The 57671-nt window shown below is 63.5% G+C and carries 49 protein-coding genes and 1 pseudogene (1 of these 50 running past the window's edge); 21 read left to right on the forward strand and 29 right to left on the reverse strand.

Annotation, left to right across the window (positions count from 1 at the left end):
- Positions 1-244: 244 nt before the first annotated feature.
- The 5 genes from CH281_RS05090 to CH281_RS05110 form a co-directional block, all read right to left on the reverse strand.
- Entirely contained in the window at positions 245-1600 is a 1356-nt protein-coding gene (locus CH281_RS05090) for an MFS transporter (RefSeq protein WP_094693239.1), read from the reverse strand.
- 330 nt (positions 1601-1930) lie between these two features.
- Positions 1931-3484 (reverse strand): APC family permease, encoded by a 1554-nt coding sequence (locus CH281_RS05095; RefSeq protein ID WP_094693393.1) that lies wholly within the window; start codon positions 3482-3484, stop codon positions 1931-1933.
- 23 nt (positions 3485-3507) lie between these two features.
- Positions 3508-4392, reverse strand: coding sequence for a universal stress protein (locus tag CH281_RS05100; protein ID WP_027496138.1), 885 nt, complete (start codon positions 4390-4392; stop codon positions 3508-3510).
- 46 nt (positions 4393-4438) lie between these two features.
- The gene (locus tag CH281_RS05105) at positions 4439-7549 is read right to left on the reverse strand and encodes an NAD-glutamate dehydrogenase domain-containing protein (RefSeq protein WP_094693241.1); all 3111 of its coding nucleotides are present in this window, start codon (positions 7547-7549) and stop codon (positions 4439-4441) included.
- 142 nt (positions 7550-7691) lie between these two features.
- Positions 7692-8528: an alpha/beta hydrolase gene (locus CH281_RS05110; protein ID WP_094693243.1), complete on the reverse strand. Its 837-nt coding sequence runs from the start codon at positions 8526-8528 to the stop codon at positions 7692-7694.
- Positions 8529-8939: 411 nt separating this feature from the next.
- On the opposite strand from CH281_RS05110, the gene CH281_RS05115 reads away from it, so the two are divergent.
- Together CH281_RS05115 and CH281_RS05120 are read left to right on the forward strand one after the other, a co-directional pair.
- On the forward strand, positions 8940-10388 hold the full coding sequence (locus CH281_RS05115; RefSeq protein WP_032385621.1) for an APC family permease: 1449 nt from the start codon (positions 8940-8942) through the stop codon (positions 10386-10388).
- A 4-nt stretch (positions 10389-10392) separates the two neighbouring features.
- Positions 10393-11229: an alpha/beta fold hydrolase gene (locus CH281_RS05120; protein ID WP_230591082.1), complete on the forward strand. Its 837-nt coding sequence runs from the start codon at positions 10393-10395 to the stop codon at positions 11227-11229.
- Positions 11230-11301: 72 nt separating this feature from the next.
- Here the strand turns inward: CH281_RS05120 and CH281_RS05125 are convergent, their stop codons facing one another.
- Positions 11302-13275 (reverse strand): GMC family oxidoreductase N-terminal domain-containing protein, encoded by a 1974-nt coding sequence (locus CH281_RS05125; protein ID WP_143544761.1) that lies wholly within the window; start codon positions 13273-13275, stop codon positions 11302-11304.
- A gap of 281 nt (positions 13276-13556) precedes the next feature.
- Between CH281_RS05125 and CH281_RS05130 the strand changes: the two genes are divergently transcribed.
- The 6 genes and pseudogenes from CH281_RS05130 to CH281_RS05150 all read left to right on the forward strand — a co-directional run bounded on the left by CH281_RS05130 (position 13557) and on the right by CH281_RS05150 (position 20322).
- Positions 13557-15494 carry a primary-amine oxidase gene (locus tag CH281_RS05130; RefSeq protein WP_167325245.1) on the forward strand — a complete coding sequence of 646 codons (1938 nt, stop codon included), beginning with the start codon at positions 13557-13559 and terminating at the stop codon, positions 15492-15494.
- Positions 15485-16000, forward strand: coding sequence for a hypothetical protein (locus tag CH281_RS05135; protein WP_048319512.1), 516 nt, complete (start codon positions 15485-15487; stop codon positions 15998-16000). Before CH281_RS05130 ends, CH281_RS05135 begins: the two co-directional genes overlap by 10 nt.
- A gap of 109 nt (positions 16001-16109) precedes the next feature.
- Positions 16110-17225, forward strand: a pseudogene (locus tag CH281_RS27125) (multidrug effflux MFS transporter); the annotation flags it as partial.
- A gap of 75 nt (positions 17226-17300) precedes the next feature.
- Positions 17301-18107: a 2-keto-4-pentenoate hydratase gene (locus tag CH281_RS27220; RefSeq protein ID WP_256983372.1), complete on the forward strand. Its 807-nt coding sequence runs from the start codon at positions 17301-17303 to the stop codon at positions 18105-18107.
- Between the two features lie 80 nt (positions 18108-18187).
- Positions 18188-19711, forward strand: coding sequence for an aldehyde dehydrogenase family protein (locus CH281_RS05145; protein ID WP_094693247.1), 1524 nt, complete (start codon positions 18188-18190; stop codon positions 19709-19711).
- A gap of 35 nt (positions 19712-19746) precedes the next feature.
- The gene (locus CH281_RS05150) at positions 19747-20322 is read left to right on the forward strand and encodes a TetR/AcrR family transcriptional regulator (protein ID WP_032385616.1); all 576 of its coding nucleotides are present in this window, start codon (positions 19747-19749) and stop codon (positions 20320-20322) included.
- A gap of 4 nt (positions 20323-20326) precedes the next feature.
- Here CH281_RS05150 and CH281_RS05155 read toward each other — a convergent pair whose 3' ends face one another.
- Complete coding sequence (locus CH281_RS05155; protein WP_032385615.1) at positions 20327-20662, reverse strand: indolepyruvate ferredoxin oxidoreductase subunit alpha; 336 nt, start codon at positions 20660-20662, stop codon at positions 20327-20329.
- Positions 20663-20705: 43 nt separating this feature from the next.
- A complete protein-coding gene (locus CH281_RS05160; protein ID WP_032385614.1) occupies positions 20706-21701 on the reverse strand; it encodes an NAD(P)/FAD-dependent oxidoreductase in 996 nt (331 codons plus the stop codon).
- Positions 21702-21956: 255 nt separating this feature from the next.
- Between CH281_RS05160 and CH281_RS05165 the strand changes: the two genes are divergently transcribed.
- Genes CH281_RS05165 through CH281_RS05195 form a run of 8 tightly spaced genes read left to right on the forward strand, consistent with a single transcriptional unit; the run spans position 21957 to position 29248 of the window.
- Positions 21957-23228 carry an aromatic ring-hydroxylating oxygenase subunit alpha gene (locus tag CH281_RS05165; RefSeq protein WP_082519260.1) on the forward strand — a complete coding sequence of 424 codons (1272 nt, stop codon included), beginning with the start codon at positions 21957-21959 and terminating at the stop codon, positions 23226-23228.
- 39 nt (positions 23229-23267) lie between these two features.
- A complete protein-coding gene (locus CH281_RS05170) occupies positions 23268-24221 on the forward strand; it encodes a catechol 1,2-dioxygenase (RefSeq protein ID WP_094693249.1) in 954 nt (317 codons plus the stop codon).
- Positions 24218-25114: an alpha/beta fold hydrolase gene (locus CH281_RS05175; protein ID WP_048319519.1), complete on the forward strand. Its 897-nt coding sequence runs from the start codon at positions 24218-24220 to the stop codon at positions 25112-25114. The genes CH281_RS05170 and CH281_RS05175 overlap by 4 nt, the downstream gene beginning before the upstream one ends.
- 22 nt (positions 25115-25136) lie before the next feature.
- A complete protein-coding gene (locus CH281_RS26755) occupies positions 25137-25280 on the forward strand; it encodes a hypothetical protein (RefSeq protein ID WP_155288885.1) in 144 nt (47 codons plus the stop codon).
- Between the two features lie 30 nt (positions 25281-25310).
- Positions 25311-26186, forward strand: a complete 876-nt coding sequence (locus tag CH281_RS05180) for an alpha/beta fold hydrolase (protein ID WP_032385612.1) — start codon at positions 25311-25313, stop codon at positions 26184-26186.
- Complete coding sequence (locus tag CH281_RS05185) at positions 26183-27169, forward strand: quinone oxidoreductase family protein (protein ID WP_256983363.1); 987 nt, start codon at positions 26183-26185, stop codon at positions 27167-27169. The genes CH281_RS05180 and CH281_RS05185 overlap by 4 nt, the downstream gene beginning before the upstream one ends.
- Before the next feature lie 5 nt (positions 27170-27174).
- Positions 27175-28494: a M20 family metallopeptidase gene (locus tag CH281_RS05190; protein WP_256983364.1), complete on the forward strand. Its 1320-nt coding sequence runs from the start codon at positions 27175-27177 to the stop codon at positions 28492-28494.
- Positions 28478-29248, forward strand: coding sequence for an IclR family transcriptional regulator (locus CH281_RS05195; protein ID WP_094693253.1), 771 nt, complete (start codon positions 28478-28480; stop codon positions 29246-29248). The genes CH281_RS05190 and CH281_RS05195 overlap by 17 nt, the downstream gene beginning before the upstream one ends.
- 8 nt (positions 29249-29256) lie before the next feature.
- Here the strand turns inward: CH281_RS05195 and CH281_RS05200 are convergent, their stop codons facing one another.
- The 6 genes from CH281_RS05200 to CH281_RS05225 all read right to left on the reverse strand — a co-directional run bounded on the left by CH281_RS05200 (position 29257) and on the right by CH281_RS05225 (position 36781).
- Entirely contained in the window at positions 29257-30033 is a 777-nt protein-coding gene (locus CH281_RS05200; RefSeq protein ID WP_094693255.1) for an enoyl-CoA hydratase/isomerase family protein, read from the reverse strand.
- Positions 30030-32312: a CaiB/BaiF CoA-transferase family protein gene (locus CH281_RS05205; RefSeq protein ID WP_179274121.1), complete on the reverse strand. Its 2283-nt coding sequence runs from the start codon at positions 32310-32312 to the stop codon at positions 30030-30032. Before CH281_RS05205 ends, CH281_RS05200 begins: the two co-directional genes overlap by 4 nt.
- 10 nt (positions 32313-32322) lie before the next feature.
- Complete coding sequence (locus CH281_RS05210; RefSeq protein ID WP_179274122.1) at positions 32323-33864, reverse strand: AMP-binding protein; 1542 nt, start codon at positions 33862-33864, stop codon at positions 32323-32325.
- Complete coding sequence (gene dmpG, locus CH281_RS05215; RefSeq protein ID WP_094693261.1) at positions 33861-34886, reverse strand: 4-hydroxy-2-oxovalerate aldolase; 1026 nt, start codon at positions 34884-34886, stop codon at positions 33861-33863. The genes CH281_RS05210 and dmpG overlap by 4 nt, the downstream gene beginning before the upstream one ends.
- Positions 34883-35836 (reverse strand): acetaldehyde dehydrogenase (acetylating), encoded by a 954-nt coding sequence (locus CH281_RS05220; protein WP_048319528.1) that lies wholly within the window; start codon positions 35834-35836, stop codon positions 34883-34885. The genes dmpG and CH281_RS05220 overlap by 4 nt, the downstream gene beginning before the upstream one ends.
- 111 nt (positions 35837-35947) lie before the next feature.
- Positions 35948-36781, reverse strand: coding sequence for an IclR family transcriptional regulator (locus CH281_RS05225; protein WP_094693263.1), 834 nt, complete (start codon positions 36779-36781; stop codon positions 35948-35950).
- Between the two features lie 238 nt (positions 36782-37019).
- Here CH281_RS05225 and CH281_RS05230 point away from each other — a divergent pair, with 238 nt between their 5' ends.
- Positions 37020-38465 carry an aldehyde dehydrogenase family protein gene (locus CH281_RS05230; RefSeq protein WP_032385791.1) on the forward strand — a complete coding sequence of 482 codons (1446 nt, stop codon included), beginning with the start codon at positions 37020-37022 and terminating at the stop codon, positions 38463-38465.
- 132 nt (positions 38466-38597) lie between these two features.
- On the opposite strand, the gene CH281_RS05235 is transcribed toward CH281_RS05230, so the two are convergent.
- From CH281_RS05235 to CH281_RS05255, 5 genes are all read right to left on the reverse strand, one after another.
- Positions 38598-39410 (reverse strand): IclR family transcriptional regulator, encoded by an 813-nt coding sequence (locus tag CH281_RS05235; protein ID WP_179275106.1) that lies wholly within the window; start codon positions 39408-39410, stop codon positions 38598-38600.
- 202 nt (positions 39411-39612) lie between these two features.
- Entirely contained in the window at positions 39613-40419 is an 807-nt protein-coding gene (locus tag CH281_RS05240; protein WP_094693267.1) for a class II aldolase/adducin family protein, read from the reverse strand.
- Complete coding sequence (locus CH281_RS05245; RefSeq protein ID WP_032385606.1) at positions 40419-41252, reverse strand: ABC transporter permease; 834 nt, start codon at positions 41250-41252, stop codon at positions 40419-40421. Before CH281_RS05245 ends, CH281_RS05240 begins: the two co-directional genes overlap by 1 nt.
- Positions 41249-42055: an ABC transporter ATP-binding protein gene (locus CH281_RS05250; RefSeq protein ID WP_032385605.1), complete on the reverse strand. Its 807-nt coding sequence runs from the start codon at positions 42053-42055 to the stop codon at positions 41249-41251. The genes CH281_RS05245 and CH281_RS05250 overlap by 4 nt, the downstream gene beginning before the upstream one ends.
- Positions 42052-43035 carry an ABC transporter substrate-binding protein gene (locus CH281_RS05255; protein ID WP_057473836.1) on the reverse strand — a complete coding sequence of 328 codons (984 nt, stop codon included), beginning with the start codon at positions 43033-43035 and terminating at the stop codon, positions 42052-42054. The genes CH281_RS05250 and CH281_RS05255 overlap by 4 nt, the downstream gene beginning before the upstream one ends.
- A gap of 289 nt (positions 43036-43324) precedes the next feature.
- On the opposite strand from CH281_RS05255, the gene CH281_RS05260 reads away from it, so the two are divergent.
- Entirely contained in the window at positions 43325-44299 is a 975-nt protein-coding gene (locus tag CH281_RS05260; protein WP_094666197.1) for an ABC transporter substrate-binding protein, read from the forward strand.
- An 80-nt stretch (positions 44300-44379) separates the two neighbouring features.
- Here the strand turns inward: CH281_RS05260 and CH281_RS05265 are convergent, their stop codons facing one another.
- On the reverse strand, positions 44380-45045 hold the full coding sequence (locus tag CH281_RS05265; RefSeq protein ID WP_057473838.1) for an SDR family NAD(P)-dependent oxidoreductase: 666 nt from the start codon (positions 45043-45045) through the stop codon (positions 44380-44382).
- A 118-nt stretch (positions 45046-45163) separates the two neighbouring features.
- Here CH281_RS05265 and CH281_RS05270 point away from each other — a divergent pair, with 118 nt between their 5' ends.
- Complete coding sequence (locus CH281_RS05270) at positions 45164-45736, forward strand: TetR/AcrR family transcriptional regulator (RefSeq protein WP_057473839.1); 573 nt, start codon at positions 45164-45166, stop codon at positions 45734-45736.
- A 37-nt stretch (positions 45737-45773) separates the two neighbouring features.
- Here CH281_RS05270 and CH281_RS05275 read toward each other — a convergent pair whose 3' ends face one another.
- Together CH281_RS05275 and CH281_RS05280 are read right to left on the reverse strand one after the other, a co-directional pair.
- Positions 45774-46574, reverse strand: a complete 801-nt coding sequence (locus CH281_RS05275) for an MBL fold metallo-hydrolase (RefSeq protein ID WP_057473840.1) — start codon at positions 46572-46574, stop codon at positions 45774-45776.
- Positions 46574-48079 carry a purine-cytosine permease family protein gene (locus tag CH281_RS05280; RefSeq protein ID WP_200937325.1) on the reverse strand — a complete coding sequence of 502 codons (1506 nt, stop codon included), beginning with the start codon at positions 48077-48079 and terminating at the stop codon, positions 46574-46576. Before CH281_RS05280 ends, CH281_RS05275 begins: the two co-directional genes overlap by 1 nt.
- Positions 48080-48242: 163 nt before the next feature.
- On the opposite strand from CH281_RS05280, the gene CH281_RS05285 reads away from it, so the two are divergent.
- The gene (locus CH281_RS05285) at positions 48243-48890 is read left to right on the forward strand and encodes a TetR/AcrR family transcriptional regulator (protein ID WP_069973089.1); all 648 of its coding nucleotides are present in this window, start codon (positions 48243-48245) and stop codon (positions 48888-48890) included.
- 8 nt (positions 48891-48898) lie between these two features.
- On the opposite strand, the gene CH281_RS05290 is transcribed toward CH281_RS05285, so the two are convergent.
- Entirely contained in the window at positions 48899-50278 is a 1380-nt protein-coding gene (locus CH281_RS05290) for an alpha/beta hydrolase family protein (protein WP_057473841.1), read from the reverse strand.
- A gap of 99 nt (positions 50279-50377) precedes the next feature.
- On the opposite strand from CH281_RS05290, the gene CH281_RS05295 reads away from it, so the two are divergent.
- Positions 50378-50998, forward strand: coding sequence for a TetR/AcrR family transcriptional regulator (locus CH281_RS05295; protein ID WP_082519263.1), 621 nt, complete (start codon positions 50378-50380; stop codon positions 50996-50998).
- Between the two features lie 6 nt (positions 50999-51004).
- On the opposite strand, the gene CH281_RS05300 is transcribed toward CH281_RS05295, so the two are convergent.
- The 6 genes from CH281_RS05300 to CH281_RS05325 all read right to left on the reverse strand — a co-directional run.
- Positions 51005-52312 (reverse strand): NAD(P)/FAD-dependent oxidoreductase, encoded by a 1308-nt coding sequence (locus CH281_RS05300; protein ID WP_057473979.1) that lies wholly within the window; start codon positions 52310-52312, stop codon positions 51005-51007.
- 148 nt (positions 52313-52460) lie between these two features.
- The gene (locus CH281_RS05305) at positions 52461-53699 is read right to left on the reverse strand and encodes a PucR family transcriptional regulator (RefSeq protein ID WP_048319541.1); all 1239 of its coding nucleotides are present in this window, start codon (positions 53697-53699) and stop codon (positions 52461-52463) included.
- Positions 53700-53759: 60 nt separating this feature from the next.
- The gene (locus CH281_RS05310; RefSeq protein ID WP_057473843.1) at positions 53760-54623 is read right to left on the reverse strand and encodes an alpha/beta hydrolase; all 864 of its coding nucleotides are present in this window, start codon (positions 54621-54623) and stop codon (positions 53760-53762) included.
- The gene (locus tag CH281_RS05315) at positions 54620-55768 is read right to left on the reverse strand and encodes a metal-dependent hydrolase family protein (RefSeq protein WP_235580014.1); all 1149 of its coding nucleotides are present in this window, start codon (positions 55766-55768) and stop codon (positions 54620-54622) included. The genes CH281_RS05310 and CH281_RS05315 overlap by 4 nt, the downstream gene beginning before the upstream one ends.
- Positions 55769-55999: 231 nt before the next feature.
- Positions 56000-57304: an MFS transporter gene (locus CH281_RS05320; RefSeq protein WP_082519264.1), complete on the reverse strand. Its 1305-nt coding sequence runs from the start codon at positions 57302-57304 to the stop codon at positions 56000-56002.
- 234 nt (positions 57305-57538) lie between these two features.
- On the reverse strand, positions 57539-57671 hold the end of the coding sequence (locus CH281_RS05325; RefSeq protein ID WP_057473845.1) for a ferredoxin reductase. It continues 620 nt past the right edge of the window; only the last 133 of its 753 coding nucleotides appear in the window; its start codon lies off the right edge, out of view; its stop codon occupies positions 57539-57541.

Consider the following 57671-nt stretch of genomic DNA (forward strand, 5'->3'; position numbering starts at 1 on the left):
CACGCAAAACGCTCGGCTGGAAAACTCCAGCCGAGCGTTTACGTGATCTACTGACAGGCATCTGACCATCAGGTGTTGCGAGGACCCCTAGAATCCGCCAGTTGCCGGCCCGGGCCTTTCAGTTGGTTCAGTCGAGTTGGATATGACTGTGACGCTGAGTGATTGCGTCTCGAGGGTCCGCAGGTGGAGACAGTGGTCGACCCGCCTTCACCATGAGGTGTAAGCGGGTCGACGGTGAGAGCCGTTACGAGTCGGAGCTCGCAGCCCTCGTATCCCTCAGGTCCTCCGATTCGATATCCACATCGCGGCTCTCACGCAGTGTGAATGCCGCGATGAGACTGATTGCCGCGGTGGCGACCACGTACCACGCGAAGTAGTTCGAATGACCGGCGTCTTCGAGTGCGGTGGCGATCAGGGGGACAGTACCGCCGAAGAGTGCGATAGACAGTGAGTAGGGGAATCCCAGCCCGGTGACGCGCACTCGCGCAGGGAACATTTCGACCATCACTGCCGATCCTATGGAGGTGGCGAAGCTGAGCATCAACATTCCCGTGGCTTGCACGAGTACCAGGACTGCCAAGCTGGTTCCCTCGATGGACAGGAGCGGAACGGTCAGCACGATAGAGGAAATGCCGTAGATGTACAGGCTGGGTTTACGACCGATCTTGTCGGACAACAACCCAGCGAGTGGCTGGATTGCGAGGTAGAAGATCAACGAGATCAAACCGGCCGCCAACGCCGTCGACGAGGCTGCACCGTTCTTGATCTCGAAGTACGCGGTCAGGTAAGTTGCCCAGAAGTATTGACCGACCGCCAAACCTGTTGTCAGGAAGAAGATCTGAAGAGTCTGTTTCGGGTATGCGCGGATCGCATCGAACGGCCTCGGTCGCGATGATTTCTGCTTCTCGGAGGAGACGTCCAATGTCTCGACGGTGCTGCGTCGAATCCACCACGCGACAACGGCACCCAGTCCACCCACCGCGAATGGAATTCTCCATCCCCACTCGGTCATGGTCTCCGTTCCGAGGACGGTGACCAGTAACGTGATGAAACCCAAGGCGAAGAGTTTGCCGGAGGTGGACGCGACGAACATGAAGCTGGAGTAGAAGCCTCGTCTGTTCGCAGGCGCGGACTCGACAATGAACGCCGATGCACTGGTGTACTCGCCGCCCGCACTGAGCCCCTGTAGCAGCCGGGCGGTCACCAGGATGATCGGCGCCAGAATTCCTACCTGGCCGTAGGTCGGACTGACCGCGATCAGCAGGCTTCCTCCGGCCATCATCGAGATCGTCAATGTCATTGCCTGACGGCGTCCGAAGCGGTCGGCGAACAGGCCGATCACCAGACCGGCGATCGGTCTGGCCAAGAACCCGATGGCGAACACACCGAATGTCTGGAGCAGCGGAAGCAGCCGCGAATCCGACTGCGGGAAGAAGGATGTAGAAAAGTAGACCGCAAGATAGGCGTAGGCAAGGAAATCGAAGAATTCGATACCGTGACCCAGAATTCCACCGAACAACTGACGACGGTGGTTGATGGGCGCGGTGCCTGTCTCGGTCGGAGCGGTCTGCAGTGGTGGTTCCGATTTGTCGGTGTTCATCTTTGCCTTCGCTGGAGCATCGGTCGGATGGTGGAGTGCATCGAAGCGCGGACGGTGCCACCCGAGCGCGCGGTACCTATCGCGCCGACGTGGATGCCGATCCGGAAGTAGTGTTGTCGATCACACCGTAACCACTTACTGGCCGTACAGCAAGGAAAAGTTTTACACCGAGATCACCGGCCCCTCCCGCGACCGCGTTGTGGAGCCACACCGACGCCGATGACCATCGACGTCCAGCTCAGCACCGGCTATAGCGTCGATCGTCACCTCGTGCGCGAGTGCCCGACCCCACAACTGAGGTCGGGCACTCGAGCCGTTCTCGGGCCTCGGCTATCTGCCCGCCAGATCGCTTTCGTCCCGCAATGCCGAGGTGTTGCGGTCGAGGGTTTTGCCCTCGAAGAATGCGGGATGGCGGAACCTCATGACGATCATCAGCACAGCGCCGAGGACCAGGATGCCGAAGCCGAGGAAGAACACGAGTCCGATGCCGCCGATCGAGGCTCCGCTGGCGTTGTCGGGATTCATGCTCTCGCCGAGTGATATGACGAAAACGGCGAGCAGCATGAGGCCACCGAGAAGTGGAAACAGGAAGCGGAAGACAGTGTTACGGACACTGTCGAACAGCCTGTCGCGGAAATACCAGATGCAGGCAAAGGCCGTGATGCCGTAATACCAGCAGATCATGATGCCCAGGGCCGCGATGGTGTCGATCAGAGTGCGCTCGGACAGGAACGTGACCACTGTGTAGAACCCTGCGGTGATGGCCCCTGCGACGACGGTTGCGTAGGAAGGCACCAGGAAGCGAGGTGACACTTCGGCGAATTTCTTGGGGAAGGCACCGTAGGAACCCATCGCCAGCATCGTTCGCGCAGCCGGAAGGAACGTGGTCTGCAAACTCGCCAGTGAGGACACCAGCACGGCCAGGAACAGCAGCAGTCCGCCCCATTTACCGAGCACCGGGTCGGCCAGAGAGCCGAAGACGTTCTCGGCGTTGTCCGGGTTACCCAGGCCCAGGCCGTCCTCGCCTACCCCTGCATACATCATGGCGGCCACCGCGACGAGGAGGTACGTGAGCAGAATGGTTGCCACGCAGAGCAACCCGGCGCGGCCGGGCGTCGTCTTCGGGTTCTTCGATTCCTCGCCGAGCGTCAGGCACGTATCCCAACCCCAGAAAGCGAAGATGGATCCCGTGAGTCCGATGACGAACGCACCGACAGCCACGCCGGTGAACGGGTTGAACCAGTCCAAGTCGAAAGTGACCTCGCCCGGGGCGTCTCCTGCTCCGACATGAATCAGCGCAACGACGGCGAAGACGACGAGAAGCACCATCTGAAAGCCGACCGTGACGATCTGCAGCTTTTCGCTGGTGGTGATGCCTCTGCTGGCAATCCAGGTGGCCGCTGCGATGAACACCAGCGTCGTACCGACATTGACGAACTTGTTGCCCGGTAGATCGGCGATCGACGGTGTGTCGAACAACTTCGCTATGAACAGATAGAAGAACTGCACCGCGATGGCCGCAAGATTGGACAACACGATGATCGTCGCAATCACCATGCCCCACCCACACATCCATCCGACGTAAGGTCCGAATGCTTTGGTCGACCACGTGAACGACGCGCCGCAATCGGGAGACTCGGAGTTCAGCTCGCGGTAGGCATAAGCGGTGAGAAACATCGGAACGAAGCCCGCGATCAGGATTGCCGGCATTTTCAGACCTACGGCCGCGACGATCAGACCGATGCTTGCCGTCAGAGTGTAACCCGGTGCGACAGAGGAGATTCCGAGTATCGCACCAGAGAAGGTGCCGACTGTGCCTGTCGCCAGCCCCTTGGCGCTGACTTCACCTGCAGTGGGCGAGGGCCCGCTTGCGTTCTTGCCCATATTCGAGCCTTCCGTCGACGGATTCATGATTCGAACTCCTGCTTGGGGACGACCACCATGGGAACGGGCAGGACGCGAAGCATCTTCGCTGCCGTCGAACCGAGAAAGAGTCGGCGCGGTTGTGCAAGGCGGCTGGAGCCGACCATGACGAGGTCGCCGTCCTGCCAGTCGAGCGTCCGCACCGCAGACTCGACGGACGACCCGTCCGCTATGGTCACCGATATCGGAAAGTCCTCCGGCAAGGTGGATTTCGCTTCGTCCACGAGGGCACGTGCGTGTGCGACGGCACGGTCACGCGCGCTGTCGTAGCTGTCCCGGGCATCGCGAAGATCGTTGCGGGGGTCGAGCGCAACCAGGGACACGAGCCGCAGTGGAGTGTGCATTCTCTCGCAGGTGCGTACCGCCGTCCGCAGCAATACATCCGCTCCCGTCCTGGTCCCGAGTGCGCAGGTCACCTGACGAATCTCCCGAGCAGACGAGTGCCGGGTGCCGCGCGGCGCGAGTGCAAGCGGTACGTGTGCCGAATGCAGCAGTTCGGTCGAGACCGAGCCGACGGAATGCCGTCCGAGCAGCCCGTCTCCGGACGCACCCACGACGATGGCCGAGGCCCCCAGCCGAGCCACCTCGTCCAGCAGTCCCTGGGCGAACGAATCGTTGAAACTTGCGTGCACGGCGACCTCGATGTCGGACGGCACCAACGATTTCGCCTCGTCGAGCCAGCCTTGCGCTCGTGTGACCAGGACGTCCTCGTAACCGGTTTCGGCGGGGACTCTGGACGCAACGGTGCGGTCCGGCGGTAGGACCATGCAGATGTCGAGTTGAGCACCCAGGCTGCGGGCGAGCTGCACCCCGAGGGTAAGACCGTCCTTACCGCTGGGGGTGGCGAGATATCCGACGATCAAGCGCATGGGGACGGCTCCTTCGTTTCGATCGAACAGGTAGAGGTAGTGCGAATCATCGGCACCGAGACAGGGCGAGCGACAGCTCTGCGCTCACCACGCACACTTGCGAATTGCTCAGCCCTTCCACGCTGTGGAGTTCACCGACCATCTGGGCCAATCGTTCGACGGAATTGGTGTGCACAGACTGCCACGCTGCAACGGCGTCGGGAGCAGATTCGGTGTGTACCGCCTCGGACAGGACCTGCTCGGTCATGTTGTGCCAGTGCTCACGAATCGCATCGACCAGAATCGCACTTGCCATGGCGTCCCAGTAGTCGGCTCCACCGGAGGCGACAGAGGACCGTTCCACCAACCGGTCGAGACCCACGACGCGGCCGAATTCGAGATACGTCTGCGCCACGTGCGCTATCGATCGGTTGAGCGACCGGGCTGTCGTCTCCAATGCGAATGCCTCGGAGAGGAGTCGAAGTGTGTTCTGATCGACGACGAGATCGCCGGTCAACTCCGGCAACGATGCTCGGAGTTCACGTACCGGCCGCGTGAAGCGTTCGATCGTCTCCAGCGGCGTCGAATGTTCGTCGCGGTTCCGCAACAACCACGACGTGGTCCGCTCGATCAGATCCTGAACACCGAACTGCAAAACCAGCCTGGTGCTCTGCGGGATTCCAGGTAGATCGGCAACGACGTCCCACAGATGGTCGATGTCGAAAACCTGGCGCACGACGGCATACGCGACCGCGATATCGGCAGTGCTCACGCCCAGCCTCTCCTCCAGCCGGTGAATCATGCCGGGCCCGACGCGGTCGATCATGTGTCCGGTCACGACGACCGCCACGATCTCCCGCGCCAGTGGATGCCTGCGAATGTGGTGAGGAACCAGGACACGGATCGATTCTGGAAAATAGCCGGCGAGTACCCCGTCGAACACCTGGTCGTCCAATAGGGGAGAGGCGAGCAATTCGAGGGCCACCAGGTTCTTCGACTGCGCCAACAGCACCGCGATCTCGGGCCGAACCAGTCCCTGCCCCAAGCGATGTCGAGCTCGCAACTCGGCAGGCGAGGGAAGAACCGCAGCGACTCGACTGATTCCCGCGTCGCGTTCGAGGTTGTCGATCAACCGTTCGTGCCGGCCCAGCAGGAACGGCGCGTGGGCCTCGGCGAGGCTGATCGCCAGGGTCTGCGATGCAGCATCTGCAAGCACCGACTCGGCAACCTCGTCCTGAACCTGGGACAGCGCTCTGTTGCGCTCGGTGACGGACAGTTCGCCGTCCGCGACGGCCGCGTCCACCGCGATTTTCAGATTCACCTCTCGATCGGAGGTGGCGACGCCCGTGGCGTTGTCGATGAAGTCGGCGTTGACGCAACCCCCGGCAAGGGCGAATTCGATTCGAGCACGCTGCGTGAGGCCGAGATTGCCGCCCTCGCCGACCACCCGGGCCTGCAGTTCGGACGCGTCGACGCGAACGGAATCGTTGGCCGGATCGGCGGAGTCGGAGTGCCCCTCGGTCGAGGCCTTGACGTAGGTGCCGATCCCTCCGTTCCACAGTAGATCCACCGGTGCGGTGAGCAGCGCCTCGACGAGTGCGTTGGGGGAGAGGGTGCCGACATCGATTCCGAGTCGTGCCTGCATCTGCGGTGACAGTTCGATGGACTTGACCGAACGGGGCCACACCGCACCGCCCGACGACAGTGCCCTGGTGTCGTAATCTGCCCAGCTGCTTCCGGCGATCGATGCCAGCCGTTCCCGTTCGCGGTACGAGACCTCGGGGTCGGGGTTCGGATCGAGAAAGATGTGCCGGTGATCGAACGCGCCGACGAGTCGGATGGCGTGGCTCAGGAGCATGCCATTGCCGAACACATCACCCGACATGTCTCCGATACCGACCACCGTGAACGCATCGGTATCGACGTCGATCCCCTTCTCGGCGAAGTGGCGTCGTACCGACAGCCACCCGCCGCGTGCGGTGATTCCCATGGCCTTGTGGTCGTAGCCCGCCGAGCCTCCCGAGGCGAACGCATCCCCGAGCCAGAAGCCTCGGCGGACTGCAATGCTGTTGGCGAGATCGGAGAATCGCGCAGTCCCCTTGTCGGCGGCGACGACGAGATACGGGTCGTCGCCGTCGCGGATCACCGTGCGCGTCGGATGCACCACCGCGCTGTCGACGACGTTGTCGGTGACATCGAGCAGTGCCTCGATGAAATCGGTGTAGGCGTTGCGGACACCTTCGGGAGTCGTCTCCGTTCGAACCACGAAAGCGCCCTTGGCACCCATCGGCACGATCGGTGAATTCTTGACGTGTTGCGTCTTCATCAGATCGAGTACTTCGGTGCGGAAATCGTCGTGCCGGTCCGAATGACGCAGGCCCCCGCGAGATATCGCACCGCTCCGAACGTGACTCCCCTCGACGATCGGCGAGTGCACGAAGATTTCGCGGTACGGGGTGACGGCCGCAGAGAGGGACAATCGTGCCGGGTCGATCTTGAACGCTGCGGGTGGGGCGCCTACCGTGCGGTCGTGCTGAAACCAATTGGTGCGCAACACTGCCGAGAGGAAAGAACGCAGTCCTCGTAACAAGCGATCCTCGTCGAGTGCCGAGGTGCGCTCGACAGCGGTGTCGAGAATGTCCTCGGCGGCAGCCGTCAGCCTGTCGCGGTCGGTCACGTCGGGATCGAATCGTGCATGGAAGAGTGCGCAGAATCCTCGGACGAAGTCGCTGTGCCGCAGCAGTATCGAGACCACAGTGGGTTCGGACAGCTCCAGCCCTACCTGGCCGAGATAGCGGGCTGCGGCGCGAACGAGAACGGCGTCGGTGAACGGGATGGACGCCGATGCGATGAGGCGAGTGAAGCCATCGACCTCGAGATCGCCCGATGCGGCGGCCTCGAATGCAGCCCGCAGCAGGTTCGGAGTTGCTGCGGACCAATCGATTTCATCGGTACTGAAACCGAATCTGTGAACGAAGGCGTCGCTGTCTTCGCCCGACGGCAACAACTCGTGGTTCGCCACACGTAGCCCGAGATCGGCGAACAATGCGACCAGATCGGCGAGAAGTGGAGCGCGACGCTGCCACTCCAGGATGGCAACGGGCATCTGTTGGTCCGCAGTGTCGATGAACCGCAGCCGCACACCGCTGTCCTCCCGGACTGCACCGGCACCGCTCATTTGTTTCTCCTGACCATGCTCGACGAGGGTGAGGCGGCGCTCACTGTCGGCTAAGTCTGGCTGAACGAGACGCACGACACAGCTGACGAAATGGACAGCCGACGTCCTCGGACCGCTCCATTCCGGTCCTTGTGCTGCTTCATCACCCGTTCCGCAGCGCCTCGTCGATTCGTGCTCCCACGGCGGCGGCACCGGCCGAGGTCATGATCGTGCCGGCATGGTCGAGTTCCATCATCGGGGTGATCGAGGTCAGGTCGAGCGCATCGATGTCTTCGGGCGAGTACATCGGTGCCGAGTTCTTACCAATGCTCCACTGCGCGTGTAGGAATCGAATCGGCATCGTCAGTTCTCGAAACCGTGACTCGCCGAAGAACACATCCTCGGCGTCGGAGACGACTGCCTCGGTCGACAGCCGCACCGACCCGTCGACCAGATCGTGTTCGGCGTACGTCCGCAGGAGTGGATCCGCCGGGTCGAGAAGCGGCAGCGACGTCGACACCAAGAAGTCGACGTATTCGTCGACGGCGTCGAAATGCTTCTGAGTTCGAGCAATTCTGTCCGCGAACACAGCTCCGACGGTCTCGCGGGTGAGACCGGCGGGCGGTGCCACCGGAACGCCTCCGTCGACGAGAACGAGACTCTTCACTCGAGATGGATACCGGGCCGCGAACTCGACTGCCACGAATCCACCCATGGACATTCCGCACACGTGTGCAGCGTCGAGTCCGAGGACATCCATGACGGCGTCCAGGTCGTCTGCGTGCCGAGCGAGCGACGACGGCCCCGTGACCTCGACGCTGTCGCCCCTGCCGCGCAGATCCGGTGCGACCAGTGTCAGGTGTGGCGATTCCGCCCGCAGCCAGCCCCACAGCACGCGCTGGCTGGACACGCCGTGCACCACGAGGACGGGCTCGCTGGTGCCGGTGTGTGTTTCGACGACGAGATCTCCGCCGGGTACCGCTATTCGATCGAGGGTCATGGTGCCGACAGTAGGGGAAGCAGGCTTCAGGGGGGATGGATTCTTCGCCCACTGCGCACGCCGAAATATGGATGAGTCGTCCGCATCGGGGAGGGCACCGTCGCCTGGACGGAGTAGGGGATGCAGAACACCGAGCGGTACACGTCCGGGCCACACGACCAGGCGGTACGTTGCTGGTGTGGACCACCCGGGCAAAGGATCGAGGTGCACGTAATTCCGGTCAGCGAACCGCTGGCCAGCGGTTCGAAATCGTCGAAACCGGGTGCTCATGGCGGGTTCCAGCTGGGTCGAGGCCGGCCTCGGTGTCACTGAGCGGACCTTTCACATGGCGACCAGGTGAATATCTCTCCACACTGATCGCTATTCGACGGCGCTCGTCGTCCTTGGTGTTCGCAGGAGGAGTTGAAATCTATGGTGCCACGTACGCAGAGCAGCGCATCGACGACTGAGGGGTCGACCGAGCTCGCGCAGGGAAGTCTCAATGTCGCGCACATCGTGTTCATGGTGATGGCCACGGTTGCGCCCGCCGGAGGCGCTGTGGCAATTCTGCCGCTCGCCATCGGACTGGGGGTAGGTATCGGTACACCCGGAATGTACGTGTTCGTACTCGTCATCATGCTTCTGTTCGCCGTCGGTTTCACCCGGATGGTTCCCTATGTGCAGAACGCCGGAGCCTTCTTCGCCTACATCGTGCGAGGGCTGGGGCGTCCCGTCGGCTTGGCCGGTGCCTACATCGCTACCAGTGCCTACATCGCGCTGGCATGCGCCACCAGTGGCGCGATGGGTTTCTTCGCCTCGGGTAGCGCCAACAAGATTTTCGGCATCGATCTTCCATGGTGGGTCTATACCTTGGTGGGCCTGGTGATCGTGTTCCTGCTCGGCTATCGCAAGATCACGCTTGCTGCAGGCGTACTCGGAGTGGCCCTCGTCGTCGAGCTCGTGGTCATTCTGGTGCTCGACATTGCGATCATCGCGCGAAACGGGATCGGCAGCTTTCCGATGGAATCGTTCAGTCCCAGTCAGGTTTTCGTTCCCGGAGCCATCGGCGTCGCGATGATTTTCGCGTTCTCGTGCTACCAGGGCTTCGAAGGGACAGCGATCTACGCTGAGGAAGCACGCGATCCGAAACGCACCGTTCCTCGTGCGACGTACATTTCGATGGGATGCATCGGCTTCTTCTTCGTCCTGACGTCCTGGGCATTCCTGGCCAGTTCGAGTGGCGCCACCGCCGCGGCAGCCGCAAGCCCGGGCACATTCGTCTACGACCTCAGCGACGAGTTCGTCGGTTCCGCGTGGACAACGACACTCGAGGCGTTGATCGTGACGAGTTGCTTCGCCGGAGTGCTTGCCTTCCACAACGCAGCGTCACGGTATTTGTTCGCACTGGGCCGGGACGGCTTCCTGCCGCGGTCGATGCGAACCCTGCACCCGCGCCATCAGTCGCCGGTGGTTGCCGGTTCGACGAGCTATGTGATCGAGACGGCGGTCGTCATCGTCTTCGCCGTCGCCGGGCTCGACCCTCTGACGACCCTCACGTCCGCGCTGACCGGTTTCGGAGCGGTCGGTCTGATGGTCTTGATCACCACGACATCGCTGGCAGTGCTGGTGTTCTTCGCTCGGCAGCGTCGATTCGGTTGGGGCCACACGGTTGCGCCGGCCCTGGCGCTGATCGGTTTCGGAGCAATCACATATTTCGCGCTGTCCAACTTCTCGGCCATCACCGGTACCGATTCGGTGATCATCAACGGTCTACCGTTGCTGCATCTCGCGACGATCGTGGTGGCAATCGGGGTTGCGCTGTACGCACGCAAGAACCGGCAGGACACCTACGCGAACATGGGCCGAACCCTTGTCGACTGAAGCCGTGCTCGACGACACCACGACCCTCGTGCGCTTCGGCTACGCCGACACCCCGCTCGGTCAACTGCACTATGCAGAAGCCGGAGTCGAGGGAGTCCCGTTGATCTGCCTGCACCAGACCCCGCGTTCGTGGGACGAATTCGCCGAGTTGATGCCCCTCGTCGGCCCGTCCCGTCGCATCATCGCCATGGACATGTACGGATTCGGTCAGTCCGCCAAACCTGTTGGCCCGCAAACGATCGAGCAGTATGCCTCGGGTGTTCTGCATCTAGCGGATGCGTTGGGTCTCGATCAGTTCTCGGTGATGGGTCACCACACCGGGGCCGTGGTCGCGGTGGAGGTCGCCAGTGCGGCACCAGGTCGGGTGAAGTCCGTGATCCTGTCGTCGCCGTCCTACACCGGCCCCGAATACCGTGCCGGTCACGCTGACGGCCCCGGCGTCGACGTCGCGGAAATCGACTCGCACGGTGGCCATCTCACGACGTGGTGGGGCCAGCGAGAACCGTATTATCCGCCGAATCGTCCGGACCTACTCGATCGCTTCGTGCGCGACGCGCTTGCGCCGGGGGTGGATCCGGCCGAGGGACATATCGCGTGTTCGCGGTACGTCATGGAAGATCGGATCGGCGAGGTGACGGCCCCGGTACTCATCCTCGGTGGCGACGCGGACCCGTTCTCCTTCCCCGATGTCGGCCTCGTGCGGGACGGTCTCGTGCAGGCAGCGACGGTCGACATCGTGGTCATCGAGGGCGGCACCATTCCCATGGTGGAGCAACTACCGACACCGGTGGCCGACGCGGTCGTCGGCTTCCTCGACACGCACACGCCCAAGGATCGCTGAAACCGACGTCGACAAGCTCGAACGCTGGTGTGCACAATGCACACCAGCGTTCGAGCTTGTGCACTGCGACGGTCAGGGTATTTCGGAGTCCCATTCCTGCACAATGAATTCCGCGGTTCTGCGTGCGTAGGCTTCGATCGACACCATGGGGTTCACCCCAGGCGCAGTGGGTAGCGCGCTCGCATCCGCGACATAGACTCCGGAACAATCGTGGAGGCGACCGCGGCCGTTCACCACCGATGTCGTCGGGTCGAGGCCGGTAGGGCAGGAGCCGCTCTGGTGTGCCGACAATGTCAGGATGTCCGCGGCGTCCAGGCTGCCGAGCGTGTCGAGAAATGCATCGAAGTCATCGCCCTGACGCCAGCGAGGGTCGGATGGAAGGAACGTGAAAATTTCTTCGGCACCCGATGCCCGGAGGATGCGCGCGAGTTCCTGATGCGTACGGCGGACGACTGCCAGGTCGACCGGATCGTCGAGACCCCATGTGACGACCGGCATTCCGTGCGCGTCACCCTCCACCCGTCCGGAGCCGTGATCTCGAACGAAGCCCCAGACCCCGGAGACGTGTTCGAGGCGTAACTGCTCCTGCTTGTGTTGCTCACCGGAGTGCCACGGTGTGAGACCCGTCCAGAAGCCGAGGCCCATGGGCGCGGCTTCCACGACGAATCCGTGTTCGCCTTCCACGTGCTCGAAGTCATGACTGACGCTGGTGAGAATCTGCCCGGCCCAGCCCTTCACGACCTCGTCGTACACTCCGCTGACGAAGTACGAGGGGTGAACGTGCAGGTTTCGACCGACGCTCGGCCCACCCAGCCCGGAACGTTGCAGGAGAACGGGCGAGGCGAGCGCGCCCGCGGCGACCACGACGATCGGTGCCTCCACGAGTACGTCCCGGTCTCCGTCGGGAGTGTTCACCACCGCTCGGACGCCGACTGCGCGGCCATCGGCGTGCACGATTTCCTGGACGTCGCACTGGGGTAGCAACTGCGCACCCGAGTCGCTGGCATCCTGAAGGAAAGTTTTCATCGTGGATTGTTTGCATCCTACGAGGCAACCGGCATTGCACTCGCCGCAGAATCGGTCGTCATTGTCTTTGGCGTTGCGTGCCAGAGTATTTCGTTGGAGTCCGGCAGCGTCGAGGCCGCGATTGAGAATTCGGTTGACGCTGTTGTGCACGGTATTGGCGGGTACAGCGTTGATCCGCTGCATCACCGATTCGATGTGCGGGCCGAACTCGTCCGAGGACGCGCCCTCCATGCCTGCCTCGACCCATTCGTCCAGTACGTACTCGGGCGTCGGGAGACACGCCATGGAGTTGACCGTGGTTCCGCCACCGACAGTCGAGCCTGCCAACAGGCCGACGCTGGCATCGGTCGACCAGACGAATCCACCGCCGAGATACAGATTCGGAAACGAGAACGCCTCCAACTGAGGTAGATCGGGCTCGTTCCGATAGCCACCTTTCTCCAGTACGAGTACCTTCATACCCGCGGCCGCGAGACGGGCCGCGGCAACGCCGCCGCCCGCACCGGAACCCACGACCACCGCATCGACCGTCAACGTGATCGACCCGTTGTCGGGTAGCTCGGCCACGGTCAAGGTCTTCGGAAACTGCACTGCGGTCGGCGGTTCGAGCAACGGACCGGCAAAGCCGAGGGCCGGCCACGTCGGGTTCTTCGACGCCTCGTCCGGCACGGTGTAGAACATTGCCAACACCGTGCTCTGCACTATCAGAGCGCCAGGACGAGTCGACGGGTCGGCGAGCACCGTCAGCCACTGCTCGTCGCGGCGATCGGGCGAGCTGTCCGCGAACGATTCCGACAGGGCGTCGAGGGTGCGGCCTACGAGGATGTGCACATGTGGGGCCGAGAGTGGGAGGACCGAGTCGAGAATCCGGTCCACGGCGAGATCGGAGGCACTCGTGCTCCAGAACACCTGCTCGTCCGTCGAGGCCGAATGTGGCGCAGAGATTCGCGGAATCAGAGTGTCGCAGAGTGCGGCCAAAACGCGGCGGTCCCAGGATGATCGTGCGGAATCGACAGTCACCAGAACTCCTTTCAGTCAGAATTCGCCAGTGTCCACCTGGACCATCGATCGCAGGGCCCGCAGTCTCGGTGAGCGGACCGGCACAGCGTGATCGGGGCAGATGCCCCGCGATACTGCGTGCGGCGGCCGCCCGGGCGGAGCTCGCGACACAGAGGCCCGGCTGCCTCGAGGACCGCTGAGCAAAACATCGAGCTGCGCGCTCGACCGCACACTGGTTGTGTAGGAAGCACACGCTGGCGACTCGAGATCTCGACCAGATGAATGCTATGAAAGGAACACCCGTGCGTCATCCGCTCTTCGATTCCCTGACATCCGACGAGTTTCGCCGCGTCGCAGATGTCGTTCGTCGTGAGGCCATCGCAGAAAGGCCGGGGTTCGCCGCGGTCTACACCGACGAGCCGGACAAGCGACTGCTCCGCGAAGGTCACGAGATCGCCCGTCGCGCAAGGGTTCTGTTGGTCGATCGTGCGTCCGGAACGACGCACGATGTCGTCGTCGATCTCGATGCCGACGCCGTGGTCTCGTCCTCCGTTATCACCGACGGTGCTGCACCCGTCCTGCTCGAGGAGTTCGATCTTGCTCCCGACCTGATCAAGCAGGATCCGCGATACGTCGAGGCGCTTGCGCTGCGCGGCATCACCGACATGGACAAGGTCCAGATCGATCCGTGGGGCGTCGGCAACATGGCCGTGCCCGGCGTGCTCGATTACCCCGTAGACGGCAGGCGTCTGGCCGGCTCGGTCTCCTACTACCGCGATTTTCCCGACGACAACGGGTACGCGCACCCCATCGAGGGTGTCATCGCTGTGGTCGATCTGGTGGCGCTGAAGGTCATCGACGTCCACGACTTCGGCGTGCGGCCGATGAACGTCGAGCAGGCCAACTACACGGCGGACGCGAACCAGCCGATGCGCTCCGACGTCGCCCCGCTCGTCATCACTCAGCCCGAGGGCGTCGGATTCAAGATCGACGGCCGCGAGCTCACCTGGCAGAAGTGGCGCTTCCGGATCAACTGGCATCCGCTCGAGGGACTGGTGCTGCATGCGGTGGAGTACCTGGACGGGGACGAGTACCGCTCGGTTCTGCACCGCGCGTCCCTGGGCGAAATGGTCGTACCCTACGGCGACCCTTCCAAGGAGCACTTCTGGCGCAGCGCATTCGACGCCGGCGAGTTCGGCCTCGGAAAGCTCGCCAATTCGCTTCGACTCGGCTGTGACTGCCTCGGTGAGATCGTCTACCTGGACGCGGAGAATGCCGGCGAGAACGGTGAACCGACCACTATCGAGAATGCGATCTGCATCCACGAAGAGGACGCGGGCATTCTGTGGAAGCACACCGACTGGATGACCGGCAAGGTCGACGTACGTCGCTCGCGTCGCCTGGTCGTCAGCTTCATCGCCACCGTCGGCAACTACCACTACGGCTTCTACTGGAACTTCTACCAGGACGCCTCCATTCAAATGGAGGTCAAGCTACTGGGGATCGTGCAGACCCGCTCCGTCGAAGAGGGTGAGACCTCTGCGCACGGCACCCGGATCGCCAAGAACATCGTGTCCAGCTACCACCAGCATCTGTTCTCGTTCCGGCTCGATACCGAAATCGACGGGTGGCAGAACACTGTCGTACAGAACGATGCCTACGGGGTGCCTGTCGGCCCGGACAATCCCTACGGCAACGCAATCGGAGTCAAGAAAACGGTCATCGACCGCGAATTGACCGGTGACGACCACACCAACACGCAGTCGTCTCGCAGTTGGCAGATCATGAACACCGCCAAGAAGAACGCCTGGGGCAATCCGGTCAGTTACAAGTTCCTGCCCGGTTGGTCGTCGGCAACGATGCTGGCGCAGGATCCCTCATTGATTGCCAAGCGAGCCGGTTTCGGCACCCGCAACATGTGGGTGACGCCGTACTCGCCCGCTGAAATGCGCCCCTCGGGTGACTTCCCGAACCAGAGCCGCTCCGGTGACGGTCTTCCCCGATGGACTGCGGAAAATCGCGCGACCGACAACACGGATGTGGTGCTGTGGCACACCCTGGGAGTGACACACATTCCGCGCGCCGAGGACTGGCCGGTCATGCCGACCGAGGTCGTCGGTTTCCACCTGCTGCCGGTGAACTTCTTCGACAAGAACCCGGCGCTGGACGTGCCTGCTTCGTCGAGTGCACACGGCGGGAGCACTGCAGACGACCAGCCGGGCGAAGCGTCGTGTCACTGACCCTCGGGCCTGTGGTGGGCATGCCACCCGGGCGCGAAAGAACTAGGGCTGGAGTCGATCTCGTCGATGCCGTCCTCGCCGCTGTTGCGATTCTGTGTCTGGTGGTGCACGTCGTGTTGCTCATCGTCACGGGCACGGCGATGCTCGGCATGGTTGTGCCGATGCTCGTTCTGTCCGGCCTGTGCGTGGCGTTCACGTGCAGGAAGGGCAACGGCCACCGCGTACGCGAGTACGCGGTGACCGCCGGTTTCGGTATCGCGATGCTCACTGTGCACTGGGCGTTGATGTCGACGTCGCTGGGCCACTCGAGCCACACGGCGGCGGAAAGCGGCGCCATGGATCACGCTGCGATGGGGCACGGGGCGATGGACATGGCAGGCTCCGGCAGTGTTCTGTCCGCGCAGTCGTTCGAGGGATTGATGCAGGCCGGGTTGTTCTTCGCAGCCCTTCAGATCGTGTTGGCAGTGGGCGCATCGGTGCGTGCACTGCGTGCCGGCGGTGAGTAGATCCATCGCCGCGACCGAGAGCGAACACGGAAACTCCGGTGCCGACGGCACCGGAGTTTCCGCGTCCGCGGTGACGGCACCGTCGGGTCGGGGCCGTCTTCGCTTGGTCGTGATGCTCGGTGCGCTCACCGCACTCGGTCCGTTCACCGTCGACATGTATCTGTCGGCTTTTCCCGTCATCGCAACCGAATTCGCGATATCGGAGACGGCGGTGCAGTTCACCCTGACCGGCACTCTGATCGGCTTCGCCGTCGGCCAATTGGTGATCGGTCCGATGTCGGACGCACTGGGTAGGCGACGTCCACTGATCGTGGCGTCGCTGCTCCATGTTGCGGCCTCTCTCGGGTGCGTGGTCGCGCCGGGTATCGAGGTGCTGGCAGTGCTTCGGGTCCTGCAGGGTTTCGGAGGTGCAGCCGGGGCGGTCCTCGCCATGGCCGTGGTGCGAGACCTCTACCAGGGCAACGCCGCTGCGGTCATGATGTCCCGGCTGATGCTGGTGATGGGCGTGGCACCGATCCTGGCACCGTCGATCGGTGGCCTGGTCGTCGAAGTGTCTACGTGGCGCGTGATCTTCGTGATCCTCGCGGCTCTGGGACTGACGGCGGTCGCGATCGGTGCGTTCGCGATGCCCGAGACCTTGCCCCCGGCGGCGCGGCAGCAGAACAGTGCACGCACGGTTCTGCGGAATTACGCGCGCCTCGGCACGGATCGAGCCTTCGTCTCGATGGTGCTCGTATGTGGCCTGGGCCGGGTGGTGATGTTCGCGTACATCTCTGCCTCGCCGTTCGTCCTACAAGGTAGCTTCGGACTCACTCCGCAGCAGTTCGGAATCGCTTTTGCCGCAGGCGCAGTCGTCTTGATCGGAGCTTCGCAGCTCAACGTCGTCGTTCTTCGTCGATGGACAACTCGAACCGTTCTGCTCTCTGCGCTGCTGATCGGCACCGTCGTTGCCGTCGTGTTCGTGGTCTTGGCGGCGACCGATACGGGCGGGTTGATCGGTTTCGGGGTGCCGGTGCTGCTGATCTTGGCGGTGATGGGCACGGTCCTACCGAACGCTCCGGCGCAAGCACTGGCAGGCTACGGGTCCCTGGCCGGTACCGCGTCGGCCTTGATCGGCGGCGTCCAATTCGCCTTCGCAGCGGCAGCCGCACCCGTCGTCGGTCTCCTCGGCAACGACGCCCTCGCAGTGGCGACCATGATGGCTTTCGCGGCGTCGGTTGCCTTGGTGCTGGTTCTCGTCGGCACCGGACCGACGGTGAGGACCGCTGAGCGAGACGCAGTTGTTGCCGGTGACGCCCCCGTGTCCGAAGCTTGCGTCGTGACTGTGAGCCAGAACAACATCGAGGCCGCCGCCGAGCGGCTGAATCACGCTGCGAACAGCGGCGAGCCCTGCGAGCCGGTCCGCGACCTGATCGGCCGTGACGACGTGACGGCGGCCTATGCGGTACAGGAGATTCTCAACAACGAGCGTCTGGATTCCGGAGCGGTCGTGGTCGGCCGAAAGATCGGTTTGACGTCGAAAGCCGTTCAGGCGCAATTGGGTGTCGACCGTCCCGACTTCGGAATGCTGTTCGACGACATGGCCTACGGTGCCGACGCCGTCATTCCCGCCGAGCAGGTGTCACAGCCGCGGGTCGAGGCCGAGATCGCCTTCGTATTGCGCGAAGATCTGGCCGACGGGCCTCTCGACGCAGATCGCGTCAGACGAGCCACCGATTACGTGGTCGCCGCCCTCGAGGTATGTGGTAGCCGAATCAGCAACTGGGACATCAGCTTTGCAGACACCGTGGCCGACAATGCGTCGGCGGGTGCCTACGTACTCGGTGATCGGCAAGTGTTGCTCGGGGATCTGGACCTCACCGAGGTGCAGATGACCATGTCGATCGACGGAACTCAGGTGTCCGAGGGCACCGGTGCCGCCTGCCTCGGCGATCCGGTCGCAGCCGTCGTCTGGCTGGCGCAGACCGCGGCAGACCTCGGTCGGCCGCTGCGTGCCGGCCAGGTCGTTCTGTCCGGAGCTTTGGGACCGATGCGGGCGGTCGCAGCAGGACAGTCGGTCACGGCCACCCTGACCGGCCTCGGATCGGTGAGCGCTTCCTTCCAGTAGTAAACCGAGACAACCCTTCTCCGTGTATCGCGCTACGGAAGCGGGTTGTACTCGCAACGTGTCACGTCAGAAGGAGAACAATGTCGTCCATTCTCTCGTCGGAAACAGCCCGCGCGGCTTTCGTCCCCAACGGGGATTATCAGCAGTTCATCGGTGGCGACTGGGTGAGCGCCCCTAGCACCTTCGAAGCGGTCGACCCCAGCGTCGGAAGCCCGTGGGCGGTCCTGCCGCAGGGCACGGCCGAGGACGCGGAGTCCGCCGTGGCGGCGGCCGTCCGCGCCTTCGGACAGTGGCGCAGGACGACGCAGGATCAGCGACAAGCAATCCTGCTGTCGATCGCGGATCGCTTCGAGGCCGACGGCGAACGTTTCGGTGCCTTGTTGGCGACCGAGAACGGCCGACCGGTCCGCGAAGCAGGAATTGCCGACATCCCTACAGTGGTGGCAATTTTCAGGTTCTACGCCGGCGTCATTCGCGCATTCAACGGCGAGCAGATTCCGCTGTCGAACCCCGACACCCTGCTCTACACCAAGCGCGAACCTCTCGGCGTGGTCGCGGCGATCATCTCGTGGAATTCGCCGTTGATCACCTTCGCCAACAAGGTGGCACCCGCGCTGGCCGCCGGCAACACGGTCGTCGTCAAGCCCTCGGAGTACGCGTCTGCGAGCATTCTCGAGTTCACCCGGTTGATCGGTGACCTCCTGCCGGCCGGTGTGCTGAACATCGTCACCGGTCTCGGCCCCGAGACGGGAGCGGCTCTGGTCTCGCACCCCGACGTCGCCAAGATAACGTTCACCGGTGGTCCGGACACTGCCCGGGCAATTCTCGGTTCCGCAGCGCGCACACTGCGGCCGAGTTTGATGGAGCTCGGCGGCAAGGGACCGATGATCGTCGCTGCCGACGCGGACCTCGAACTCGCGGTTCAGGACGCGCTGATGGGGATCTATCTGGCCAACGGTCAGGCGTGCATCGCAGCCTCGCGTCTACTGCTGCACGACGACATCCACGACGAATTCGTCGAGCGGTTCGCTGCGGTGGCCCGAAAGATCAAGGTGGGCGACGCGACTGATCCGAGCAGCGAGATGGGACCGCTGGTGTCGGGTCGTCAACTCGAACTGGTCAGCGCACACGTCGAGCGGGCGCGCGCGGAGGGTGTCTCGGTGGTCGTCGGAGACGAGCCACTCGATCTGGACGACTCTTTGCACGGTGGGTTCTATCATCGTCCGGTGCTGCTGGCCGATCCGAAGGGCAAGGCCACGATCGTGCGGACCGAAGTCTTCGGTCCGGTGACCGTCGCGGAACGCTACCGAACCGACGAAGAAGCGATCGCTCGCGCGAACGCATCGCCGTACGGCTTGGCGGCCGGGGTCTGGACACAGAACCTGCGCCGCGCGCATCAGTTCGCAGATCGCCTGGACGCGGGAATCGTGTGGGTGAACCGATGGTTCGATCTGCCGCCCGGGATGCCGATGGGCGGCCGAGGTGACAGCGGGTTCGGACGTGAGTTGTCGTTCGAGACACTCCGTGAGTACTCCGCAGTCAAGTCGGTCAACATCGATCTCGGAGGCGATCGACCACCACTGTGGGGATTGGCCGGGCAGTAGCGACGCGGTCGTCGGTAGCGTGGTTTGCTGTGAGGATGAACGCTGCCGACGACTCGACGGAACATGAATCCGATCAGTCCACCAGGGATCGACTGCTGGATGCGGCCATCGATATCGCCGGTGAGACCGGTGTACAGGCTGTCACCTACCGGGCCGTGGCTGCCCGCGTGGGCATGGCGCACGGCTTGGTCCGGCACCATTTCGGCACCCGGGAGCAGTTGCTGATCGAAGCGTTTCGCCGAGCGGCGGAACAGGATTCGGACGACGTCGGGCTGGAGGCGAACTCGATCGACGAGTTTGCCTCCAATCTCGTTCCAACACTCAATAATTCGCGTAAGCGCCAGTTGCTTCAATACGACGAGACCACTCAGGCGGTCCGCGGTAATCTACCGATCGAAAACGTGCGTGGACTGTACCGGCGGTATGCGGCTCAGGTCCGACACACGCTCGACAATGCCGGCGTGCCCGACCCCGACGGCAGCATCTCGGAGCTGGTGTTCTCGGCACTGGACGGACTGGTGATGCAGCACATGGTCTTCTCCGACGACGACAGGACCTCGCAGCTGCTGGAGCAGCTGCGAGAAGTCCTCCGGCGTCTGGTCGCGAGCTGATCGCTCAGTGATTCGCAGTGAATTCGGTGTCGACGCCCAACGGTCCCAATTTCTGAGATCCGCCCGGATCACCGATCGGCTCGCTTCTTCCCGGCAACGGCTCGTTGAAGAAGGCGATGGAATCTGCGACGAATTCTGCGAGCTCGGGATCCTTGCGCGCTTTTCGGTCGACGAAGACGGCGTCCACCGGGCACTCCACTTCGCATGCCCCGCAGTCGATGCACTCGTTGGGGTTGATGTAGCTGCGGCGGTCGCCGATGTAGATGCAGTCGACGGGGCACACTTCGATGCACGACCGATCGAGCTGATCGATGCAGTTGATTCCGATGACGTAGGACATGCTGGTTCCTCCTGGTGTGGTGAGGTCTGGTGTGGTGAGGCGCTCAGGCGCCGTCGGTCGAATGTCCGGGGAAGAGCACCAGGTCGGGGTCGAGGTCGACCGCAACGTGATTCATCGCGGTCGCGACTTCACCGAATCCGACCGACATGAGCTTGACCTTTCCGTCGTAGTCGGTCACGTCACCGGCGGCGTAGACGCGGGGCAGGTTGGTTCGACCCGAACGGTCGACGGCGATGGAACGGCCTCGCAGTTCGAGGTTCCAGTCGCGGATGGGGCCGAGATTGCTGATGAAGCCGAGAGCGGCGATCACATGATCGGCCGCGACGACGGTTTCCTCGCCGTTCTTCGCCCGAAGCGCCACCTTCGACAACGACCCGGTTTCCAGATCGCCCACCAGGGCAAGGACTTCGGTGTCCGTGTGGATGGCGACCTTGCCCGAACGCACGCGTTCGAGAGTCGCGGCGTGACCACGGAACGTGGCTCGGCGGTGGACCAACGTGACCGATCGGGCGATCGAGGCCAGTGCATCTGCCCAGTCGAGCGCGGAGTCACCGCCACCGACGATGACGACATCCTGGTCGGCATGGACCGTGGGATCGGTGACGAAGTAGGAGAGCGCGGATCCGAGCCATTCGGTACCGGTCTCCATCGCCCGCGGCGTCGGGGTACCGATACCCGCGGTCAGCACGACGGCACCGGCACGAACGATCGTGCCGTCGTCGAGGGTCAGGACCGGCAGGCCGTCCTCGTGGGTCAGCTCGATGGCCTGACGGCCGAGTAGATAGGTCGGTGAGAAGGCACCGGCCTGCTCCACGAGATTCGCGACGAAGTCGCGACCCCGTATCGACGGCAGCGCGGCCACGTCGCGAATCTGCTTCTCCGGGTACAGGGCCATCACCTGCCCTCCTGCCTGGGGGAGAGCGTCGATGACTACGGTCTCCAGCCCGCGAAAGCCGGCGTAGTACGCGCCGTAGAGTCCGGTCGGGCCAGCACCGACGATGGCGACGTCGGTCGTGACGACCGAGGGCTGAATGGTCATCGGGTCTCCTTCGAGTTCGTTGGGTCCTAGGGACAGTAGGCGCCGCCGTCGGATACATCACGTGGATTGGACCGCTGAGCGGAACCGGGCGGGGTTCTCGGTCCGAGAAAGCCGGGCGCGTGGACAAATTCCGGTAGGCGGACCGCTTCGATTGTGGTGTCCGCAACGCAGTGATGTGCTGTGCCGACTCGGAGCGATCGGTCGAGAAGTCGATCGCTTCCCACGACACGAGTGAACTGCACCTGGAGAGCACATATGAGCGAGACGCTGGAACCCCGCGCGGCGTCGACGGTATCGCGCCCTACCGTCGCGACACCGCCGAAAGAAGCGGACCGAGTGAAGACGCCGGCCCAGAAGAAGAAGGACGGCAACCTGCCCGGTAGGCAGGACTGGTCGAGTTGGCCCCTGTATCAGGCAGCCGGAGCAGGCTTTCGCGGCTACTGGTACCCGGTGGTGTTCTCGTCCAAGGTCGGCGAGCGTCCCGTACGGGTCAAGCTGCTCGGCGAGGACATCTTCGTCATCCGCGACCGCGGTGTCGTCCGAGGCATGGCCAATCGGTGCCCCCACCGCGGAGTGCCGCTGAGCTACGGGAACAAGCAGTTTCCCGGCACGATCTCGTGCGTGTACCACGGCTGGACTTTCGATCTCGAGACCGGCGACCTCAAGGCCGCCATCACCGACGGTCCCAAGTCGCCGATCTGCGGCAAGGTCACCCAACCGACCTACCACGTCGAGGAACGACTGGGAATGGTGTGGATTTTCGTCGGCGACGGTGAAGAGCCACACCCCATCGACGAGCAGCTGCCCGAGGAACTCGTCAGCAACGCTGCCGTCATCGGATCGCGAATCATGCCGCGAGAAGGCAACTGGCGCTTCGCCTGCGAGAACGGGTACGACGAGGGACACGCGAAGTACCTGCACCGAACGGCGCTGTGGCGGCTGTTCAAGGCGATGCCGGTGTGGAACACCACCAAGATCGTCAAGCGCGGTCGCTGGATCTACCGAGTTCAGCTGGAACAGTTCTGGGATGCGGACTTCCCCGGCCTCGGCAAGTGGACCGGGAAGGCGTGGTTCAAGAGCAACCCGCCGAAGACCACCACGAACATCGGCAACACCGGTTCACACCGTGAGGTGAACCCGGTGATTGCGGCACAGGAGTTCCCGGGTTTCGCGTCGGTGAGTATGCCGGGTGTTCTGCGTATCGCCTACCCCACCTTCATTCACTACGAGTTCTACGTACCGGTGGACGAGGACAACCACCTCTACGTGGGAGTGATGGCGGATTTCCAAAAGGGGCTCAAGACCATTCCCTTCTACTTCAAGTACCTCGGAGCGGTCCGTTGGCTGTTCCACGGTCAGTTCTCCAGCCAGGACAAGTGGATGGTCGAGGTGACCGATGCACCGCCGGAGAAGCTGTACCGGCCCGACGACTCGCTTCTGCAGTGGCGCAAGCTCGCCGAGGACACGACAGAGGATCGGATCGACGCGTTGGCCGAACAGGGCATCGACGTACCGACCCCGAACTGATCTCACCCTCTGATTCGAGCTCGACCGAAGGAGCAAAACATGTCAATCGTGCTGGGAATCGGGGCATCTCACTCCACGTTGATGAACACCCACTGGGACAAGGTCGTTCACACCGAGCGTGCCGAGGCATTTCGAGAAGGACTCGCGACGGCCCGCGACCGCATCGTCGAAGCACGTCCGGATGTCGTGGTTCTGGTGGGATCCAATCACTTCCGGGGGTTCTGGCTGGACATGATCCCGTCCTTCACCATGGGCGTCGGCGAGGTCGTTGCCGCAGGTGACGGCGGAACACCGAAGGGCCCGCAGAAGACCGATCCCGAATTCGCTCGTGCGTTGGCTCAGTACCTCGTCGATGCCGGCACCGAAGTCGCCATTTCGGCACGCCTGCAGATCGACCACGGTCAGTCCCACGCAATTCAGTACCTGCTCGACGGGATCGACGTCCCGGTGGTGCCGTTGGTGGTCAACGTGTTCGCCGCGCCCCTGCCGACACTTCCTCGTGTCGCCGAGCTCGGTCGCAATATCGCCGCGGCAATCGAGAGCTTCGGTGACCGCCGCGTCGTGGTCGTCGCCTCGGGCGGACTGTCACACCAGTTGCCGTGGCCCAGTGACTGGACCGCTCCCGAGGGCGAGGACGAGGAGTTCCTGGTCGAAGCCTGGTTGAACGGGCGCGGCGAATGGGAACGCTACGACAAGCGGCGACGGGAAATCATCGTCGGAGCGAAGCCGACCATATTCCCGGAATTCGACGAACAGTTTCTGCGCGATCTCGAACACGGAGATCTGCAGAAATACACACAGTGGACGTCCGAGCAGATTGCCGAAAACGCAGGAAACGGTGGCCAGGAGCTACGAACGTGGCTGATGATGGCTGCTGCTCTCGGCTTCGCGCCGGGCAAGACCCTTGCGTATTCGCCGATGCCCGAATGGTTGACGGGAATGGGCGTGGCAGTGATCGAACCCCACACCTTGCCAGGAGAGAAGAACTCATGACTGTCGCATCACCGGTTGCGGTCGGGAAGTCGCCCGCCGCTTCGGCACCCCCGGAAAGCCGCTTCATCGAAGCGGACGGTGCCACGTACCACTACTACGACATCGGCACCGGGCAGGACACGATCTTCCTGCACGGCGGCGGCCCAGGATGCACCGCGTGGAGTGACTTCGGCCCCGTCGCACCGTATTTCGAGGCAGACCGACGTTGCGTGCTGGTGGATATCCTGCAGTACGGGCAGTCGGAGAAGTGCCTGATCGATGGCCCGATGTGGGACTTCCATGCGGCCAAGACGGTGGCGCTGATGGACGCACTCGGCATCGAGCAAGCCGACTTCGTCTGCAACTCGTGGGGTGGAACGATCGCCCTGAACTTCGCTGCCCTGCACCCCGAGCGTGTTCGCTCACTGGTGATCACCGGAAGTATGCCGGTGTTCTACGGTCCACTGGCACCACTTCCCGAGCGCGGTCATCGGGGACGGACCGCACGGGACGTCTACTACGGCGGCGAAGGACCCACCCGGGAAAAGATGCGGACACTGATCACCCGCCTGGAATGGTGCGACCCCGATCGTCTCCCCGAGGAGACCCTGGACATGCGCTACCAGCAGAGCCTCGATCCCGAGGAAACGGCACTCGCTGCGATGTCGGACAGCCCACGCGGCGAATGGCAGGACCTGACACAGCAATTGGGCCTGATCGAGGCGCCCACCTTGTTCATCTGGGGCCGCGAGGATGCATTCCTCACGCCCGACTATCCAATGATGCTCGCGCGCATGATCAAACGCGGCAATCTGCATGTGATGGACAACGTCTCGCACCATCTGCAGGAAGAGCGGCCCGCTGCGTACCACGCGGTGGTGTCCGGATTCTTCACTGCCAGCCAACATCCCTGATCGAGCGAACGAGGACACCGTCGTGAAGATTCTGTACATCCCGCTGGCCATCGGTACCGGGATCGGCGCGCTGCGCTACTTCAGCGGGCGCCTGGCCACCCACCAGCGTCTGATCCCGAACCCGTTGGCACGCGTCAACACCCAAGTACATCGCATCAATCAATAGCACCGTATCGACTGAGTAGGAGCATCCAACGTGACGCAGGAACTCGCACGAACAATTTGGACGGAACTGGCGGGGCTCGACTTCAGTGTCAGCACCATCGACGCAGGTGGCATCCCCACCCGATCGCTTCGGGCAGGTAACGGTGCCGAGCACATCGTGTTCTTGCACGGCACCAGCGGGCACCTGGAAGCGTTCGTCCAGAACATCAAGCCGCACGCGGAGCGCTACACCGTTCACGCGATCGACATGCTCGGCCACGGGTACACCGGAAAGCCGGACTACCCGTACGAAATTCCGCGTTACCGGGATCACTTGCTCGCGTACTTCGATGCCGTCGGTATCGACAAGGCGCACATCGGCGGAGAGTCACTGGGCGGTTGGGTGGGCGGTCGGACCGCAATCGACAACCCCGATCGTGTAGCTTCGCTGCAGATGATCGCGGCCGGTGGAACAGTGGCCAATCCGGAGGTCATGGATCGCATTCGCACGAGTACGCGAAAGGCCGTCGAGACCGACGACGTGGAGTTGACGCGCCGTCGGATGCAGTTGCTGATGCACGATCCGGCCAATGCGAGCGAGGAATTGATCTCGGTTCGGCACACCATCTATCACCAGCCGGATTTCATCGCAGGTATCGACAATCTCCTGTCGCTGCAGAACATGGAGACTCGGCTGCGGAACATCCTCACACCCGAGGACCTCGCTCAGATCACCGTTCCCACCCTGGTCGTGTGGGGGCGCAACAACCCGTTCGGCGACATTCCGGAGGCACACGCGATGCACCAGAACATCGCCGGATCCGAGCTTCTGTTGTTCGAGAACTGCGGCCACTGGCCCCAGCGTGAGCACGCGGACGAGTACAACGCGGCCAGCCTCGCGTTCCTCGAGAAGCACCCGATCGCATGAGTGGGACGATGCGCGCAGCCCGGGTGCACGCGTGGGGCGAAGCGCCGGTCGTCGAAGACGTCGACGTGCCGGTGCCGGCAGCGGGCGAGGCACTCGTCCGCGTCGAGGCCGCATCGGTAGCGCACCTCGACGTGACCGTCGCCAGTGGTGAGTTCGGTATCAAGCCGACGTTGCCGTACACCGGAGGCGTGGAGGGCAGCGGCGTCGTCGTCGAGTCCGCCGTGTTCGAGCCCGGCACCAAGGTCGTTCTGCGCGGCGGTGGCCTCGGACTGTTCAAGAACGGAACGTGGGCCGAGTACGTCGTCGTCAAGGACAAGGCTTTGGTCGAGGTGCCCCACGGTCTTTCACCCGAGGTCGCAGCGACATTCTGGGTTCCGACGACGACCGCCCGCGCTGCACTGGTCGACGTCGGTCGACTCGGGTCGTGGTTGCCCGACGTCGGCAGCGCTGCCGAGGAACACGTCATCGTGGCCGGTGCCGCCGGTGCCGTCGGCTCGATGGTCACCCAGCTGGCCCTGCGGTACGGAGCCACGGTGACGGCCCTCGTAGCCGACCGCGAGCAGGCGTCGCGGGTCCCTGACGGTGCCACCGCATTGGTCGCCGGTGACGACGAGCAGTTCGCCGTACTCGCCGAGCAGCGCGCGGCCACCCTGCTGGTGGACACACTGGGCGGGTCGAATCTCATCGTCAGATCCCGTTGGGTGCGCCCCGGCGGCCGCGCGGTATCGATCGGATACGTCACCGGCAACGACGTGTCGATCGGGCTGTCGAACTGGCTGCTCGACGACGTTGCACTGTTGCCGGTCAACATGATTCGGCGCGAGGAGTCCGCGCGTGCCACGGTTCCCGAACTCGCTGCACTGTTGGCTGCAGGAGATCTGACGCTCGACTACGAGAGTTTCTCGTTGGACGAGACCGGGATTGCGCTCGACAAGCTCGGCGCGGGAAAGGTCCGTGGACGAGCGGTGGTCATTCCCAAGTGACGACCGTGAGCAGAAGGGACTCCGCCGACGAGGCCATCGAGCGCGTTCTCGCACATCTCACGCGAGAACGACTGCTCGCTGCCGTCCGGGCAATGGTGGACATTCCCAGCCCCACCGGCGGGGAAGCACCGCTGGCCGAGTGGATCACGTCGGATCTGGCCTCGGCCGGGGTCGACGCCGAGGTCCAGCGCATCGACTCGAGCCAGGCGAATGCCGTCGCGACCATCCCCGGCGGCGACGGACCGTCCCTTCTGCTCTACGCCCCGATCGACACGTTCACCACCGGTGATCCCGCGCTGGACATCCCCGGCGCGGCCGTGTCGTGGCGGCCGGATCTCGCACCGCGGTCGGTGGTCTCGGGCGACATCGTCGAGGGACTCGGAGCCGGTAATCCCAAGGGCCACGGCGCAGTGGTGCTGGCTGTACTGCATGCGTTGCACGCAGCCGGCGTCACTCCGCCCGGTGACGTCGTGGGCGGCTTCGGAGCCGGCGGCATGCCGAGTTTCGCGGTGTCGGGAGTCGGTGCGCCGGACCGCACGAACACCGGTCACGGTGTCGGCGCGGGGTTCATGCTCGAACGTGGGTACACCACCGACTTCGCCGTCATCGCCAAGCCCGGTTGGACGGTGCTGCACGAGGAGGTCGGGCTCGTGTGGATCGACGTGACCGTGCACGGTGGACACACTTACGTCGGCAGTCGCCACCGCATTCCGTACAGCAACGCAGTTGCGTCGGCCGGCCGCGTGGCCGTCGCCCTTGAAGACTGGCTCGAGGAATACGCACAGCGCCATCGATATTCGACGATGACGCCCCAGGGAATTGTCTCGTCGATCAGCGGCGGCCTTCGCCGGCTCGCGGCGTCGACCCCTGCGGCAGTGACGCTTCGGCTCGATCTGAGGCTGACGACCCGACAGACGCCGGCCACGGTGCTGCGCGAAGTTCGCGCCATGCTGGCCGGGGTGAGCGAGCAGCTCGGCGTGGAGGTGTCGGCACGAGCGGTGGCGGCCATTCCGGCGACCCACACGCCCCCCGACTCACCGGTGATTCTGGCGGCTGTCGATGCCTTCGAGACGGTCTCCGGTTCACCGCACCAGATCATCATGGACAACAGCGGTGCCACCGACGCGAACATTCTTCGCATGCGCGGTGTGCCCACGACTCGGGTCGGAATGCCGAAAGTGGCTGCGGTTCCCGATGGTTCGAGCATCGACTTCACGCGTGGCATGAACCTGGTGGACGTCCGAGAGATGCAGCGGTTGGCAGAAATTCTGATCCGTACCGTGTTCCTCCTGCCCTCGAAAGACGACAGTGCCCGAGCAGGATGACTGCGCCACACCCAGCGTCGCGAACTCGGTGCTGGGCAAAACGCGGTTGATTCTCGAAGCGTTTCGACTCGACGACGACAGCCTCACGTTGACCGAATTGGCGCAGCGCACCCAGATATCGAAAGCATCGGTACACAGGCTCAGCCGGGAACTCCTCGAATGGGGAATGCTCGAGCGGTCCGGTCTCGAATATCGCCTCGGGATGCGGGCTTTCGAGTTGGGGAGCCGCGTCCCGAGGTTACGTGTTCTGCGTGACGCCGTCCGACCGTTCATGGAGACCCTGCATCACCGGACCCACGAGACAGTGCATTTGGCGGTGCTCGACGGCCACGAAGTTCTGTACCTCGAAAAGGTCGCCGGCGGCCCCGCTTCTGCCCGCCCGTCACGGATCGCGGGTCGGCTTCCGCTGCACTCGACGGCCACCGGGAAGGTGCTGCTCGCGTTCGGGCAGCCGAAGCTGTTCAACGATCTGCTCGCCAGGGGCCCGCTGGAGCGGGTGACCCCGGCGACGATCGTGCTACCCGGCATGTTGGCCGAGCAACTTCGCCGAGCGAGGGCCGACGGGTACGCCTCCGAACGGGAAGAGATGACCGCAGGCTACTGCTCGGTCGCTGCGCCCATCTTCGGGCCCACCGGCCTGCTGTTGGCGGCGGTGTCGTTGACTGCGTCGGCCGCCCGATCGGACCTGCCGCAGTTGGCCACACTGGTGAAGTCGCTGAGCGACAACGTCTCTGCTACCGGCGTGGTCAACTGACCCCTAGCTCATCGACCCTCGAACTGCGCAGCACGCTTGTCGAGGAACGATCCGATGCCCTCGGCGGCGTCGCGTAGCTCGAGGTTGGCCATGACGTGTTGCTCCTCGACCGCCATGGCCTCGTCGATGGGCAGGTGCAGGCCGCGATCGATCACGGACTTCACCAAACCGATCGTGGCGGTGGGACGGTCGGCGAGTCGACGTGCTTCGCGGGCAACAACGTCCTCGAAATCGTCACCGGCGACCACGTCGACCAAGCCTTCTCGTAGAGCTTGCTCCGCCGTGAACTTGGTGGCGTCGATGATGAATCGTTTGGCCCGATGTGCGCCGACCAAACGGGGCAGCCGTTGCGATCCACCGGCACCGGGGAAGATCCCGAGATCTGTCTCCGGAAATCCGAACATGGCCTTTGCGTGCAGGATTCGCAGGTCGCAGGCCAGCGACAGTTCGGCACCTCCACCGAGTGCATGGCCGTTCAGCGCTGCGATCACCGGTTTGGGAGCCAGTTCGAGCAAGCGTTGCACCACCACCCATCGACGCATGTCCCGATAGGTATCGGGATCGAGTCGTTGCATGACCCGCAGATTCGCTCCACCGACGAAGATTCGGTCCTTGCCGCGAACCACCACGCATCGCACCGTCGGGTCGTCCAGCACGGTGGGAAGATGTGTGATCATCGATTCGATGAGTTCCGGATCGACGATGTTGATCGGCCCGTGGTCGATCACCACGGTGACGATGTCGCCGTCGCGCTCGTAGCGGTGGCCGGTCGGTTCGGTACTCATGAAAGAACTCCTTCGTTGTGCAGGTCGACCAGCTCGTCCGCAGTCAGACCCAGCTGTTCGACGAGGATGTCGTCGGTGTGTTGGCCCAGAAGTGGTGCTGCTGTGCGTAATGCACCCGGGGTAGCGGACAGGTGGGCGACGAGACCCTCGTGCGCAACGGATCCCGCCAGTGGGTGTTCGAGGGTGGGGTAGAAATTGCGGGCGCGCAGCTGTGGGTCCGTGTCCACCAGGTCTCGTCCGTCGCGGACGGGATATGCGGCGATTCCCTGGCGCTGCAGGCGCTCCGCGAGCACGTCGGCGTCCGTCGTCGCGGCCGTCTGCGTCAGCGTTTCCCATGGATCGTGCTCGACGGCCGTCCCGATCGACGTGAGCGCGTCGTTCAGCGCGTCGGGAGTGCAACTCCCGACCGCTATCCATCGGTCGTCACCGAGGCTCTTCAGGATTCGTGCCGAGTCGGTCGGAACATCGCCTGCCAGCTGGCTTTCGAGAGTGGCGGTGCCCAAATTCGAGGCCATTGCTTCGAGCTGCGACAGGTCGACGTGACCGCCTTCACCGCGATAGAGCAGTTCGAGTGCGCCGATGACAGCCGAATTCGCAGCGACCATGTCGCCGAGTCCGAATGTGAGCCCCTGCGGATCGCGATCGGCCCGTGCTGTCTCCGCTGTCAGTCCGGACATGGCCGCGAGGGTGTCGGCGAAGGTCACGGCATCGCGCCACGGTCCCGTCTGGCCGGTCCCGGCCATGGACACCAACACGACGCCGGGGTTGATCTTCCGAAGTTGTTCGTAGTCGAGCCCCCATCGCGCCAGGACGCCCGGGCTGAAATTTTCCACGACGACGTCGACATCCGCGGCAAGGCGACGCAAGAGATCCTGGCCGGCTTCGGTTTTCAGATTCAACGCAACGCTTCTCTTGTTGCGGTTGAAGTTGAGGAAGTAGCCACCGTCGTCGAATCCGGCGTCGGGGCGCAGTCTCATCCCCGGCGAGAAGCGGGTGGGGTCCTTGCGGTGGTACGACTCCACCTTGAGAATGTCGGCGCCGTGTTCGGCGAATGTCTTGGTGACGTACGGGCCGGCCAGAACCCAGGTCAGATCGAGAACGCGGACTCCGTTCAGTGCGCCTGTGGTGCTCGCCCCGTCGGCCGGCGCGCGTTCGTCGCGATGTACCTCGGACGCGTCGTCGCGCGGGTTCGGTCGCGGAACGGCCCAGGCCTCGGCTGCCGTGACATCGCGAGGCTCGGCGAGGCGGACGGGTCTCGGTAGCGCGGGTGACTCCCAGCCGAAGCCGACGTCCCGGTAGCTGCCCATGCTTCCACTGTGGACGAAGAATTGTCGATCCAGTAGCTGCGGATTGTCCAGCAGCGCAGGTCCGTTCGCCACCTCGGCCCAGGGCAATGCTCGACGACGGGCCTCCTCGGCGAACGGTCCGGCTGAGCGTCGACCGGTGAAGCGGGACACCACTGCATCCACGTGTGCTCGCTCGCGCCACCGAATCTCGTTGTCCTGCCAGCGGTCGTCCGCCAGATCCTCGGCCTCGCCCTCTTCGACCATCCAGGCCAGAAGGTCCGTCCACATGCGGGGTGATCCGGAATAACCGCCGGCGAGGAACCCGTCGGATGCCCGGAACACTCGGTGGGCGACGTGACCGTAGATGCCCGAGGTGCGTCCGGGAATGGTCCTGCCGTGGATCCACGAGATGGCACCGATCTCGAGCGTGGCCGCGACGGCCTCCTGCGCAGAGATCTCGACCAATTGCCCCGCGTTCGTTCGACGTCGTGCAATGAGGGCGAGCAGTGCGCCAATGGCACCGTGGGTGCCGGCGAGTTGAGTTCCCTGCTCGCGTGGCGGTGGCTCGGGGGCCTGCCCGGCATCGCCGCAGAGCCACGCCATCCCGCCTGCTGCGGTGATCACGGTGTCGTCGCCGAGCCACTCTCGGCGTGGGCCCGAATTGCCGAACGGGGTGATCACCGTGTGCACGACCGCGTCCCACAGCGACGGCCTACCCTCGCGCAGAGCAAGGGTGCGAAGCCTGGGTGCGGGGCCGGACTCGAGCACCACGTCGGCCTGGGCGATCAGTTCGATCAACGTGGTGTCCGAGACGGTCCCCGAATGTCGAAGGACCTTCTTCCCAGCGTGCCAGTGCAATCGGTCTGCCGCCGAATCCGAACTATCGTGGAGGGCTACCCGTACGACGTCGGCACCGAGGCCGACGAACACACGCGCGGCCTGATATCCGAGCCGGTCGGTGAGGTCCAGTACGCGAATCGCAGGAACGGACAAGTGAAAGCTCCTAATCTTGTTGGTGCGCTTCGGCATCGAACGCGGAGGTCGGAATGCCGCGATCGCGCAGTGCGCGCCGGTTCAGTTTCTTACTGGCCGTGGTCGGCAAGGCCGTCTCCACGTTGACGTACCGGGGGACCGCGTGGCGCGGTAATTCCTGCGCGCAGTATCGAAGAAGATCGCGCGGGCAGATGTGTCGTCCGTGACGGGGGACGACGGCGAGCAGAACCTCGTCCTCGGTCAGCTCGGACGGCACGCCGACCGCAGCAGCCTGGGCAACGTCCGGGTGGCCGGACGCCACCCACTCCACTCGTTCGGCATCGACAGTCAAACCCCGGCGTCGGATCGTGTCTGCGGTTCGCCCCTCGTAGTAGAGCCACCCGTCGACCAGACGCCCGCAGTCACCGGTGACGAACCAACCGTCACGCCAGGCTTTTCGGGTGATGTCGGGTTCTCCGACGTATTCGGTGAAGGTCAGGTTCTCGCCACACGGCCGTACCTCGAGCGAGCCGGGCGTTCCGTCGTCCACCGAACGTCCGTCATCGTCCACCACGCGCACTCGATAATCGTCGACGACTCGACCGGCCGCGCCCGGGCGCGGCACCACATCGGTCGTGGCCACGTCACCGAGCTCGGTCGATGCATACGCCTGCCGTAGCTCGACACCGAAGCGCTCCGCCACGCTGTGGAACATCCAGTCCGGTGCAGGCCCGCCGTAGGCGCGCGAAATGGTATGAGCGCGATCGTCTTCGGTGGCGGGGGAGCGAAGCAGAATCGCGCACACCGCACCCATGAAGTTGAAGGCGGTGATGTGCTCTTCCCTGGCGGTACGCCAGAACCGTCGGGCGGAGAAGTCGTCGACCACCAGTCGGGCCCCGGACATCACCGCGGGTAGGAACGCCGCATGACGGGCATTGACGTGTTGCCAGGGAAACACATTGAGCAGCACGTCGTCGGAGCCGTAATGCATGGCGCGGCAGACACGTCGGGCCTGACCGAGCCCGACTCCATTGCACAGAAGAGCGCCTTTCGGGCGCCCTCCGGTGCCCGACGTGACCATGATCGCGGCCGGGTCGCCCGGGGACGTTCGATGACGCGACGGTGTGGTCCCGGTTCCGTCCGTCACCGCAGCCAGGCCGTCGACGTGGCCGTCGACAGTCATCGTTGCGACACCGACGGATTCGCCGAGCCGAATCAGATGCGGCTCCATGGCCAGCCGCGCCGGAGACGCGACAACGAGCACAGCGGAGGCCGCAGTCATCAGCTGACGAGCGACATCGGGATCCAGTGCCGTCGGGATCGGCAGCTCGATCGCTCCGAGCCAGGAGATGGCCGTGGTGAGTGTCGCGGCCGCGGGTCCGGACGAACACGCGGTCGCGACAACGCTGCCGGCACCGACGACATCGGCCATCGAGCCGGCCATGGCCAGGGCGTCCTCGAGTAGCCGACCGGCGCTGATACTCGGCCCGCCGACGCGACGGATCACTTCACCGTCGGCGTCGGCGTGGGCGCGGAGCTCGACTGCCTCGGCCCACGAGGTCGGGTCGATCACGCCGGGAGTGCTTCCCTTTCGGCCACGAGACCGAGAGCGATGTCGATGATCATGTCCTCCTGGCCACCGACCAGTCTGCGGCGGCCACATTCCATCAGTAGGTCACGAACGTCGACTCCGTAGGCACTCGAGGCAGCCTCCGCATGCCGAAGGAAGCTCGAGTACACGCCTGCGTAGCCGAGCGTCAGCGTCTCGCGGTCGACGCGGACCGGTCGATCCTGAAGCGGACGAACGATGTCGTCGGCGGCATCCTGCAGCGCGAACAGGTCGCTTCCGTGAGTCAGCCCGGTCAGGTTCGCAGCGGCGATGAAGGCTTCGATGGGGCAATTGCCTGCCCCGGCTCCGTGTCCGGCCAGCGACGCGTCCACTCGGTACGCGCCGTTCTCGACCGCTACCAGCGAATTGGCAACGGACAGAGACAGATTCTCGTGAGCGTGGATGCCGATCTGGGTTTCCGGTTCGAGCACGTCGCGGTAGGCGCGAACTCGAGCCTGGACGTCGCCCATCGTCAGGCGACCACCCGAGTCGGTGACATATACGCAGTGGGCGCCGTACGACTCCATCAACTTGGCCTGCTGTGCCAGAGCCTCGGATTCTGCCATGTGCGACAGCATCAGAAAGCCGGACACATCCATCCCGATCTCGCGGGCCGCGGCAATGTGCTGGGCGGAGATGTCTGCTTCCGTGCAGTGAGTGGCAACGCGTACCGACCGGACCCCGAGCTCGTATGCCCGCTTCAGATCGTGGATCGATCCCACACCGGGGAGTAGGAGAGTGGTGAGGGTGGCGCGCTGGATCACCGACGCGGCAGCCTCCAACCATGCCCAGTCACTGTGCGATCCCGGCCCGTAGTTCAGCGACGAACCTGCCAACCCGTCGCCGTGCGCCACCTCGATCGCGTCGACGCCGGCAGCGTCGAGCGCGACGACGATGCGGGCAACGTCGGTGGGGGACATGCGGTGCCGAACGGCATGCATACCGTCCCGCAACGTGACGTCCTGAACGTAGATGGGGGTGCTCATCGGAGTGCCACCTTTCGGCTTGCGATGCGTTCGGCGACCTGGATGCCGGCGGAGGTCATGATGTCGAGATTGCCTGCGAAGGCGGGGAGATAGTCTGCAGCGCCTTCGACTTCGAGAAACACCGAGACCTGATGTGTGGGCCGCGGTGCGGACGGGTCGGCAAGCAACGTCTCGACGGGCTGATCGTCGGGGACCGCGACAACCTGGACCTCCTGCTTCAACCGATAACCGGGCACGTAGGCGGAGACATCGGCCACCATCGCGGACACGGATTCGCGGATACGTTCGGTGAGAGCACCACGACCGTCGTCGGTCACGAGAGCAAACACGGTGTCGCGCATGATCAATGGCGGCTCGGCCGGGTTGAGCACGATGATTGCCTTACCGCGTGCTGCGCCGCCGACGGTCACGATCGCCGCGGATGTGGTCTCGGTGAACTCGTCGATGTTCGCGCGGGTTCCCGGCCCCGCAGATCGGGATGCGATCGACGCCACGATTTCGGCGTAGGCGACGGGAACGACGCGGTTGATGGCCGCGACCACCGGAATGGTTGCCTGCCCACCGCAGGTGACCATGTTGACGTTGCGCGCGGCGATGTGGTTTTCGAGGTTGACGGCCGGGATGACGTACGGCCCGATCGCGGCCGGGGTCAGGTCGATCATCGTCTTTCCAAGTGGTTCGAGCCGAGCTGCATTGGCCTGGTGGGCTTTTGCCGACGTCGCGTCGAACACGATGTCGATCTCGTCGAACCCGTCGAGCTCGATCAATCCCTCGACTCCACGATGGGTGACGGGTACGCCGAGTGCTCGGGCACGCGCGAGGCCGTCGGAGTCGGGATCGATCCCGACCATGGCACCCATCTCGAGTACCTCGGAGCGGCCGATCTTCATCATCAGATCGGTCCCGATGTTCCCAGATCCGATGATGGCGACTCTGGTGGCGATTGGCATGGGCTTACCTCACTCACGGACTGCGGCGTCACTGCCGTTGTGGCAGAACTGCTCCAGCTTCACAGCTGAACGGCGATCGACGCACGAATCGGGTCCGTTGAGCGATACGGCCTATGCCAGACGTTGCGCCGGAAAAGCGCTCGGCGTGCTCATGGCCGCGTGGGTGTGCTGCCGAGTGATGGCGTGCGAGGCGAGCCGCAGTGCGTTGATCAATGCGGCGTCACCGGTGTGGTCCACCGGCACGGTCAGGGACAGTGCCGCAATGGCGTTGTCGCCGGAATCGTAGATGGGCACGGCGAAGCTCTTGTATCCGACCAGAGCCTCTTCGCGCTCCGTCGCCAGGCGCTGATTACGGATCGACACCATCTCGCGGCGGACGGCGTGCATGCTTCGCGCGCTCTGCGCGGTCAGCCGTGGAAAGTCGCTCTCCACCAATTGGTCGAGCAGCCGATTGGAGTCGGGAGCCATTGCCAGAAGCAGCTTTCCGGACGCTGTACACGTCAGTGGGAGACGGCCGCCGACACGGGAGAGCGAGTGCACGCTCCGCGTTCCTCCCAGCTTCTCCAAGTAGCACGTGTGCGTGCCCTCGCGAACCGCCAGGTGTGCGGTTCCCCGCGTCGACGCGACGAGATCGACGAGGACCGGCCGGCCCACTCGGCGAAGCAGAGATGTGCTGCCTGCGCGCTGACTCAGGGCGAACACGCTGAACCCGATTCGGTACTCGTGACCGACCCGCTCGAGCAAGCCGAGTGCCACCAACTCCTGGGCCAACCGATATACCGACGGCTTGGGAACGCCACTGCGCTCACAGAGGTCGACCAGACGTAGCGAGTCGCTGTCACCGTCGAAGGCCGAGAGTATCGAGAAGGCCTTCCCGAGGACAGAGTTGGGCGGAGCCAGCGATGAGTCCTCATCCAGGTCGAACGGGTGTGCCAACACGGACATGGTTGCCTCCTGCGCTCACGGGTGACGGATGTGCGCCCCATCACATCCACCATCATTATCCAGATGGATAACAATGTCCAGCCCGGTGAGCGGATCGAAACGCGTTGTTTACGACGCGTCGAATATCTGGGGTCGGTTCGGTCACCGAAACTCCCCGATACGGCGTCGCTCCGCGGCTGGCACATTGGACCGTCGAAGTCCGATATGGCGCTCGCCGAACGAGATGTTGAGGGAACACATGCACAACACGCAATTGCTCATCGCAAACGAGTGGGTCGATGCCTCCGATGGCCGTACCGGCGAGACCGTGGACCCGGCTACCAACCAGGTGATCGGACGGTTCGCCGAGGCCACGATCTCGGACGTCGACGCTGCGGTGGCCTCCGCACGTGTGGGGTTCGAGTCCGATGCCTGGCAGGGGATGAGCCCGGATGCCCGAGGGCAGCTACTGTGGCGGATCGCCGACTTGCTCGACCGAGATGCCAAGGAAATAGCGGCACTCGAAACCGCCGACCAGGGGCAGCCGACGTTCATGAGCGTCGGTGTCAACCTGCCGCTGACCGCTCAGGTCTTCCGGTACTACGCGGGCTATGCCACCAAGATCGAGGGCACCGTCTCGCCCGTGTCCATTCCCGGGAACCTCAGTTTCCAGCAGCGGGTACCGGTCGGTGTCTGCGCGCTGATCACCCCGTGGAACTTTCCGCTCGCCATTGCTGCGTGGAAGTTGGCACCGGCACTGGCCACCGGCAACGCGGTAATCCTCAAGCCTGCCGAACAGACGCCGCTGTCGACCATGAAGCTGGTGGAACTGTGCCTCGAAGCGGGAGTGCCCGCTGGCGTGGTCAATCTGTTGACCGGAGGACCCGAAGTCGGTAAGGCGTTGGTGTCCCATCGCGGTGTCGACAAGGTGTCGTTCACCGGATCGACCGAAACCGGTCAGCACATCGTTCGAGCCTCGGCCGGAAATCTCAAGCGCGTATCGCTCGAGCTCGGTGGCAAAGCCCCCAGCATCATCGCTGCCGACGCCGACATCGACGCTGCCGTCGCAGGCAACCTGCAGGGTGCTGTGTTCAACACGGGTCAGGCCTGTGGTGCCTACACCCGGTTCTTCGTACACAGCTCGCGCGCAGAGGAATTCACCTCCAAGATCGCCGCGGCAGCCGACGCGTTGCCGATCGGTCCGGGATTCGACCCGTCGACGGTCATCGGCCCCCTGGTATCCCAGGAACATCTCGATCGAGTGCATTCCTACGTCGAATCCGGTCGGTCACAAGGAGCCGAATTGGTGACGGGCGGAAGCCGCGTCCAGGGCGATCTGGCCGACGGATTCTTCTACAAGCCAACGGTATTCGCCGGAGTGCGCGACGACATGACCATCGCCCGAGAGGAAATCTTCGGGCCGGTGCTGTCGGTCATGGCCTACGACGACGAGGACGAGGTCATCGCTCGGGCGAACGATACCGAGTACGGGTTGGCTGCGGTGGTGTGGACCAAGGCACTCGACTCCGCACTCACACTCCCGCCCAAGTTGCGCTTCGGCACGGTGTTCGTCAATCAGCTGCCCTTGCTCGACCCGGCATCACCGTGGGGTGGTTTCGGGATGAGTGGCTGGGGCCGTGAATTCGGTTCCCATTCGATCGATGCCTACACCGAAGTCAAGACGACGTTCATCAACCTCGCCTAGCCGGCCACGTCCGCACGGCGGTGGGCCGAAGCCTCGTCCATCGCCGTGAGTGAGCGGCTTCGCCGCACGTGCGCGGAAACTCGGTCTCTGCTACGAACTTCCACTCACATGCGGCGAAGCCGCTCTTCCCAACTATTTGCCGCAGCCGTTGAACGAACATACGGTGGGATGACACGTCCCGTCTCCGCGCGCAGCGCCCGCCGGCTGGAGGCACCGCATCGCCTGCAGACTGCGGGAGATGCCGATTCCGGCGGTACGCAGCGCTCCGGCAACGCGATTGACGTTCATTCTCGAGGTCGGTGCGGTGACCGACAGTGCACCGGCCAGAACGGCGTTACCGCTGAACACCGGAACTGCAACGCTCATGTAGCCCAGTCGCGTTTCTTCGACCTCGACGGCCAACTGATCCTTACGCATTCGCTCGAGTTGCTGCGCCAGGACTGCGACCGACATCGTCGTGCGTGAGGTGTGTGCGACGAAGCCCTGCGCCACGACCTCGTCGAAGACCTCTCGTGGCGAGAACGCCAACATGATCTTTCCGGTTGCCGTGCTGTACAGCGGAAGTCGTCCCGCCACCCGCGAGTTCTCGTTCAAGCCCCGATGGCCCACGATCTTTTCGATGTAGAGAACGTCGAAACCTTCACGCACAGCGAAGTGGACGGTCTCCTGGGTGGCGAGAAGCAAGTCCTCCATGTACGGCAGGGCAGCGTCGCGAAGAATGCGCTGTCGGGGGACCATCTGGCCGAGCTCGAACAGCCGCAGCCCCAATCGGTACTTCGTGCCTGCACGTTCGAGCAAACCCCATTCGACCAACTCGCCGGCCAGCCGATGCACGCTGGCTTTGGACACACCGCTACGACGGGTGAGTTCGGTCAGCGAGAGGTCGGTATTCGTACTGTCGAACGCGTCGACAATCAGCCTGGCCTTGGCCAATACCGAGGTCATGTCCGCAGTCGGCTCGATGTCCAGCGGTCGCGGACTGCTCGCAGATCGTGCGGAGAGTGCGGAAGACATGCTCACCTCTATCGTCGAAATGTCTGAAACCCCCCTCGACTTCGACGTTATGCCCTTGTTCACCTTTTGTTCGGGTTTCGGGGTCCACTGGGTGAACCTGTTTCGGGGTGTTAACAATTGCGGGCGACAGCGATCATTCGCCGAACAGAGGTCGAGCGTCGAAGATGTCCGGCTCTGCTGCAGCAATACTCTGAATGATGGTCGAGTAGGCGAACCAGCCCACCTTGTCCACCCCGACCGCCTCGAACGTCTGCGCCGCGATCTTGTCGTGCAGAACCACCGGATCTCCGGCGGCAGACGCCGCCAACTCGGCCTGCATCGACCGTTCCATCGAGACGTACCACCACACGGCCGCCTCGACGGATGTTGCCACGGTGAGGTGGCCGTGATTGGACAGGATCACGGCCTTGTTCGTACCCAGCGCCGCGGCAATTCTTACCCCTTCTTCGGCGTCGAGAGCCACTCCGTGGTACTCGTCGTACAGTGCGTGGTCCTGGTGAAAAGCGCAGGCGTCCTGGGTGATCGGCTGCAGTAGCCGGTGCAGGGACGAGAACGCTTTTCCGTGCAGCCCGTGTGCGTGCACGGCTCCGATCACGTCCGGGCGGGCTTCGTGCACCGTGGAGTGGATGACGAAGGCTGCTCGATTCAACGGTCCCGATCCGGACAGAACGGTGCCGTCGGCACCGACGTGCAACAGCTCCTCGGGCCGCACCTGGGAGAAGAGGCGTCCGAACGGTGCGGTCCAGAAGGTATCGGGATCTTCGGGGTCACGGGCGGTGATGTGGCCGGAGATGCCTTCGTCGAGGCCGAATTTCGACAATATGCGGTAGCCGCCCACTACCGCGATCTTGCGACGCGTCCGCTCTTCTGCACTGCTCAGGCCAACGGGTGCATCCGGTATCGAGGCGAGTTCGGCAATCGATGCTGCCGAGCCCGGCATCACTTGACTCCGTAACGGCCGAGGAACCGCCTGGACAGCAACCGCAGTACGCGGTCGAACAGAAAGCCCATGATTCCGAGAGTGATGATCCCGACGAACGTCCAGTCGATGCGGCCGTAATTGCGCGCCTGCCAGATCATGGAGCCGATGCCGGCATCGGCAGCGACGATTTCGGCCGACACGATGGTCAAGAAGCTGTTACCCATGGCCAACCGAGCTCCGGTCACGATTCCCGGGACCGTGGACGGCAGGACGACCGTCTTCATGATCTGTAGCCTGCCTGCGCCGAGGTTCGTCGCCGCCTGCAGCTTGTTCTCGCTGATCGCCACTGTCGCAGCGATCGTACTCACGGTCACGATGAACACCGAGGTGTAGAAGATCAGGACGACTTTGGACGTTTCGCCGATGCCGAACCACACCACCGCCAGCGTGACGAACGCGATGGGCGGGATGAACCTGAAGAATTCGATGTACGGATCGAGCAGCTGGCGGACGATATTGATGCGGCCCATGAGGATTCCCACCGGCGCGCCCACGATCACACCCAGAACCCACCCGATGAGGATGCGTTGCCCGGACGCCTGAATCGATGTCCACAGGACCCCGGTGTCGGACAGTTCTTTCGCAGCCGAGACGACAGCCGCGGGCGACGCCATCGTCGTCGGTCCGTACCACCACGCCAGGAACGACCAGAGTGCGAGACCGATTGCGGCCGAGACGACGAACAGAGCAGCGGTACGCATCGCAGACTTTCCCGCACCCCACGCTCGATTGCCTCGACCAGGCTTGGCCGGCGACGCAGCCTCGGTGCGTCCTGCGATCACGGCGGTCATAGCGTGTCCTCCTCGATACCTTGATTGCGAAGCGAGGCAACCACTTCGGCTCGAATGTCGTCTCGTAGTCGTTCATAGAGTTCTACGACGGCGGGATGATTGCGGTCACGCGGACGTGGAGCATCGACCTCGTACACGCTCTTGATGCGAGCGCTCGGACCGGCTGTCATGACGACGACACGGTCGGCCAGGGTGATCGCTTCGTCGATGTCGTGGGTGACGAACACGACGGTGCATCCCGTACGCCGCCAGATTCCGTCCAGTTCGGTTTGGAGAACTTGACGCGTCTGGGCGTCGAGGGCACCGAACGGCTCGTCCATCAGCACCAAGCGGGGCTGATTGGCGAGTACGCGCGCGATCTGGACACGTTGCTTCATGCCACCGGACAATTGCGTCGGGTACTTGCTGCCCGCGTGCTTCAGGCCGACCATGGCCAAGTACTCGGCTGCGATACGCGCCTGTTCGGCCTTGTTCGATCCGTGCATGCGGGGGCCGTACGCAACGTTCTGGCTGACGGTCATCCACTCGAACAATGCTTCGGAACTCTGGAACACCATGCCGGCGTGGGTGTTGTTTCCTTTCACCGACTCGCCGTCGCAACTGATGTCGCCTGCTGCCACCGACACGAACCCGGCCAGGGCCGACAGCAGCGTCGACTTACCGCACCCACTCGGCCCGAGCAGGCAGACGAACTCACCCGGTCGGATGTCGAGGTCGATGCCGCTGACCACCTCCAATTCGCCGAATCTGATGGCTACGTCGCGTGCCTCGATCGGAACGCCCTCTACTGTGTCCACACTCATCGTGATCCCTCCGTCGACCAACCGACGAGGAGCGCCGTGTTCAGGTCGGGTTGGTTGTTCATGGCACCGATCTCGGTGTAGAAATCGACCACGCTCTGGGCATCGGCAACGCTGGTCGGCGTCAAATCCTCTACTGCGTAATCGATTTCGTCGATCGACTGCACCGTCTGGGCTTCGTCGACGTTCACTGCGGTCTTCGTCGCCGCCGCCGCGGCCTGCGGATCTGCTTCGACCTCTGCCGTTGCCTCCGACAGCACGTCTCGAACGGCGCGTGCGGTGTCCTCGTTGCCATCGAGCCACGACTGGGTCGTGATCGCCCAATGGTGGTAGAACCAATCGAAGTCGCCGGTGGTCGCCACGACCTTGCCGGTTCCCTGGTCGATCGCAGCGCTCGGCCAGGGCTCCCACATCACGTATCCGTCGATGTCACCGCGACTCAGGAGCGCAGGCATGTCGGTCGGGGTTGCCGAGATCATCTCGACGGAGTCGGGAGAAACACCGTTCGCTTCCAGGTACTTGACGGTCGAAATCTGGCTGAGTCCGGCGACGATGCCCAGCTTGCGTATCGATTGCGGACCGTCGACGCCGTTGCGGAGTACGACTTTGATGTATTTGCCCGACGACTCGTACGAATACATGGCACGCAGCGCCGGGTTCTGTTGGAGCTGGGCGATCGTGGTCGTGTCCGAACTACCCGCCATCTGTACCTGGCCGGTGGACAGTGCATCGACGGCTTCGCCACCTCGGCCGAACTGAACCAATTCGACGTCGAGACCGGCTTTTTCGAAGAGGCCTTGCTCGTCGGCCACGAAGAACGGCGCGTACGACGCGTCGATACCGACCGCGATGCGAATGCTGCCGGTGGAGCTCGTTGCAGCCGCGGATTCGGTCGCCGGGCGGGTGCACGCACCCGCGAACAGTGTGGTGATTGCGGCGAGTGCAACAAGACTCGATGTGGTCACTGTCGATCGTGGGGCCATGGGCGCACGCTTTCCTTGCTGTGATCTGGACCGCATTTCGCGGCGGTGTGAGGCAAAGCTAGTGGCGGTCCGACCCTGCGCCCACCAACGCGGTCCACCGTGCGGACCCGACCGATGTCTTAACGTGGCCGAAACCCTGCGCAACGATGTCGGATGAATTCGTAGTGGGGTCTGGTGGCCGGACCGTCGGACGTACACGTCAGCGCGAACACCGACATCATCATGTCTTCCGATACATGGGACTGCTGCCGCATCCGTGTCGACCGCACTCCACATCGAAAGGCACAACATGCTCTTGAAACGCACTTTTCCGACCGCCGGTCGGGCGCTGGCCGTCGTCGTGGCCTCGGTGGTCGTGCTCGCCGCAGGCTGCTCGCGACCGGCCACCGAAGCAGCGGCGACCGCTGATCTGGTACGGATCTCGGTCGGTGTCGATCCGTCGTACGCGCCGATCTTCCTCGCCGACAGTGAGGGAATGTTCGAGGCCGCAGGCCTCGATGTCGAGGTCATCCAGACGGAGGGCGGGGCGGCCGGTGCGCAGAACGTGGTGGCGGGAACGTCGGAGCTGTCCGGCAACGCCGATTCCACTGCGCTCACTGTCATGGCCGCGAACCCGAGCCTTCGCGCACTCGGAGTGTTCCAGGATTCGGACCGCTACTTCCAGGTCGTTCTCCGGGACGGGGTCGCACCGGCGGACATCAAGACAATGGGGGTGTTTCCCGGAATCGGTTTGTACTTCACCGATTTGTACCTGCGGAGCCTGGGGATCGACCCAGCTGCGGTGACTCTGGTGACCACGAGCCCGCCGGAGCAGCCGGCGCTGCTGGCGCGAGGTGACATCGACGGGTTCATCTCCTTCGACCCGTGGGTCGGGCAAGCGGAGGATGCCGGGTCGACAGTCGTTGCGACGACCGGTGATTTCGGCGCGAAGTACTCGCAGTGGATCATCGCATCCGAGGGTTGGCTCACAGCCAACGAAGAACTTGCAGGCAAGGTGTTCTCGGTCATTGCCGAGGCATCTGCCATCGTCAACACCGATCCGGCTCGTGCAGCGAGGGCGGTGTCCTCGGAAATTCAGATGGATGCCGCCGAAGCGCAGGATCGGGTGTCGCAGATCGACTTCGGCGGTCGAGACTTCACCGAAGCCGACGTCCAGCAAGCTGGGAGCCTGGTCGACTTCTTCACTGCACAGGGCAAGTTGGCAGGTCCGGTCGACCCGTCGGCGGTGCTCCTCAGCGGCTGGGTTTCGCAGCACGCAGGCTGACAGCGCTGCCGCGGCCTCGGCACATGCGGGGCCGCGGTAGTGCCGCGCTTCCTCTCGGTCTCAGATACTCGAGCGGAATGTCACGCGTCGTACGCGACGTAGTGCAATTCTGCGTCGCGGCGCTCGTCGTACAACGTCGTGTATGCCTTCGCAATGACGTCCGGTTCGGCCTCCGGATGACCTGCCCCGATGAGGGCAGTGATGCCGACGTGGGCAACGTAGACGCCCTTGGGTTCGAGAGCGTTGTGCAGATTCAGCACCCAGTTGCGAAGGCCCGCAGCGGCGATGTTGACGTTCCCCAGGAACGGCATCGGACTGATCGAACCGCCACCGGTGGTCACCAGGATCGTTCCGTTGCCGGCGGCGACCATGTCGGGGAGGACGTCGCCGATGGCGCGCAGCGCACCGCCGATATAGAAGTCGATCTGCGGCTGCAGGTTCTCAGGCGACACCTCGAGCACGTCCACGGGAACGAGTGTCGGATCCGCCGGGGAGAATTCCAGCACGTCGATCGGTCCGAGGTCGGCCTTGATCCGGCCGAGGGCGGCTGTGATCGTGTCGGGCCGGCTCACATCGGCGGCAAAGCCGCGAGCGCGGAACCCTTCACCGGTCAGAGTGTCGGCGAGGGCATCGAGCTTCGCCTGGGTGCGAGCGACGAGGGCGATGTCGAAACCCTTGCGGCCGAACGCGCGAGCGATTTCCAGACCGAGGCCGGGACCGGCTCCGATGATGGCGATGAGGGGCATGAGGGTCCTTTCGAGAACCGCCGAGTAGTCGGTGCAGACGGGTGATGGGCTAAGTTGAGGTCAACCTCATCTAATTCATACCCTAACTTGAGGCCGTACTCAACATCTAGGAGTTGGCATGGGTCCCGAGAAAGGCCTTCGGCGAGACGCACAGGCGAACCTGGACAAGCTCCATTCCGCAGCCCTACGGGTGTTCGCCGAGCACGGGTTGGGGGCACCTCTGGAAGACATCGCTCGGGAAGCAGGCGTGAGTATCGGCACGCTCTACAACCGCGTCGGATCACGCGAAGCGCTGATCGACGCCGTCGTTCCCGCCGTCGCGGGCGAGAAACTCATGACGCTCACCGAGCACACACTGGCTCAGGGATCGCCCCGTGCAAGACTGCAGACATTCGTCGACACCATGATCGAGCTCCAGCTGAGCGACCCGGCGCTGAACGACGCCATGCTCCGACGGTTCCCGAACGCGACCACGTTGATCGACGCCTGCGAGCGCTCGACGGCTCTGGGTGCGAAACTCGTCGACGAAGCACACGCCGCCGGCGTGCTCTCGACGTCGTTCACGGCGGACGACCTCATGGCGATGTTGTGGATAGCAGGCACGTCGAGCCGCGACGGGGCGGCACCCCCCGGCTGGCGTCGCATCGTCGACCGCGGTCTCACCGCGGCCTGGACGACCCAGTTGGATTAGTCGCTGCGCTGCACGTTTCCGCGCGGCGTCGAGACCATCACCTCGACTCGTCCAGGTAGATCTGCGTCAGTGTTCGCAGGCGATTCCCATCGAAGCTGTCCCCGTGCCCGGCATAGGCCCTGGCGACGTCGAGGGCCGCGAGCTCTGCCATGGATCGGCGGTAGTCGGCGACGTTCGAGCCGTGGCAACGATCGATCAGAATGTCGTCGTACACAACGTCTCCGGAGAAGAGTGTGCCGTCGTGTTCGGAGTACAACGCGATGCCGCCCGGAGTATGACCCGGTAGGTGCAGGACCGTGTAGGTGACGTCGCCCAGATCGATCGTCGCGCCGTGCTCCACAGGGAGAACGGTTGACGCGGGCCTGAGCCGATAGAGGTCGATGTCGTAGTCCGGTTCGGGTAGTGCATCGAGAAGGATTGTGTCGTCGGTGACACCGAACTCGCGCAAGTCCATTCCGAGTTCGACGCCCAGCGGGGCACCGCGCAGACTTCCCGGTGGTGGAGACGTCAGGTTCTCGTCGGCGTGAGCGAGGCACGTGTCGAACTCGTGTGCTCCTCCCATGTGATCGAGGTGTGCGTGTGTGACGACGACGATCGGATCGCGATCGAACAGGTGGGGGAGGTGTCCGCGCAGAGATGCGACACCGAGTCCGGTATCGACGATCAGATCTCGATCGCGGCCGCGAAGATGCCAGACGTTCGCCTGCAGGAGTGGATGAACAGAAGGTTCATCGATCCGCGTCAACGTGGCCGTCTCCGAGCGCGATCTGAACCAGGGGCCGACACCGGGGCTGTCCTTCGCGGTGCCGGCTGCCGGCGTCGACAAGCTGGTCGGCATCAGATCTGTTCCTTTTCTCGTACCCCGGTCGTCGTTGCGGCGTTCCGCGCCGGCTGTTGTGCCCGTTCCGGGCGCGCTGGTGCCGGTTCGGCGGCATCGGTGATTCGGGGGCGATCCGTCAGTGCTGAAAGTGACAGGTAGACCGCGGTGGTCACGACCGGTCCGACGATCCAGGACACGTCCGCTCCGCCGAGAGCCTCGGCGATCGGCCCGGTGAAATCCGTCGTACTGACGCACAGGAGCGCCGACGCAGCTCCGATCAGGAAGGCACTCATGCCGGCAATGCTGAATCCGCGGTGAAACCAGAAGCGGCCACCGGGGCTCAGGTCGTTCAGTTCCCAGCCGTCGTAGGCGTTGTGGCGTCGCAGCTGATCGACGACGTAGATCGTGATCATCGGGACCAGGAGAACCACGGTCAGCTCGAGCAGTGCGCTCAATGTATCGGTGAAGTCTGCGACGAACAGTGCGTAGGCCGCGAATGCCACACCGAGTGCGCCGTCGAAGAGCACCGTGACCGATCTCTTCAACTTCAGGCCCACTGCCTGCAGGCACAGGCCCGAGGAGTACATGGTCAACACGTTGTTCGCCATGGAGCCGATGACGATGACCAGCAACAGAATCGGGTAGAACCAACCGTCGACGATGGTCCCCAGGCTGGTCTGCGCGTCGGACATGTCCACGGCAGTGCCGGCGAGCGCACCCACGGCACCGAGTGCCACAGAGGGCAGGTATCCGCCCAATGCGGTCCACGATGCGACTGCCACGCGGGAGGCGTCCGGCGGCAGATACCGTGCGTAGTCGGGACTCACACCCCAGGACAAGGGGCATGCAGCGATCAGAGCCACACCTGCCGCCATGGTGGCCAGGGTTGCGCCGCCGGTCAGAGCTTCCGGCGGCTGGTAGCTCCAGTTCGTGTTCGCCACCACGAAGACCCCGAGTACGACCATGGCGACAGTCAGGGCAAGGGTGATGATTCCGCTGACGCGCATGATGGTCGCGTGTCCGTACACGCTGACGACCAGCGTCAGGGCAGCGATGACGATGAGGATCGCGGCCTCGCCCCACAGGGGTAGATCGACTCCGAGCTGATCCAGGATCGCGACGCCGGCAAGGGTGCCCAGACACAGATTGATCGCCTCGTAGGCGATGAACACCGGCCACGAGAACACGCCCAGGCTGATGCGATTTCCGCGGGTACCGAACTGTGCTCGGGTGATCACGCTGCTCGGCGAGCCCGACACCGGACCGCTCGTGGCCATGAAACCGATTGCGGCCCAGAACAGGTTGCCCACGGCTACGACGACGATGGCTTGCCACAGGTTCAGTCCCAAGACGATCAGGAGTCCGCCCAGAACTACGTACAAGAAGTTGATGTTCGATGCCGCCCACACCGCGAACAGGCTCCGGGGGTGTCCGAAGCGTTCGTCGTCGGGTATTCGGTCGATGCCGTGTGCTTCGACCTTGCCGACATCGTTCGTGCCTGGCCCACCGCGGGTGTCCGTCACGCGTTGCTCCTTATTGTCACCACCACCAACAGCTTGTTGGTGGTGGTGACAATACGCGTGACCCACGTCTCCGCAACCCGAACGATCGAACTCCTCGCGACGAATTTCGTTGGGTCTCGATATCCTCCTGGCGCGCGCATCTACCGGTGGTAGCGTCGTCGTCATGACGCTGTCGGCGACCAGCACGCACCGCCGGAAGGATCCGCAGTCCAGGCGTCGGGAGCTCGCAGAGGTGGCCGGGAGGCTGGCGATGTCGGAGGGGTTGGGGCAGCTGACGGCCAAAAAAGTTGCCGACGAGGTCAAGGTGTATCCCGGCCTTGTCAACCACTACTTCAAAACCTCGGACGGGCTGATCGCTGCCGGGTTCGCGGCAGCGGTGGAGGGCCGTCGCTCGCAGCGAGTCGGTGCTGCAGCCGATTCCGCCGATGCACTCGACCGTCTCAGAATCTTCCTGGACGAAGCGACGGACCCGAGCCACGATGAATATGCGCTGCTGTGGCTCGACGCTTGGCGTGAGAGCACCCGCCGCCCGGCACTGCAGCAGGAGGTCGTGAGCCAGATGGAAGTCGATATCGACACCCTGATCAGAATTCTCGAATCCGGTTGCGAACAGGGCCGTTTCGCGCCGCTGGACTGCGCTTCGACTGCGATGCGCATCCTCGCCCTCATCGACGGAACCTTCGCGCAGAGTGCCGTCAGAACAGCGTTGTCGGAGACCTCTGCCATCAACTACCCGATCGCGACGGACATGGTCTTCCGGCACACCGAGCTCGAATTAGGGCTTGCGCCTGGAACATTGGTCTCCAGCTGACCCGGTCGTCATAACGAATCGGATGTTCGCGGCGTCGTGTCGTTCCGGTTCGCGTTCGACGCATCGACCAGATTCTCTCGGAGAAAGCGGGTCGACAACGCCGACCAGTGTTCGGCGTTGCCCATCGCGCAGTGGTCGTCGTCGGCGTACAGAACCAATTGGGCGTTCGGTGCGTCGACGGCGAGTTCGATCGAGTCACGGGTGCTGGCCAACGTGTCTGCGGCTCCATTGATCACCAGCAGTGGGATGTCGATATCCCGGTAGCGATGCCGTAGGGACATTTTCGAGGTCTTGCGCGCCAAGTCCAGGTTTCCGGTCGCACCGAGTGTGCGGATGAGCGTCGATATCATCACCTCGGGCATCCCGATCGAGTTGATCGCACCGAAACTGCGGTGAGTCAGCGGACCGTTGGACACCGCCACTTTCAATCGTGGATCCGACGCGGCCATGCGTGCGGACCAGTATCCGCCGAAACTGAAGCCCATCATGCCGATTCGGTCCGCGTCGATGCGCGCATCGGCCGCGAGGAAGTCGATCACTGCCGAGTACACGTTCTCGGACGCAGCTGTCATGGGTTCGTCGTACGAGTAGGTTCCGGGCATTTCCATGACGAACGTGCCCAGTCCTGCATCCCGTTGCGTCAGTAGGGGTAGCAATGTTTCGGCAATGGTCCCTTCCAGACCGTTCGTAACCAGGACTGTCGGAATGTGTTTCGCATTCAGCGGTAACGCGAGAATTCCGTGTACCCGGTCGGAGGTACCGGGCAGGGCGATGTCGACCACCTCCACGACGTACCCCATAACCGGTGCGAGAGCGAGCAACAGCGACTCCGACAATCGAGTCGACCTGCGATAGGCGTCCTGGCGTCGCGGCGTCCCACCCGGCCATGCGGCGACGAAGTAGTACACCAGCGCCTTGATCAATCCGTCGACAGCGATGGCCTCGTCGGATGCGTCGGGATGCTCGGCGATGAATCGTGCGGTCGCGTGTGGATCGGCGACCGTTCCGCGGTCGGCGAGGATCGACGCCGCTGGGGCGAGTGCGCCGCCCAATTCGGACAGTACCGCGCCGGTCGGAGCCTCTGTGTCGAGCAGCCGTGAACTCACGGGCGCACGCAACCGTGACAGGGCCGCATCGGCGCGTTCGAGGTGCTCGGTGGCGAAAGTCGACCAGTAAGAAACCCACCTGTCGTCCTCGAAGGAGCGGCATCGAGCCAACTGGCCGCGGAACTCGTCATCGGGTATGCCGCCGAGGTGGGTGAAACGGTCGACGAACAGACGAGGCAGAAACGGCGCGACACCGCCTCTGCGCGAGGCCCTTTCGGTGGTGTGGGTCAGTGCTCTCGCGCTGACTGTTGCCCTCTTTCGCCATTCGATCAACGATGCCATCGTGTAGCTCCCCGTCCCTTAACGCAGATCAATCTGCTTTAGACGCACGGTAAGGCGCTCGATCGGTAAATGCAAGACTTTCTGCTTTAGCCTTGGGGTGTGGAGCACACACCTACCGATCCTCGAATACGGCGGCGACCCGGCGGTCGAGCCGCGCAGGTGACGGAAGCTGTCCACGAGGCTGTGCTCGCTGCCGTCGTGGAGGTCGGTGTCGACAAGGTCGGCATTCCCGATATCAGTCGACGGGCCGGAGTGCGTGACACCACGATCTACCGGCGGTGGGGGACACGCGAAAACCTGATTCTCGACGTCATGCTCACCGGGAGTGAGCGGATTCTTCGGGTGCCCGACACGGGCGCGCTGAAGGACGACTTGACTGCACTCGCTACTGCGCTCGACGGATATCTCGCATCTGCATTGGGGCAGGGCCTGATTCGAGTGCTCGCCTCCATCACCGACTCGCCTGCCACCGCAGAAGCGCGCACTACGTTCTGGTCGCAACGGTTGCGGTCCGTACAGGTGATCATCCATCGCGCGGTCGAGCGTTCCGAGGTGCCAACTGATGTCGATGCCGGCCTCGCGATCGAGCTACTGATTTCACCGATTCACTTCCGCCATCTGCTGACCCGGCAACCATGCGACCGCGAGTTCATCGACAGCCTGGTGAATGCCGTAATAGGTTGCTGCCAGTGTGCTCCGGCAGATGCGACGCACGAGTGATCGCAGCTAACCCAGGACGGTCCCGGTCGACTCGGTGTTGAATTCTCTTCGGCGAGAAAAGGACCCGAGATCGACCTTCACCCCGGTGTGAGTTCCCGTGTATACGACGGGGTCGACGTCGTGGTCGTGTCCGGCCTCGACCCTCTCGATCAGAGTTGTCAGCATTCGGCCGACGACGGGTGCATTCTTGAACTGATTCCCGCTGGTGCCCATGGCAACGTAGAAGCCTGCCCGATCGGTCCGGTCGTAGATCGGGGTCCAATCCGAGGCGGCGTCGTACACGCCGGCAATTCCCTTGGGCTGGAACGGGACCGACAATCGAGGTAGACGCCGAGCAGCTCTGGTGACCTGCGCCTGGAAGCGCGCGGCAGTGCGGCTCGGGTTGGCGCTGTCGGGGTCGTCGATCCATTCCAGGGGGTCGCATTCCGGTTCGGTACCGCCGATCAACAGGCCCCCGCCCCGCTCCGGTCGCATGTACGTGCCCAGGTCCAGATCGGCGATCATGGGTCCGAGACGTGCATCCTGGTTGTAGCCTTCCGGTGCAGAGACGTGGTGGACCTCCTGCCGCAGGGGGCGTACGTCCACAGTGAAATCGCTACCTACCCCCGCCATTGCGTTGAGTGCGCCCGACCAGGGGCCGGCTGCATTGACCACTATCGGGGCTTCCACGGTATCTCCGTTGTCCAAGTGCACGATCCACCTCTCGGAGACCTGCTGCTCGATACGAACCACCCGTGTCCGGAAGGTAAATCGGGCCCCAGCAGAGGCCGCAGCAGCTCCCAGGTTGGCCGCAGCGAGTCGAGGGTCGTCGACAAAGCCTGCCTGCGGCGTGAACACCGCTCCGAGCGAGGTAGCAGCATCTGCGTAGAAAGCGTCGCTGTCAACAGGTTTCGGCGGAAAGTAGGAGCCGACATCGATTCCAGGGACTCGATCGCTCAGAGTCGTCGAGTCCCAGAGTTCATATGCGACGCCGATTTCGTCGAAGAGTCGGACCGTTCGCTCGCGCGGGGCCAGGTCCACATCGAGAAACACCATGCCGCACTCGTGGAAGCGGGCCAGGTCGGTCGACGCCGAGTTGCCCAGGTGCTCCGGCCAGTTCTTCCAACACTGAGCGGACTCCCATGCCGTAGCCATACCGTCGAAGGTCGAATAGTTGAACCGAATGATCGCGCTGGAAGCGCTGGTGGATCCGAATCCCGGCCCACCTTCCTTGTCGACCACCAGAACTCGATATCCGCGTGCAGAGAGTTCGTAGGCAATGGAGTTGCCGATGACCCCCGCTCCCACGACTACCACGTCGGTCGATCGGGGCACCGTTCCTCCAGATGATTCGGTCGCGTCGTTGTCCGGAACGTGGTTTTGTTGCACAACAACAGTTTTGCTGAAGCCGACGGGCGACGCTATCGACATCTGTGAACACTTCGGCCACCCGCAGCGCATCTCGTGTAGCGCATGCCGGAGGTCACGGAACCGCCCGCCCGGACGACGCTTCCCGGGCCGCAGTCAGCGACGTCAACTTCAATCCCAGATGCAAGGTAAGTCGATCATCGCCGTTGTCGAGACTGCACTCGGTGATCTGCTCGATGCGTTTGAGTCGTTGGTAAAGGGTCGCACGATGAATGCACAGCTGGTCTGCTGTTCGCCGAATATCGCAGGCGTTGTCGAAGAATGTGTTCAACGTGCTCACGAACACGTGCTGCCGGTCCGCTGCCTCGAGTACCGACACCGGAGAATTGCGTGCAGCACTGGCGATGTCGTCGTTGGACATTCGTAGGAGAGTGTCGTAGGGGCCAAGATTGCCCCATCGTGCCATGTCGCCGAGCGAGGGGACCAGCAGCGCGGCGCGAACCGCCGTGAGAGCGTGTCGATAGGCGCGAAATATCAGCCCAGGTTCGTTCACGACGTCACTGGTGCCGAGTACGAACCGAGTGTTGTTTCCGCTCAGCTGCCGGAAACGAGAAGTCGCACGCGTGGTGACGGACTCCAGCTGATGCGGTGTCAACGGTTCCGTCGTCGCGAGCAGCAACCATATTCGCGATTTCTCCACAGCGATCGAGCCGGTGCCGCTCGGGAGAGCCTGTAGCCCCTCCTGAATCGCCACTTCCATTGCTACGTCGTCCGATGTTTCGGCAGGGTTCGCACTCTCGCGCTGTGCTGCGACGACCTGATAGTGGCCAGTGTGCTCCGCTATCACTTGCTCGGCGAGCGCGTCCTCGACTGCCTGCTTCCTGACGTCGTCGGCCGAGTCGACGAGGTCACGCAGAATTGCCGCGCGACGCTCGTTCGATCGCTCGCGGACCAGAAGGCGTTCGTACAGAACGATTCCCGCTCGCATAGCGGTGTTCTCTGCCTTCTGGATATCGGACGCGGTGAGAGGATTCTCGGCGGAGTCGATGAGCCAGAGAAAGCCCAACAGAAGACTCTTGCACCGCACAGGAACACAGAGCCTTTTCTGGCTCCCGGGCACATCGGGTTGGGCGAGGCCGGGTTCGATCCACGTACCGATGCCGGAAGCGAGCAGGGGGCGGGAGACTTCCTCCGGTACCGCTCGGTTCAGGATGGAGGTGATTCTCAGCGAGTCTTCGTCGCCGAAATGTCGACTTGCTGCGAGTAGGCGAATCGAGGGGTCGTCGATGGCCACAGAGCGGTGAAGCTGCGCGGCCAGGTCGTCGACGAACGTCTGCAGATCGTCGATGGGCATGACACCCTCCTCACGACGTCGATGGGCTCCACCAAATGTTAGAGCAGCCACTGCACACGATTACCGGACATGGCACTCCTTCAGGTAGCTCAAGAACGACGCCTGTACACCGGTCACGTGCGTCTCGTCGAGCATCGAGGTCGACACGACGTCGGCGCGTCCTTCGGCTCGCAATTCCTCGAGCGCGCGCAGGACGTTTCGAGCCAGACCGCGGTAGACCGGGACATCCCCCCACAGTTCGACCTTGTTCAGGGTGACGTGGAGACGAGGGTCGCGCTCGTCTCTCTCCGGAAGAGCGCGGATCAGTTCGAACAATTGGCTCTCGGCACTGCTGATTCCTGGAGTTCCCGCACCGACCGTCGCGAACGGTGTTCCGCCGCGAAGCCACGCGTAGAGCGCGAAGAGGCCACCGTACGAGTACCCGAACAGGCCGTGACCGTACTCGCTGACGCGCAGGCGCGATTGCAGTAGAGGGTGCAGCTCCTGAACGAGGAAGTCGAGGAAGGCACCTGCGTTGCAGTCCGAGATCTGCGCTATGTACGCATCGATGTCCGTCTGGCTCATCGTGCCTGCTTCGCGAGCCGACTCCAGCGCGGCTACGACGTCGTCGCCGATCGGTTCTCCGGGCGGAACGAGGTCTCGGTTGCGGAGCTGCGACCAGTCCGACGCCTCCTGACCGGCGTAGCCGACGGTGATCTGGATGTAAGGCGCGATACTCAGAAACGGATCCTTCTGCGTGACGATCAACGGTGCCGTGAAACCCACTGTCCAATTGCCATCTAACACATAGATCAGGGGCACCGTGTCGGTGGATTCGGCGTATCCAGGAGGTGTGGTGATCCACACCGCGTAATCGAGCCCGGATCGGGACGTTACTTGGATGTACTCGGTGTCGGGAAGGCAACCGTGCAATATCGTGCTCATCGAATGTCCTTTACTGTCGAACCGCTCTTGACTACGAGAACGGCCATTTCCGGATTTGCAAAGACGCTGGGATCTTCGAAGGGATCGCGCTGCCACACCGCGAGGTCGGCTCGCATTCCGACGCGCACCATTCCGACGGTGTCGCCCACGCCCAGAATGTCCGCGTTGACGCTCGTCGCAGACACCAAGGCCTGCATCGGTGATTCCAGCTCGGATCGCACGCGCAATTCTTCGCCTCTCCGTTGCTGGTTGGGGCCGATGAGGTCGGAACCGAGACCGATTCTCAAACCGCTCGCGCGAGCGATCGCGAGGGCGGCTTCCATGCGCTCGCGGATTCCGGCCGCCCTCGACGCAGTCACCGGATTCACGTCCGTCACTTCGTCGTTGGACAGCAGATCGAGGACGGAGAACGTGGGGACCACGGCGACGTCGTGTTCCTTCATCGAAGCTGCTGTCTGCTCGTCGATGTCGGTTCCGTGTTCGATGCAGCGCGCGCCGGCCTGTATCGCGTTGCGGATGCCTTCTTTGCCGTGCGCGTGGACCGTGACGTAGGTACCGCGGGCAGATGCTTCCTCAACGGCCACTGCGATTTCCTCGACGGTGAACTGAGTATCGGAGAGCCGGTCGTGGCCGCCGACCACCCCGCCGGTCACACACAACTTGAGGAAGGTGGCACCTCGGCGGAACGTTTCTCGAACGTTCTTCCGAAGTTCGTCGGCATTGCCCGACATCAACGACAACGCGCACAGTCCGGGGATGTGATGGTCCGTCCACATGGCCGTCGGTTCCCACTCGGCACCGTAGTACCCGTGCCCGCCCACCTGGCATTGGACGGGTCCGCACGACAAGACATGTGGACCACGTACCTTGCCCTTGGCGAGAACGCCCACGACGCCGCCGTCGATGCCGCCGGTATCACGAACGGTCGTGAATCCGGCGTCGAGCGCGAACCCCGCCGTTGTGAAAATGTCGGCAGCAACCTCTGCGGCAGACAGTTCGAACCCGAACTGCGCGCGGATAGGGCTGGACAGGCCGAGGTGGACGTGTGCATCGATCAGGCCAGGGGTCAGTAGTCTGCCGTCCAGGTCGACAGTCGTCGCACCCGCCGGAGCGCTGCCGACCGCGGTGATGATGCCATCCGTCACGCACACATCCACAGCGGATGGTTCTCTACCGGAACCGTCCGCGACTCTTCCTCCTGCGTACCACGTCTCCGTCACACAACCTCCCGGTCTTCGTCTCGACCGATGTCTCCGAGGCACGCCGACATCGGCGCGTAATGTTGGGCCGTCGAATACATCATGGTGTCTAGTAGCCGGAACCGACAGTGACCGTGCGATGCGACTTCGGCGACCTGCAATCGACAAACGTCGTGTCTACGTCTTCGATTCCGGTATTCCGCGCCACAGGACGGGCAGAGAGATCACGGCGATCGCCGTTGCGTAGAAGGCCGGTGACAGGGTGTTGCCCGTCGCGTTCACCAGTGCCTCGCACACCAACGGTGCCGTACCGGCGAAGAGTGCATAGGCCACGTTGTACGGGAGTGCCGTACCCGTGAATCGTGCATGTGTGGGCATCATTTCCAGAACCGCGAGAAGGGCGGAAGCCAGCAAAGCTTGGACGATGACCAGGGCCAGCAACGCAAGTGCGATCGCAACGATGTTTCCCGTTCCGATGAGTAGGTAGCTCGGTATCGCGACGAAGATCGACGACACCATGCCGATCCGGACGAGTGGCCGCCGGCCGACTCGGTCCACCGTGGCTCCGAAGTAGACGTACAGGGGAACTGCCACCACCAGTGCGCTCGACGTCAGTAACAGAGCAGTCGTGCTCGAGACTCGAGCCGCATGAACCAGGAACGTCGGCATGTAGCCGATCAGCATGTGAGTGGCAACGCCCAGCGCGGCGAAGTAGACGAACGCGGTGATCAGGGACTGCCGGTGATGGCGGAGCAGATCAGCCATAGGACGAATCGGGAGAGATTCTTTTTCCTTCATTTCCGTGAAAGCCGGAGTTTCCTCGACAGCAAGCCTCAGAAACAGGCCCGCAAGTGCGACAATTCCGCCGATGACGAACGGCCAACGCCACCCGCCATTCAGGAAATACTCTGCACCAACCGAATTGAACGACAGGACCGTCACCGTTGCGAAGATGCTTCCGACGAACGACGAGCCGGCGATTATCCCCGCGTACAGGCCGCGACGGTGGTACGGCGCATGTTCGACGACAAACGTAGCTGCTCCGGTGTATTCGCCTCCCGCCGAAAATCCCTGTACCAATCTGCAGACCAGCAACAACAGCGGTGCAGCGGCACCGATCGATGCGTACGTGGGAAGCAGGCCTATTGCGGCCGTCGAGCACCCCATGAGAGTGATGGCCAGTGAGAGCGATCCCCGTCGACCGAATCGGTCACCGAGTCTTCCGAAGAAGACTCCACCTGCTGGTCTGGCCAAGAAGGCGACTCCGTACAGGGCAAAGGTGGCCAGCAGTGCGCCACTCCCGAATTCCGCCGGAAAGAACACTGTCGCGAGAACAACCGCGCTGAATCCGTAGATGGTGAAATCGAACCATTCGACGATATTTCCTGTTGCACCGGCAATCAATGCTTTCCGACGAGTGAGCGACAGTGCTGTCGACCCTTCTGCCGGGGTCTTGACGGGAACATCGGCTGCACCGGTCATCGCAGTTCCTTCGGTGGTAGGTGGACATCGTGCAACGACGGCGGAACTCCGAAGTATCCTGGAATGCACGTGAGAAAACCGTTGCTACACAGTCGAACTCACGAGGTCGGTTCGACACGAGGAAAGCCTATGGCAGGCAACCTGGGCTGCGACATCGTCATTTGTTCACGGTAGCCGGGTGAAACCGCGGCACGTGTCGCATACGAATCTGCGCGGGGATGGCGACAGTCGGCGTCAGCTCGGTCCGAAACGCTCTGTTCGAATGTTCCCAGCCGAGTGACCCCGCGCTACCAGCATGTCCGCCACCGTGTCGACGAAGCTCGTGGGCCCGCAGATGTAGCAGCGCGGCTCGAATTCCGCCGGCCAT

The organism is Rhodococcus sp. 06-221-2 (assembly GCF_002258365.1).
GTDB classification, from domain to species: Bacteria; Actinomycetota; Actinomycetes; order Mycobacteriales; family Mycobacteriaceae; genus Rhodococcoides; species Rhodococcoides fascians.

What these genes read in the sequence shown, in the direction of transcription:
- CH281_RS05090 (WP_094693239.1), bottom strand. Translation starts at nt 1,600, where the DNA reads ATGAACACCGACAAATCGGAACCACCACTGCAGACCGCTCCGACCGAG.
- CH281_RS05095 (WP_094693393.1), bottom strand. Translation starts at nt 3,484, where the DNA reads ATGGGCAAGAACGCAAGCGGGCCCTCGCCCACTGCAGGTGAAGTCAGC.
- CH281_RS05100 (WP_027496138.1), bottom strand. Translation starts at nt 4,392, where the DNA reads ATGCGCTTGATCGTCGGATATCTCGCCACCCCCAGCGGTAAGGACGGT.
- CH281_RS05105 (WP_094693241.1), bottom strand. Translation starts at nt 7,549, where the DNA reads ATGAGCGGTGCCGGTGCAGTCCGGGAGGACAGCGGTGTGCGGCTGCGG.
- CH281_RS05110 (WP_094693243.1), bottom strand. Translation starts at nt 8,528, where the DNA reads ATGACCCTCGATCGAATAGCGGTACCCGGCGGAGATCTCGTCGTCGAA.
- CH281_RS05115 (WP_032385621.1), top strand. Translation starts at nt 8,940, where the DNA reads ATGGTGCCACGTACGCAGAGCAGCGCATCGACGACTGAGGGGTCGACC.
- CH281_RS05145 (WP_094693247.1), top strand. Translation starts at nt 18,188, where the DNA reads ATGTCGTCCATTCTCTCGTCGGAAACAGCCCGCGCGGCTTTCGTCCCC.
- CH281_RS05150 (WP_032385616.1), top strand. Translation starts at nt 19,747, where the DNA reads ATGAACGCTGCCGACGACTCGACGGAACATGAATCCGATCAGTCCACC.
- CH281_RS05155 (WP_032385615.1), bottom strand. Translation starts at nt 20,662, where the DNA reads ATGTCCTACGTCATCGGAATCAACTGCATCGATCAGCTCGATCGGTCG.
- CH281_RS05160 (WP_032385614.1), bottom strand. Translation starts at nt 21,701, where the DNA reads ATGACCATTCAGCCCTCGGTCGTCACGACCGACGTCGCCATCGTCGGT.
- CH281_RS05165 (WP_082519260.1), top strand. Translation starts at nt 21,957, where the DNA reads ATGAGCGAGACGCTGGAACCCCGCGCGGCGTCGACGGTATCGCGCCCT.
- CH281_RS05170 (WP_094693249.1), top strand. Translation starts at nt 23,268, where the DNA reads ATGTCAATCGTGCTGGGAATCGGGGCATCTCACTCCACGTTGATGAAC.
- CH281_RS05175 (WP_048319519.1), top strand. Translation starts at nt 24,218, where the DNA reads ATGACTGTCGCATCACCGGTTGCGGTCGGGAAGTCGCCCGCCGCTTCG.
- CH281_RS05185 (WP_256983363.1), top strand. Translation starts at nt 26,183, where the DNA reads ATGAGTGGGACGATGCGCGCAGCCCGGGTGCACGCGTGGGGCGAAGCG.
- CH281_RS05200 (WP_094693255.1), bottom strand. Translation starts at nt 30,033, where the DNA reads ATGAGTACCGAACCGACCGGCCACCGCTACGAGCGCGACGGCGACATC.
- dmpG (WP_094693261.1), bottom strand. Translation starts at nt 34,886, where the DNA reads ATGAGCACCCCCATCTACGTTCAGGACGTCACGTTGCGGGACGGTATG.
- CH281_RS05220 (WP_048319528.1), bottom strand. Translation starts at nt 35,836, where the DNA reads ATGCCAATCGCCACCAGAGTCGCCATCATCGGATCTGGGAACATCGGG.
- CH281_RS05225 (WP_094693263.1), bottom strand. Translation starts at nt 36,781, where the DNA reads ATGTCCGTGTTGGCACACCCGTTCGACCTGGATGAGGACTCATCGCTG.
- CH281_RS05230 (WP_032385791.1), top strand. Translation starts at nt 37,020, where the DNA reads ATGCACAACACGCAATTGCTCATCGCAAACGAGTGGGTCGATGCCTCC.
- CH281_RS05235 (WP_179275106.1), bottom strand. Translation starts at nt 39,410, where the DNA reads ATGACCTCGGTATTGGCCAAGGCCAGGCTGATTGTCGACGCGTTCGAC.
- CH281_RS05240 (WP_094693267.1), bottom strand. Translation starts at nt 40,419, where the DNA reads ATGCCGGGCTCGGCAGCATCGATTGCCGAACTCGCCTCGATACCGGAT.
- CH281_RS05245 (WP_032385606.1), bottom strand. Translation starts at nt 41,252, where the DNA reads ATGACCGCCGTGATCGCAGGACGCACCGAGGCTGCGTCGCCGGCCAAG.
- CH281_RS05250 (WP_032385605.1), bottom strand. Translation starts at nt 42,055, where the DNA reads ATGAGTGTGGACACAGTAGAGGGCGTTCCGATCGAGGCACGCGACGTA.
- CH281_RS05255 (WP_057473836.1), bottom strand. Translation starts at nt 43,035, where the DNA reads ATGGCCCCACGATCGACAGTGACCACATCGAGTCTTGTTGCACTCGCC.
- CH281_RS05260 (WP_094666197.1), top strand. Translation starts at nt 43,325, where the DNA reads ATGCTCTTGAAACGCACTTTTCCGACCGCCGGTCGGGCGCTGGCCGTC.
- CH281_RS05265 (WP_057473838.1), bottom strand. Translation starts at nt 45,045, where the DNA reads ATGCCCCTCATCGCCATCATCGGAGCCGGTCCCGGCCTCGGTCTGGAA.
- CH281_RS05270 (WP_057473839.1), top strand. Translation starts at nt 45,164, where the DNA reads ATGGGTCCCGAGAAAGGCCTTCGGCGAGACGCACAGGCGAACCTGGAC.
- CH281_RS05275 (WP_057473840.1), bottom strand. Translation starts at nt 46,574, where the DNA reads ATGCCGACCAGCTTGTCGACGCCGGCAGCCGGCACCGCGAAGGACAGC.
- CH281_RS05285 (WP_069973089.1), top strand. Translation starts at nt 48,243, where the DNA reads ATGACGCTGTCGGCGACCAGCACGCACCGCCGGAAGGATCCGCAGTCC.
- CH281_RS05290 (WP_057473841.1), bottom strand. Translation starts at nt 50,278, where the DNA reads ATGGCATCGTTGATCGAATGGCGAAAGAGGGCAACAGTCAGCGCGAGA.
- CH281_RS05305 (WP_048319541.1), bottom strand. Translation starts at nt 53,699, where the DNA reads ATGCCCATCGACGATCTGCAGACGTTCGTCGACGACCTGGCCGCGCAG.
- CH281_RS05310 (WP_057473843.1), bottom strand. Translation starts at nt 54,623, where the DNA reads ATGAGCACGATATTGCACGGTTGCCTTCCCGACACCGAGTACATCCAA.
- CH281_RS05320 (WP_082519264.1), bottom strand. Translation starts at nt 57,304, where the DNA reads ATGACCGGTGCAGCCGATGTTCCCGTCAAGACCCCGGCAGAAGGGTCG.